The organism is Microtetraspora fusca (genome assembly GCF_001570365.1).
In the GTDB taxonomy this organism is placed as follows: domain Bacteria; phylum Actinomycetota; class Actinomycetes; order Streptosporangiales; family Streptosporangiaceae; genus Microtetraspora; species Microtetraspora fusca.
Genome location: NZ_BBYK01000053.1, coordinates 110643 through 166194 on the forward strand (window position 1 = coordinate 110643; position 55552 = coordinate 166194).

The following is a 55552-nucleotide window of genomic DNA, read 5'->3' on the forward strand; positions in this document are numbered from 1 at the left end:
CGCACACGTTCAGGGAGCCGGTAGCGGGCAAGTAGCGGACCGCCACGTCCCTGTGGAGGGCCAGGTCGGGAGCATGGAGCATGACCTCCTGCAGTGTGACCGCGACTTCACGCTCCCGAGCGTGAGCTTGGCGCAGCTCCTCATTGAGCCGCTGCAGCTGAATGGCTCGGGCGTACAGCTCGGCCTCCAGGGCCTGGGCGGCCTCCAGCCGTTCCCCCAGATCCGGCCGCCACTCCTTGCCCAGGCGCCGGGCCTGGTATGCATGGACGAACACGGTCGTGTCCTCGACACGGAGGATGATCCACGCCACCTTCCCGTCCGGCCCGAGCACGGGAGTGTTGACTGGTGACCACCACCGCTCCTCGAACACCCCCGGCTGGCTCATGACCGGGATGTCGTACTTCTGCAGCGCCATCGTGTCCGGCCTGCCGGTGGCCAGAACTCGGTGCAACGAGGCATCCAGGTTCCGTACGCCATCGGCGTCCGGGTCGGCCGGATTGTCGGGGAATGCCTCGAAAACATGCTTGCCAATCAGGTCGGACCGGGACCGCTTGGTCGCTTCCAGGTACGCCGGGTTCACATCGACGATCACCAGGTCCGGATCCAGCACCAGGCACGGGCTCGGCGTGGCGGCGAACAACGCCGCATGGTCCACTTCCGCTGCCATGGGGCCACGCTCCTTCGCCGTGGTATGGCCCTTATCTCAACGTAGGAGACTCACGGCGTGCGCGCGCCCACTGCCCGACAGCACGCGATCCAGGCCGTACGGCGCAGTCGTGGCCTGGATCGCAGGCAGGCGGCCGGCATGCCGCGTTTGCCTAAAGCCATTAGGCAAACGCATAATGATTGTCGTTGCGTAGGAGGAAGCTTATGGTTCGAGCGGGGTTGACCGCGGAACGCCTGATCAGGGCGGGGGCGGAACTGGCTGACGAGGTCGGCTTCGACCAGGTGACCGTCTCGGCGCTCGCCCGGCGGTTCGACGTCAAGGTCGCGAGTCTGTACTCGCACCTGAAGAACTCGCAGGACCTCAAGACCGGGATCGCCCTGTTCGCCCTGGAGGAACTCGCCGACCGGGTCGCCGAGGCCGTGGCCGGGCGAGCCGGCAAGGACGCCCTGGCCGCCTTCGCGGACGCCTACCGCGACTACGCCCGGGAGCACCCCGGCCGCTACGCCGCGGCTCGGCTGCGGCTCGACCCCGAGACGGCGGCCGCCAGCGCCGGCGTCCGGCACGCCCAGATGACGCGGGCGATCCTGCGCGGCTACGACCTGACAGAGCCGGACCAGACACACGCGGTACGGATGCTGGGCAGCGTCTTCCACGGCTACGTCAGCCTGGAGATGAGCGGAAGCTTCGGCCACACCGCCGTCGATTCGCAGGAGTCCTGGTCCTGGATCGTGGATTCCCTCGACGCCCTGCTGCGCACCTGGACCACATCCTGATCACCAGGGACCGCGCACCCCCAACAATCCAAGAATTTCCCTCAACAGGCTGAAGCGATGAATACCAAGTACGACTGGATCACCACGCCCATCACCGGGGACATCCTGCGCGGCGTCCTCGACATCGAACGCACGGAGCATGGCCTGCTGCCACACCGGCTGCCCGCTTGGGCACGTCGGCAGATCCCTGACGAGCAGCTGGCCATGGCCGAGGCCCAGCCGTCCGGCGTGCGATTGGCCTTCCGCACCCGGGCCACCACCATCGAACTGGACACGCTGCCCACCAAGAGGGCCTACCGAGGTCTCCCGACCCCGGCGGACGGCGTGTACGACCTGCTGGTCGACGGCCGATTCGCCGCCCGGACCACGGTGACCGGCGGCAACGTCCGCACGATCGACATGGCCACCCAGACCGTCGAACTGCGCGAAGGGCCTCCCGGCACCGCCCGGTTCACCGATCTGCCCCCGTGTGACAAGGACGTCGAGATCTGGCTTCCGCATACGGAGATCACCGAGCTGATCGCCCTGCGTACCGACGCCCCGGTCGAGCGGGCGCCGGACCGCGGGCGCAGGGTGTGGCTGCACCACGGCAGTTCGATCAGCCACGGCTCGAACGCCGCCGGCCCGACCGCCATCTGGCCGGCCCTGGCCGCTGCCCGGGGCGGAGTGGAACTGGTCAACCTGGGGTTCGGCGGCAGCGCCCTGCTCGACCCGTTCACCGCCCGCGCGATGCGGGACACCCCCGCGGATCTGATCAGCGTCAAGATCGGCATCAATATCGTCAACTCCGACGTGATGCGCCTGCGCGCCTTCAGGCCCGCGGTCCACGGCTTCCTCGACACCATCCGCGAAGGGCATCCGACCACGCCGCTGCTGGTCGTGTCCTCCATCCTGTGCCCGGTCCAGGAGGACACCCCCGGTCCTCTCGCGCCGGACTTCGACGGCGGTACCCTACGGTTCACGGCCACCGGCGACCCGGCCGAACGCGCCGCCGGGCGCCTGACGCTCACCGTCATCCGCGACGAGCTCACCCGGATCGTCGAGCAGCGGGCGGCCGACGACCCGAACCTGCACTACCTCGACGGCCGCGAGCTGTACGGCGAGAAGGACTACGCGGAACTGCCGCTGCCCGACGAGATCCACCCCGATCCGGCGGCACACCGCCGGATCGGCGAGAACTTCGCGCGGCTCGCGTTCGGCCCCGGCGGCCCGTTCGCCCCCACGTCAGGCTGACCGGAATCGGGGTCGCGCGCGCCTCGTACCGCCCGTGAGGAGGATCGGTCCGGGTTTCGGCGGTACCGGGCGGGAGTTGGCTGAGGCGCCTCAAGCCGGTCGTACCGGCTGGCGCAGCACGGTGCGCGGCGCCGGATCGTCCAGCGCGCTCAGGTAGATCTCGTGGTGCGGACCGTTGGCGACCAGCCCGTGCTCGGCCATGAATTCCTCCATGACGGGCCAGGCGGGCTCGTCCGGCGAGCGCAGCGGCCCGATGGACGGCGCCTGCCCGGCCTGCGCGCGACGGACGTAGCGGCAGCCGGAATCGGTCTCCACGTGTGTCGGCGTCAGCAGCCCCAGGTCGTCCTGGGTCGCGTCTGCTTGACGCTCGACCGGCTCAACGTGGCGAACTGCCCGATCGGCAGCAGATCTCCGTCCACGCACCCCAGCCTGGGCTCTCCCGCAGGGGGAGAGTCCAGCACAGCCCGGAAGCCTCGGAGGTGTCGCATGACGCGGCACGGGCTGGATCCCCGGCCTTCAGGCGGGGGAGCGCGTCACTCTCCGACCACCGTGATGCCGCCCCTCGCGGGGCGGGTGAGCGCCCGGCTGATGACCATGCGCTGGATCTGGTTGGTGCCCTCGAAGATCTGCATCACCTTGGCCTCGCGCATGTACCGCTCGACGGGGAAGTCCCGGGTGTAGCCGTAGCCCCCGAGCACCTGTACGGCGTCGGTGGTCACCTTCATCGCGTTGTCGGTCGCGACGAGCTTGGCGATGGACGCCTCGGTGGTGAACGGCAGCCCGTGGTCCCTCAGCCGGGCGGCGGCCAGGGTGGTGGCGCGGGCGGACTCGACCGCCGCCGCCATGTCGGCCAGCACGAACGCCAACCCCTGGTGTTCGATGATCGGCTTTCCGAAGGTCTCGCGCTCCTGGGCGTAACGCACCGCGTGGTCCAGGGCGCCCTGCGCCAGCCCGGTGGCGACGGCGGCGATGCCGAGCCGGCCGGAGTCCAGCGAGGAGAGCGCGATCGACAGGCCCTGACCCTCCTCGCCGATCCTGCGGTGCGCGGGGACGCGTACGTCCTCCAGGTGCATGGTGGCGGTGGTCGAGCCGGTCAGGCCCATCTTCCGCTCGGGCGGGGCGGCGGTCAGGCCGGGCGTGTCCGCCGGGATGAGGAAGCACGAGATGCCCCGCGAGCGGTGGTCCGAGGTACGCGCCATCACGGTGTAGAAGTCCGCGTACCCGCCGTGGGTGGTCCACGCCTTGGCGCCGTTGAGCACGTAGTGGTCGCCGTCCCGGACGGCGCGGGTGCGCATCGCCGCCGGGTCGGAGCCGGCGTGCGGCTCGGACAGGCAGTACGCGCCCAGCAGTTCGCCCCCGAGCATGTCGGGAAGCCATTCCCGCCGCTGCTCCTCGGTGCCGTAGGCGGCCAGGCCATAGCAGGAGAGCGCGTGCACCGAGACGCCGACCGCGACGCTCGACCAGACGGTGGCGATCTCCTCGAGCGCCTGGAGGTAGACCTCGTACGGCTGGCCGCCCCCGCCGTACTCCTCGGAGTAGGGCAGTCCGAGCAGTCCGGCGCGGCCCAGCGTGAGGAAGACGTCCCGGGGGAACCGCTCCTCGCTCTCCGCCTCGGCCGCACGGGGGGCGAGCTCCTTGCTCACGAGCGAGCGGGTCAGATCGATCAGGTCGGCGGCTTCGCGGGTCGGGAGGGTACGGGTGGCGGGCATCGGGAGCCTCCACGGGAACGATACTGATGAGAGTACGACAGTATCAATAGCAGTACGCCGGATATCCGCCAAGAGCGGGAAAAAGGGATGGATGCCGATAAGAGCGGACCGGCTCAGGAGGAGACGGCGTGCACGATCAGTGACGCCAGTTGCGCGTAGGCCTCGGAGTCGCTCAGCCCGGTGCGCACCCCCACCTCGCCCTGCTGGATCTGCCGCATCGTGGCGGCCGCGACCTCGCCGACGAACGCGGCGTGCACCTCCCGGAAGGCGCCGGCCGCGACGCCTTCGGCGATCAGTTGCCTGACCCGGTCGGCGGCCAGCCGGGTGTTGGCCTCGTACACCTCGCGGGCGGGCCGGAAGTCCGCCATGTCGTCGAGGAACCGCCGCGACAGCGGTCGCAACTGCTCGGCGACGGTCTCCAGATAGACCAGCACCCGGTCCGCCGGGGCGGTGGTCGCCGCCACCCGCTTCTCGATCTCCTCGGCCGCGCCGCGGAAGTAGTGCTTGACCGCCTCCTTGACCAGGTCCTGCTTGCTCCCGGCGAGCTGGTACAGCGTCGTCTTCGAGCAGCGGAGCCGTACGGCCAGGTCATCGAGGGTGAACGACGCGAACCCCTCCGCGGCGAGCAGCGCGACCAGGCGCTCGAGCAGGTCGGACTGTCGGGCGGTACGGCGGGTCGACGGCATGAGTTCAGCCTAGCCACAGGCGTCCCATGGTCCCCGTCGGAACGCTCCCGCCGTACCTCTGACAGGAACGACGAGCCGCCGGCGGCGGGAGTCATCTCCTCGGAGGTGTGCCCTCCGCGCTGACCAGGAGGTCTTCTCCCGTCCCCAGCCACCTACCAGGCAGGGCTGGTGACGAAATGGGTGTCGTAACGGTCTTGTTCGGTGAGCAGGCTGTCGCGGCCGGCTTCGCCCCGGCGGATCCGGGCGACCTGCCGAAGGTAGTCGAACCGTTCGACGCCAGGAGTGATCACGATCAGCGCGTCGGCCGTGCTGTTCAGGTCGGCGCGGAAGGCGTGGTCGCAGCACGGCGGGACCACCAGGAAGTCGCCGGAACCAGCGGTGATGATCTCCGAACCCACGAGCACTTCGAGCGCTCCGTCGATGATGAAGAACAGTTCGGATGAGTGGTTGTGCCGATGTGCCACCGCACCATCGGCGCCGCGGGCGAGTTGGATGCGGTGGGCGCTGAGCGCACCGTTGCTGGCACTGGCGTCAGCCAGTAGGTAGTGACCGATCTCAGGCAGGTGCTCGGCATCGCCGGCGCGGACGACAACCGGGTCGTGCGGGTTCGCCGCAAGAACAGACATGCGTTATTCCTTCTCGGGGATTAGCTTGCTAGATTGCTAGCATGCTAGCATCACCCTCATGGGTGATGCGGAAGTCAAGCAGTTCAACGTGTACCTGCCGGTAGGGCTGATCAGGCAGGTCAAGCATCACGCGATCGAGACGGGCATGTCTTTGTCGGCGTTGGTCGCCGACGCGTTGCGCGCCTACCTCGACGACGCCCAGGGGCAACGACAGCAATCATCCGGAAAGGAGTCGTGACATGGCGACCGAGGGGTTCGAGGCGGTGTTCCTGGAGACCCACAACTGGGGGAAGACCGCGAAGTTCTTCCAGGCACTGGGTTTTGAGCTGGAGATCGCCACCGGCGATGGTTCCGGTGTGTTCCGCAACGGCGAGGGGCCTTATCTCGTTGTTGCCGAGATCCCCGAGGATCGAGCGCCCGGGGTGCAGCTCGCGCTGAAGGTGGCCGACGCGGACCAGTTCCGTCCCGACCCGGCCGTCGAGGTGGTCACCCCGTTCGGGGACACCCACTACGGGACCCGGGAGATGACCGTCCGTGATCCCGACGGGCGGCTGTGGAGCCTGCAGGCCCCCACCAAGAGCTGACACGTGCCTGTGGTCCGAGTGGACTGATCCGCCTCGGCCGACCGGGTGCCTGCGTGCGTACGAGCGCGCGGAGCCGTACTGCACGCGGGCGCCGGTCGAGGACATGAGGGCAGCAGGACGTGTCGATCCCCGCTCGATGGCGCCGCTTTCGACGCCCGGGTCCGGCGATTCGAGAAGCACACGGAGAGATACGAATGAGCAGATGGCGCGGCAACCCTTGGGTGGTGCTGCTGACCCTCAGCCTGGGATTCTTCATGACGCTGCTGGACATCACGGTCGTCAATGTTGCGATCCCCAGCATGATCGACAAGCTGCACGCGTCGCTCGACGAGATGTTGTGGGTGATCAATGTCTACGTCCTCGTTCTCGCCGCGCTGCTGATCACTTCCGGGCGGCTGGGCGATGTGCGCGGGCCACGCACCATGTTCGTCGGGGGCGTCGCGCTGTTCACGGTGGCGTCCGTGCTCTGCGGCCTTTCGCAGGATCCGGCCCAGCTCATCATCGCCCGCGTTGTGCAGGGGCTGGGCGCCGCGGCGCTGGTGCCGCAGACGATGACGATCATCATCGGCACGTTCCCGGCCGAGCGCCGGGGTGCGGCGCTCGGTGTCTGGGGCGCGGTCGCGGGCGTGGCCACGATCGCCGGGCCCACACTCGGCGGGTTTCTCGTCAGCACGATCGACTGGCGCTGGATCTTTTTCGTGAACGTCCCGATCGGCGCGGTCGTGCTCGCAATGGCCGTCATGCTCGTGCCTGACATCCGGCACGATGTCCGCCGCAAACTGGACATGCCGGGCGTCGTGCTCGCCACGGCGACGCTGTTCTGTCTGACCTTCGCGCTCACCGAGGGCGAGCGGTACGACTGGAGCGCCGGAATCTGGGCGTTGCTGGGCGGGGCCGCGCTGTTGCTGGTGGTGTTCCTGATCTACCAGCGCAGCCGTCAGGGCGACGAACCGCTGCTGCCCTTCGTGCTCTTCCGCGACCGCGGCTACGCGGTCATGAGTTTCGTGTCCGCGACCGTCCAGGTTGGCATGATCGGCCTGTTCCTGCCGGTGATGATCTATCTGCAGTCGGTGTTGAACTTCAGCGCGTTCAAGGCCGGTCTGGTGATGGCGCCGGCGATGGTGGTATCGGCGCTCCTGTCGCCGGTCGCGGGCCGGATGTCGGATCGGATCGGCGGCACGTACATCCTGATGGCCGGCCTGACCCTGTTCGCGGTCGGCATGGCCTGGCTCACCTTGGTCACCGATGTCGGCCGCGCGTGGTGGGAGTTCCAGCCCGCCCTGATCGTGGCCGGGTTCGGCATCGGCTGTGTGTTCGGCCCGATGGTCACGGTCGCGCTGCGCAACGTGGAGCCCAGGCTGGCCGGGGCCGCTTCCGGCGTGCTGAACACGATCCGGCAGATCGGCACGATCTGCGGCAGCGCCGCGGTCGGCGCGGTGCTACAGAACCGCCTCGCCGCCTCACTCCACACCGAGGCGGCCAAGCAGGCAGCCGACCTTCCGGCGAGCGTCCGCGACCAGTTCCTGGCCGGCTTCACCAATGCCGCGAAGGGCGGCCTGGAAGTCGGCGCCGGGCAGACCGGCGCGGCGCCGAAGCCGCCGCCGGGAACGCCGACGAGCCTCATCCAGCACATTCACCAGACGGCGGAGTCGGTGTTCGAGCACGGGTTCGTCCACGCGATGCGGCCGACCCTGGCACTGCCCATCGCCGTGATCGCGGTCGGCGCCGTCTCGTGCGTCCTGGTGCGACGACGCCGACCAGCCGACCACCAGCCCAGCGTTCCAGGCGCCGTCGACATCGGCACATCTGCTTAGCCGCCACGATGGCCGATCTGGTCGACACGACCGTCTCCCGCCACCCGTCCGGGACCACCCCGTTGATCGGCGTTGATCTTCGAGATCAGGCCGATCAGCGAATCCACCGGCGCGTCGATGATCTCCGCAGTCCGGCACCAGGCCGGGACGGTGACGACGGGCCGCCGGCGACGGGAGTCATCTCCTCGGAGGTGTGCCCTCCCTGCTGACCAGGCCGGACTGGTAGGCGAAGACGACGAGCTGGGCGCGGTCGCGAGCGTGCAGTTTGGTCATGGCGCGGCTGATGTGGGTCTTGGCCGTGGCCGGGCTGATCACCAGATGGGCGGCGATCTCGTCGTTGGACATCCCGTGCGCGGCCAGCGCGGTCACCTCGCGCTCGCGCTCGGTGAGCTGGCTCGCCCCTGATGGGGCCGGTTGTGGACGGCGAGCGACGAACTCGGCGATGAGGCGGCGGGTGATCACCGGCGACAGCAGCGCCTCCCCGCGGGCGGCCACTCGGATCCCGTGCAGGAGGTCGGCCGGCTCGGTGTCCTTGACCATGAACCCGGTGGCGCCGGCGCGCAGCGCCTCGTAGACGTACTCGTCCATCCCGTAGTTGGTAAGGATGATCACGTGGACGCCGGACAGGCTGGGGTCGGCGGCGATCCGCCCGGTCGTCTCGATGCCGTTCATGCCCGGCATCTGCACGTCGACGAGGGCGACGTCGGGCACCAGCTCGCGGATCAGGGCCAGTCCCGACGCTCCGTCCGCGGCCTCGCCGACCACCTCGAAGCCGTCTTCGGCCTCCAGCAGCGCGCGGAAGCCGGCGCGGATGAGGGGCTGGTCGTCGACCAGGAGGATGCGGATCACGAGAGGTCCTCGGTGGGGAGTTCGGCGCGGACGGTGAACCCGCCGTGCGGGCGAGGGTGGGCGTGCAGGCGGCCGCCGAGCGCGGTGACGCGCTCGCGCATGCCGGTCAGGCCGTTGCCGGGGGTGGGCGGATCGGACGGTGAGGCCACGCCGTCGTCGTCGATCTGGACCGTCAGCTCCCGCGTGCCGTAGGCGAGGGTCACCGTGGCGGTGGCGGGGCCGGCGTGACGGGAGGCGTTGGTCAGCGCCTCCTGGATGATGCGGTAGGCGGCGCGCTCCACGTGGGCGGGCAGCGCGCGGGCGGAGCCGGTGACCGTCACCGTCGTGGGCAGCCCCGCCGCGCCGACCCGGGCGACCAGGTCGTCCACGCGCTCCAGGCCGTTGCCCGCCGGATCGTCGGAGTCGCGCAACACCTCCAGGGTGGCACGCAGCTCCCGCATGGCATCGGCGCCGGCCTCCTGGATGGCCAGCAGCGCTCCGGGCACCTCCTCGCCGCGTTTGCGCGCGAGGTGGACGGCCACACCGGCCTGCACCTTGATGACCGAGATGCTGTGGGTGAGCGAGTCGTGCAGCTCGCGGGCGATGCGCAGCCGTTCCTCCCCGGCACGGCGCAGCGCGGTCTCCTCCCGGGTGCGCTCGGCCTCGGCGGCCCGCTGTTCGGCCTGCTCCAGATATGCCTGCCGGTGCCGGCTCACCGTCCCGCCGACGCCGGCGGCCACGAACCAGCCCAGCAACAGGATCGTCCGTTCCACAAGTTCCTTGGGCGGCTGCGCCGCGTCGGCGGTCAGCGAGGCCGCCAGCGAACCGGCGAGGAACACGAGGCCGCCGATCGCGGCGGCGTTCCGGTGCCCGTACCTGACGGCGGTGTAGACGGCGATCATGACGGGGAAGGCGGCCGGCGGAGCGGGGTCGGCGCCGACCGCGTAGGCGAGCATGCATGCCGTGGTGACGAGCAGCACCATGGTCGGCGCCTGACGGCGTACGGCGAGCGCGAGACATCCGACGGCGATGGCCGCGTAACTCGACGGGCCGAGTCCGGGCACCGTCGCGGCGCCGGCGCTGAGCAGGACCGCAAGGATCAGCCCGAGAACGGCGTCGGGCACGGTCGCGTGCCTTCTCAGATCAAACCGCACCCCAGCACCATACGGGCGAACCGGAAATCTCCTCATCCATGCGGTGCCGTATCTCCGAGGTACTCCCCACGGCGTATATACGGCGGGATCGTTGGTCCCGGTGCGGTAGGGCAGATCACTCCCGGCGTGGGACGCCCCCGAGCGGCGGCCGGACGACGATTCCGGTCATGGGAACCCCAGTCAGGACACCCCGCGCACCCCGACCGCTTTCGTGCTGATCGTCACGATCGTCAGCGTCGCCAACCCCTCGCCCCGCTAAGGAAGACCATGTTCTTGCGTATCGCCCTCGCCGCGCAGACCGTCGCCCTGCTGCTCCAGGCCGTCACCGCCGGGCTGCTGCTGTCCTCACCTGGCGGCCGGACGGCGCACAGCGCCACGGCCATCGCCGTGGCGGTCACCGTGCTGCTGCACCTGGTCGCCGCGCTGCTGACGCGGCAGCGCGGCCTCATCCTGTCCGCCGTCGCCATGCTGGTGATGACGCTGGCCCAGATGGCGCTGGGCATCGCCCACATGAAGGCCCTGCACGTCCCGCTCGGCGTGCTGATGTTCGGAGCGAGCCTGCTCCGGTTCAGCCGGGCCTGGCCCGCCGGTCGCGCCACGACGGCGTCGGCATGACGGTGACCAGACGGCAGGCGCTGCGGCTGTTCGGCGTGACCGCGGCGCTGAGCGTCTCGGGCTGCTCGCTGCTGGGCCGTACCCCGCTGCCCCGGCTCCTGGCGAGCAGCGCGCCGCTGCCCACGCCGTACACAGTGCCGCTCCCGCTGCCCGCGGTGGCGAAGCCGTACCGGACGGACGCCACCGCCGATTATTACGAGCTCGTCCAGCGGACGGCGGAGGTGGAGATCCTGCCCGGCCTGCGCACCCCGATCTGGGGGTACGACGGGCAGTTCCCCGGCCCCACCATCCGGGCACGCAGCGGCCGCCGGACCGTCGTACGCGTCGCCAACAAACTGGGCGCGCCGACCGTGACCCATCTGCACGGCGGCCACACCCCGCCGGAATCCGATGGTTATCCGACCGACCTGGTCCAGCCGGGCGCGCACCGCGACTACGTCTTCCCCTTGGAGCAGCGGGCGGCCACGCTGTGGTACCACGATCACCGCATGGACTACACGGGGCCGCAGGTATGGCGCGGGCTGGCCGGGTTCTTCCTCGTCGTCGACGACGAGGAGAAGGCGCTGCCGCTCCCGTCAGGCGAGCGGGACGTGCCGCTGATGATCTGCGACCGCTCCTTCGGCCCTGACGGCACCATGCCGTACCCGGTGCGGAACGACGGGCCCGGTGCCGGGGAGGCGTTCATGGGCGGCGTGCTCGGCGACGTCATCCTGGTCAACGGCGCGCCCTGGCCACAGCTCGGGGTGGACCGCGCCCGCTACCGGCTGCGGTTCCTCAACGGCTCCAACGCGCGCACGTACGAGCTGGCCCTGTCGCCTCCCGGCAAGCTGGTACGGATCGGTGGGGACGGCGGGTTGCTGGCCGAGCCCCAGACCGTCGATCGGATCCGGCTGGCGCCGGGCGAGCGCGTGGAGGCGGTGGTCGACTTCGCCGCATACCGGGTGGGCGACCACGTCGAGCTGCGCAACCTCGCGGGTGAAGGGGCCCAGGCCCGCGTGATGCGCTTCACCGTCGAGCGCGACGCCCAGGACGACTCGGCCGTCCCGGCGACGCTGTCGCGCGTCGAGCGCCTCGACCCGGACCGGGCCGTGGTGACCCGGGACTTCGAGTTCACCAGTGGCAACATGCACGGTCACACCGGCTGGATGATCAACGGCAAGCCCTTCGACGCCCGTCGCGTCGATGCCCGGCCGAAGCTCGGCGACATCGAGATCTGGCGGCTGACCAGCGACGTCGCCCACCCCGTGCACCTGCACCTGGCGCCCTTCCAGGTGCTGTCGGTCGGCGGCGAACGCCCGAGCGGACCGCCCGAATGGAAGGACACCGTCGAGTTGCGGGAGGCGCAGACCGTCGAGATCATCACCCGCTTCACCGGCTACCGGGGCCGGTACGTCCTGCACTGCCACAACCTCGAACACGAGGACATGGCCATGATGAGCACCTTCGAGGTCGTCTGATGCCCGGCTTCCACGCCTTCCTGACCCGCCTGCCGTACGAGCCGGCCTTCGGTCCGGAGGATCCGGCCGCGATCGTCGACCGCTACTACGCACCCGAGATCGAGTTCCGCAACGACGGGATCACCCTCGACTCGAGGTCTGCCTGTTCGCCCGGTTCGCCGCGGACGGGCGGGTCCGTCGCGTCGACTCGATCACCCGGACGGTGAACCCGTGAACGTCACCCTCATCGGCTCCACGGGACGCACCGGGCGCCATGTCCTGGCCGAGGCGCTGCGCCGCGGCCACCGCGTCACCGCGTTCACCAGGAACGCCGCCGGCCTGCCCGAGAACGTGGAACCGCACACCGTCGTCGAGGGCGACGGCCGCGACCCCGACCGGATGCGCACCGCCGTCGCGGGCGCCGACACCGTCATCTCCATCATCAACGGCGGTGACAGCCGCGACCCGCACCGGGCGGCCCAGGCGACCCGTACCGTCGTCCAGGCCATGGCCGAGACCGGAGTACGGCGGCTGGTCGTCACCACGCCGTACCCGATCGTCGCCCGGCGGCCGTACCTGACGATGTGGCTGCTGCGCCGCCTGCTGGCCACCCAGTACGCCGACGCCCGCGACCTGGAACAGGCCGTCGCCGCCGGCGATCTCGACTGGACCGTCGTCCGGCTGACCAGGCTCACCGACCGGTCCGCCACCGGCTCCGTACAGGTCAACCGCGGCCTTCCGGCCAAACCGCGTGCGCTGACCAGGGCCGACGTGGCCACCGCGCTCCTGGACATCGCCCAGGACCGCGGCCTGTACCGCGTGGCCGTCAACGTCTGCGGCGGGAGCGCCCGGCCACACCGCGGTTCCTGACGGCACACCGGGGCGAGGTCACGCTCGCCCCGGCTGGGGAAGGCGGCGACCACCCGGCGCCGCCGGCTCGGCGCATCCGGCCGACGTCAGGAGCTCGTGAGGATGACGAGTTGCTGGGTCGCCCGGGTCATCGCGACATAGCGGTCGACCGCTCCTTCGATGCCCTCGCCGAACGCCTCCGGGTCGACGAGGACGACCAGGTCGAACTCGAGCCCCTTCGACAGCTCCGGGGTCAGCGACCGGACGCGGGGCGTCTCCCGGAACGTGGGGTCGCCGATGACGCAGGCGACTCCCTCGGCATGTGCGGCGAGCCAGGTGTCGAGGATCGAGCTCAGATCCGAGGCGGATCCGTGGACGACGGGGACGCCGCCGCTGCGGATGGAGGTCGGCACGTTGGCGTCCGGGAGCGCGGCCCGGATGACCGGCTCGGCCTCCGTCATGACCTCTTCCGGCGTCCGGTAGTTGATGCTCAGGGTGGCCAGGTTGATCCGGTCCAGCCCGATCCGCTCGAGCCGTTCCTGCCACGACTCGGTGAACCCGTGCCTGGCCTGGGCACGGTCCCCGACGATGGTGAAGCTCCGGGAGGGGCACCGAAGCAGCAGCATCTGCCACTCCGCGTCCGTGAGTTCCTGAGCCTCGTCCACGACGATGTGCGCGAACGGGCCGGCCAGCCGGTCCGGCTCGACGGTGGGCAGCTCGGACTCGTCGACCAGATTGCGCCGGAGGTCCTCTCGGCGCAGCTGCGTCACGAGGCCTTCGCCGTCGTCATCGGCCTCGATCAGGTTGTCCACGACCTGGGCCATGCGCTCGCGTTGGGCGGCGAGAGCGGCTTCCTGCCGGCGCTTGCGTCGTGACGCCTCCGGGTCGCCGAGCCGCTGCCGTGCCGCGTCCAGGAGCGGCAGGTCGGACACCGTCCATGCCTGGGCGTCCTCGCGCTGCAGCTTCCGAATGTCGTCGGGGCTGAGCCAGGGCGCGCACAGCTTCAGGTAGGCGGGCACCGACCACAGGTCTCCGACGAGGTCGGCCGCTTCGATCAGCGGCCACGCACGGTTGAAGGTCGTGAGCAGCTCCCTGTTCCGCAGCAGCGACTTGCGGAGCAGGTCGGCCGGTGCTTCGTCGTCATCGTGCTTGTCCGCCAGGATCGTGAGCAGCTCTTCCCAGATCTGGTCACGCGCCTCGTTGTGCGGAGTGCCGGATTCCGGCGCTTGGAACGCCTCGGCCCAGTCGTCCGGGCTCAACCAGACGTCGGACCAGGGGGTCGTGACCGTCATCCCCTTGGTGGGCGGGTTCTCGTAGAACCTGACGGCCGGCTCGATCGCCTTCACCAGGTCCCCGGACGACTTCAGGCGGGCCACGTCCGGGTCGGTCTCGATCGCCGCCGCGGCGCCCTCGGTGACGAGGTCCCGCAGGGTGCAGGTCTGCACGCCCTCCTCTCCGAGGCTGGGGAGGACGTCGGCGACGTAGGCCAGGTAGAGCTGGTGCGGACCGACGAACAGCACGCCGCCCCGGCGGTGACCGAGGCGAGGGTCGGAGTAGAGGAGGTAGGCGGAGCGGTGGAGAGCGACGACGGTCTTTCCCGTACCCGGGCCGCCGTCGACGACGAGAGCGCCGCGGGATCCCGCACGGATGATGGCGTCCTGGTCGGCCTGGATGGTGCCGAGCACGTCACGCATCCGTGCCGACCGGTGCCCGCCCAGGCTGGCGATGAAGGCGGACTGGTCGTCGAGCGCGGCGTGCCCTTCGAACCCGTCCGAGGTGAACACCTCGTCCCAGTAGTCGCTGATCCGGCCGCGGGTCCACCGATACCTGCGGCGGCTGGCCAGATCCATCGGGTTGGCGTGGGTGGCTCCGAAGAACGGCTCGGCCGCGGGGGAGCGCCAGTCGAGCAGCAGCCGACGACCCGCGCTGTCCGTAAGGCCGAGTCGTCCGATGTACACGGGCTCGGAGTCGTCCGCGCTGACCATGCGTCCGAGGCACAGGTCCAAACCGAAGCGACGCAGTACGCGCAGGCGAGCGGTCAGCCGGTGGATCTCCATGTCCCGGTCCAGCGCCTGCCGGCCTTTGCCGCCGGGCGCCTTGCGCTCGGCATCGAGGCGGTCGGACAGCTCGGCGATCGACCGCTCGAGGCTCTGCGCGATGGCAGCGAAGTGCTGCTCATCGTCGGCGATCAGCGTTGGGTCGGCCTTGCGGGAGAGGCTCTCGGGAAGGTCAAACGCGCTGGTAGTCGCGCGGTTCACGTCATCAGCTCCGATCTCAGGTCGCTTGCGACCAATACGCGCACCAAGGCGTCCGAACCGGTGTGACGGGCCTGGTGGGTCATGACGGGCAACGCTCCGCCTGACCGTGGATCCCATGGCCGCTGTCGGTTCAGGTCGCCGGGGTTCGCAGGTTCTCGTGTTCTGGGTCCTTGGCTCGACTTGTCCCGCGTGGTTCACGCGGATGCGCGCCGGGGCAGGTCCGCCGGCGACGGCGACGGCGCGGTGGTGAGTGCGCGCGCCGACCGGCCGACCGGCACCATCGGCACGCCGACACCGGCCAGCCGCTGCGCGAAGTCCTCGTCCGGCGGCGCACACACCCGCACCTCCGCACCGAGTTCCCGCAAGCGCACCGCGAGTGCCACCAGCGGTTCGACGTCCCCGCGCGACCCATACGTCGACAACAACACACGCATTCCGCGTCCCCCGTTTCCGCAGATTCCGGCACTCGGCCGGCGACCAGGTTCCGGCCTCGGCCGACGATTCTGCGGCACGACCGGGGTCTTGCCGCAAGCCCCCCGGTGCGCTATACGTTGAGAGTGGAAAGGCGCGGGTATTCCCCTTTCCCTTCATCCCGGCTCTGGGCGCTCGCCACGCTCACCGCGTTACGGCGGTCTCCCGCTCCATGCGCGACAGCTTCTCGGGATTGCGCACGTGGTACGCGCCGGTGACGTAGCCGTTCTCGAGCCGTATCGCCACCACGCCGTCGATCTCCCCATTGACTCGGACGAGCAGCCCCGGGCCACCATTGATCTGCACCAGCTCGACCGACCTTTCGGCGTCGCGCTTCCACCAGCCGACGGCCAGCAGCCGAGCCACAGCGCCGACCCCCACGACCGGCCGCAGCAAGGCATGTTTGACTCCGCCGCCGTCGCTCAAGGCGACGACGTCCGGCGCGAGGATGTCGAGCAGGCTCTGCAGGTCGCCGGTCTCGACCGCGCGCTGGAAGGCTCCGAGCGCGGCTCGGGTCTCGGCCGGGGAGGCGATACCGCGTGGCCGGCGCGCCGCGACGTGTGCCCGTGCCCGGTAGGCGATCTGCCGGACCGCGGCCGGGCTCTTGTCGACAGCCTCGGCGATCTCGTCGTACTCCAGACCGAACACCTCGCGCAGCACGAACACCGCCCGCTCGGTCGGCGCGAGCGTCTCCAGCACCAGCAGCATCGCCATCGAGACACTCTCGGCGAGCTCGACATCCTCGGCCACATCGGGCGCGGTCAGCAACGGCTCGGGCAACCACGGCCCGACGTAGGACTCCTTCCGCCGGCCGAGCGCACGCAGCCGGTCCAGCGCCTGCCGGGTGACGACCCGCACCAGGTAGGCACGCTGCTCCCGCACGGTGGCCAGATCGACGTCCACCCATCGCAGCCAGGTCTCCTGCAGGACGTCCTCGGCGTCGGCGGCCGAGCCGAGCATCTCGTAGGCGACCGTGAAAAGCAGGTTGCGGTGGGCAACGAACGCCTCGGTGGCGGAGTCCACGGAGTCCACGGAGCCGACGCGGTCGGCACGATTGAGCGGCTCGGCCGGCTCCGCACGTCGTTTGTTGCGCTCGCTCATGCCCGGCTCCTGCCTGTTCTCTCTAGGTCCTCCCACACGCACGAGACGCCGGCCCCCACCGCTTTGTAACACCCACGGTAGGTGGCCTATGTCACATGTCGGCCCTGTCACAGGGCTCGGGGCGCCGACGTCTCGTGTTCGTCAGGGCGCCGCGCGAACGATCCGCACGGCGCTACGGCACGCACCATCACGAGTTGAGATCGAGAAGGGAAGCCCTCACCATGTCCACATCCACGGCGACCGGCACGACGACCAAGCAGGAGGACCTGCGGTCGCGTATGCCCAACCCCCTCCCCTTCGTCCCCGAGATGGCGGTGGCCGGCGAAGGCCTGCACAAGGTCATCAAGAACGGCTCGATTCCGCAGGTCACCATCCACCTGCTGCAGCTGCGCGCCGGGCAGATACTCGGCAGCACCTACTTCACCATCCGCGAAACCGGCAACCTCCGCAGGACCGGGGAATCAGAAGAGCGCATCACCGCCGTGGCCACCTGGCACGACGCCACCTACTTCACCGACGCCGAACGGGTCGCGCTGGAGCTCGTGGAGGCCGTCCTCACCCCGAACCCGTCCGGCGAGCGCGTCCCCGATGAGCTGTACGCCAAGGCGTCCGCGCACTACGACGACAAGGCGCTCTGGACGCTCATCATGGCGATCGCCCACATCGGCTTCTTCACCCCCGCCGCTCTCATCGCCAAGCCGATCCCCGGCATGCCCCCCGGCCGGAACTACAGCGAGTAAGGAAGGCACACAGTATGAGCATCACCAAGTTCGCGGTCGCAGGAGCAACCGGGCGGCTGGGCCGCCACGTCGTCGACGTCCTCGCTGAGCGAGGGCACCCGGTCGTACCGATGTCCCGAGCCACCGGCGTGGACATCATCACCGGTGAGGGTCTCGCCGAGGCCCTCACCGGGGTCGAGGCCATCATCGACGTCGCCTCGTGGCACGCCTCTGATCAGGAGGCGGCGACGGAGTTCTTCCGCACATCGGCCCGCAATCTGCACGAGTACGGCCAGAAGGCAGGGGTCGCCCAGATCGCCGTGGCGTCCATCATCGGCGTCGACAAGGCCACCGCCGGTTTCCTCGCCGCCAAGAAGGTGCACGAGGAACTCCTCCTGTCCGGTCCGCTGCCCGTCCGCATTCTGCGGGCCGCGCAGTTCCACGAGTTCGTCGGCCAGCTCCTGGATTGGCAGCAGGGCGATGTCGCCTACGTCCCGGCCCTGCCCACGCAGCTCGTGGCTTGCCGCACCGTGGCCGAGGAACTGGTCGACCTTGCCCTCGACCCCGGCGAGCCCACTCCAGGAACGCCGATCCCCGAGATCGCCGGACCCCGCGAGGAGACCATGGCGGAGGCGGCCGGGCTCCTCGGCGCCCGCCGAGGCATCAAGGTCGTCGGCGTCGACGGCTCCGGCATGCCCGACGCCGAGATCGCCGCCGAGGGCGGGTTCCTGCCCAGCCCGCACGCCAAGCTCGCCGGACCCACCTTCCAGGACTGGCTCGCCAGCCAACCCTGAGCAGGCCGTACGGCACGGCCTGTCCTTGTTCTCGGAACTCCACGGCCCGGAGCCCCGAGAACAAGGGCTCCCTCCGGTCCTCGCCCCGGGACTCACTGCACAGCTCCTGTCCAACGAGGGCAGCCGCCAGTTGCACCATGCCACGGGAGGCGTCGTCTCGGTCGCGATGGTCCTGCAGATCATCGCCGCGCTTCTGGTGTGGCGGGCGTTCGTTCCTGCGCTTGTAGATCCTCTTGTCGAAGCCGACGGGTCGGCCGCCCCTGCTGCCACGGGCTTGCAGGTTGGCCCGCCGGCTCTTCAGCTCGGGGATGGTGTGCCCTGCGGGTCAATACACCTACCGGAGCGGGGGAGCCGCGGCGAAGGCGGCGCGGTCGGGCTCGGGCAGCCACTGGCGTCGCGGGTCGAACGGCTGGAAATTGCTCACGATGAAGCCGATGAACGGGGCCAGCACCGGGTGACGGTTCTGCCGGTGGTACAGCAGCGAGGACGGGTACACCGGCGCGGGGTCGACGATCGGGATCTGGACGGTGCGCGGGTGCCAGGGCACCCGCATCTGTTCACCCACGAACCCGATGCGTTCGCCGGAGCCGATTCCCTCAACGTAGTACTCCCAGCCGAAATCCGGCCCTGAGGTGTCGATCCGGATGTCGAACTCGGCACCCAGGAAGCAGTAGAACTCGGCCCACTCACTGCCGGGGACGTTGCCGGGCATCCACACGGTCGATCCGGACAACCGTTCCATCTCCACTTCGCGCAGGCCGGCGAGGGGGTGGTCCCGGCCGACCAGCAGATGCAGCGGCTCAAGGCACGCCGGCACGTGCCGGAGGTCCTCCTCCAGCGTCCCGGTGACGCGGGCGACGGCGGCGTCGACGGACCCGTGGAGGAGCGCGCGGCGCGCGGATCTGAGCCCGTTGGACGTGACGACCTCGATGTCCGCGTCCTCGACGATCTGATGGAACGCCCGGATCAGATCGATGGAGGACAGCCGGGTGTCCAGCACGTCCATCCGGAGCGCGCGACGCCGGCCCCGCAGCGCTTCGAGTGCCTGGTCGGCGATGCCGACGAGGGCGCGCGCGTGCGGGAGGAAGGCCCTGCCGTCCTCGGTGAGATCGGCTCCGTTGCGTGAGCGGACGAGCAACCTCACGGCGAGATCGGCCTCAAGCTTCGCGATCCGCTTGGAGACGGCCTGTTGGCTGATGCCCAGCCGGGCCGCGGCCTCCCCGAAGTACCGGTCCTCGGTGACGGCGACGAAGGCGCGGACGGTGCCGAGATCGAGGTCCGTCGTCGCCTCATCCACAACCAACGGTTGGGACATATCGGTGTGTCGGTTGTTGGACAACCGCTCCTGCTCTCGGGTCGAATGCTCGGGGTCGCGGGAGAGCCTACAACCAGGGGGCGTGGAATTCAGTGGGATCCTTCGTGCATCTCCACGTGCACACCGAGTACAGCATGCTCGACGGCGCCGCCAAGGTCGGTCTGCTGATGGACGAGGTATCCCGGCAGGGGATGCCCGCCGTGGCGATGAGCGACCACGGCAACGTGCACGGGGCGTACGAGTTCTATCAGTCAGCGCGCAAGGCGGGGATCAAACCGATCATCGGCATCGAGAGCTATGTCGCTCCGGCTTCCCGGCGGCATCGGCAGCCGGTGTACTACAGCGACAACCTCGCGTTGCGCCGGTCGAACGACGAGACCGGCGAGGGCGGCGACGTCTCCGGGCGGGGCCTCTACACGCACATGACGATGTGGGCCGCCGATGCCGAGGGCCTGCGCAACCTGTTCCGCCTCCAGTCCCGGGCCTGGCTGGAAGGCCACGTCCAGAAATATCCGCGCATGGACGACGAACTGCTCGCCGAGCACGGCCGGGGCATCGTCGCCACGACCGGCTGCCCGTCGGGGGAGGTGCAGACCAGGCTGCGGCTCGGCCAGTACGGCAAGGCGGTCGAGGCCGCCGCGCGGTACCGCGACATCTTCGGGAAGGACAACTACTTCCTGGAGCTGATGGATCACGGCCTCGCCATCGAGCGCCGGGTGCGCGACGAGTTGCTCAGGCTCGGCAAGGAGCTCGGCCTGCCGCCCCTGGCCACCAACGACTCGCACTACGTCACCGAGAGCCAGGCCCAGGCGCACGACGCGCTGCTGTGCGTCGGTACCGGCAAGCGGATCGCCGACGCCGACCGCTTCCGGTTCGGCGGCAGCGGCTACTACATCAAGACCGCCGAGGAGATGCGGGCGCTGTGGGACGGCGAGGTGCTGGGCGCCTGTGACAACACGCTGCTGATCGCCGAGCGGATCGGCGACTACGGCGAGGTTTTCGCCCATCGGGATCTGACGCCCCGCTTCCCCGTCCCCGATGGGGAGAGCGAGTCGAGCTGGCTGCGCACGCAGACCCTTGAGGGGGCGCGCCGCCGCTACGACGGCCGGCCGTCCCAGGAGGTGCTCGACCGCATCGACCACGAACTGTCGGTCATTGAGACCATGGGCTTTCCCGGGTACTTCCTCGTGGTCGCCGACATCTGCCGGCACGCCCGGGAGCAGGGCATCGGCCTCGGCCCGGGGCGCGGCTCGGCCACCGGCTCGATCGTCGCCTACTGCACGGGGATCACCCAGCTCGACCCCATCGAGCACAGACTGATCTTCGAGCGCTTCCTCAACCCCGAACGCGTCACCATGCCGGACGTCGACCTCGACTTCGACGACCGGCGGCGCGACGAGATGATCGACTACGTCACCCGTAGATACGGTGACGACCGCGTCTGCCAGATCGTCACCTTCAGCACCATCAAGGCCAAGGCCGCGATCAAGGACTCCTGCCGCGTCCTGGGCCTGCCGTACGCCTTGGGCGACCGCATCACCAAGGCCTTCCCCGCCGCGGTCGGCGGCAAGGAGATCCCGCTCGCCGCCATCCACGACTCGCGCCACCCCCGCCACGGCGAGGCGGCCGAGCTGCGCCAGATGTACGAGCAGGACCCGGACAGCCAACAGGTGATCGACACCGCGGCCGGCCTCGAGGGACTCACCCGGGGCACCGGCGTCCACGCCGCCGGCGTGATCCTCTCCAGTGAGCCCCTGATCGACGTGATCCCGCTGGTCAGGCCCAAGGCGGACGGCCCGGTCATCACCGGCTTCCCCTTCACCCAGGCCGAGGACATGGGCCTGCTGAAGATGGACTTCCTCGGCCTGCGCAACCTCACGGTCATCGGCGACGCGATCGCCAACGTCCGAGCCAACAAGGGCGTCGACATCGACATCCTCGACGTCCCGCTCGACGACGCCACGACGTACGAGCTGCTGGCGCGCGGCGACACGCTCGGGGTCTTCCAGCTGGACGGCGGCGGCATGCGGGTCCTGCTGAAACTCATGCAACCCACCACGTTCACCGACATCGCCGCGGTGAACGCGCTGTACCGGCCCGGCCCGATGGAGATGAACGCCCACACCAACTACGCCCTGCGCAAGACCGGCAAGCAGCCGGTCGAACCGATTCACCCGGAACTCGCGGGGGCGCTCGAACCCATCCTGGGCGACACCTACCACCTGGTCGTCTTCCAGGAGCAGGTCATGGCCATCGCCCAGCAGCTCGCCGGGTACTCCCTTGGCGCCGCCGACATGCTGCGTCGCGCCATGGGCAAGAAGAAGAAGGAGGTCCTGGACGCCGAGTGGGACCGTTTCTCCGCCGGGATGCGCGAACGCGGTTACTCGGACGAGGCGATCAAGGCGGTCTGGGACGTGCTGGTGCCCTTCAGCGGCTACGGCTTCAACAAGTCGCACACCGCCGGGTACGGCCTGGTCTCCTACTGGACCGCGTACCTGAAGGCCAACCACCCCCAGGAGTATCTGGCCGCGCTGCTCACGTCGGTCGGCGACGACAAGGACAAGATGGCCGTCTACCTGTCCGACTGCCGGCGCCTGGGCATCCGGGTGTTGCCGCCGGACGTCAACGCCAGCCAGTTGGACTTCGCCGCCGTCGGCTCCGACATCCGGTTCGGCTTGGGCGCGGTGCGCAACGTCGGAGCCGGAGTCGTGGACGCCATCGTCGCCGCGCGCGAGGCCGAGGGGCCGTACACGGACTTCAACGACTTCCTCGCCAAGGTCCCCGCCGTCGTCTGCAACAAACGCGTCATCGAGTCACTGGCCAAGGCCGGCGCGTTCGACAGCCTGGGGCATCACCGCAAGGCCCTGGTCGCGGTCCACGAGCAGGCCGTCGACGCGGTCGTCGACGTCAAGCGGAACGAGGCCCACGGCCAGGACTCGCTGTTCGGCGGGCCGAGCCAGCGAGGCGCCTTCTCGATCGCGATCCCGCAGGGCGAGTGGGACAAGGCCATCCTCCTCGCCTTCGAGCGCGAGATGCTCGGCCTGTACGTCTCCAGTCACCCGCTCGACGGCGCCGAACACGTGCTGGACGCCAACCGCGACACCACCATCGCCGACCTGCTGGCCTCCGGGCGGCAGGACGGAGTGACCAGGGTCAGCGGCATCGTCTCCGGTCTGCAACGCAAGGTCACCAAGCAGGGCAGCCCGTGGGCGATCGTCACCCTCGAGGACCACGACGCCGCCGTCGAGTGTCTGATCTTCCCCAAGACCTACACCCTGTACGGCGACGCGCTGGCCCAGGACCGTGTCATCTCCGTACGGGGCCGCATCAACGTACGCGACGAGACGATGAGCGTCTACGGCGAGGAGATCACCGTCCTCGACGTGTCCCGGGCCGACACCGAGCCCGCCGTGGTGATCTCGATCCAGGAGACCCGGCTGAACCCGCGGCTCGTCGGGGAGTTCCGGCACATCCTGACCACCCACCCCGGCCGGGCGCCCGTACACGTGCGGCTGCTCCGCCACGGCGCCGCGAGCGTGCTGATGCACCTCCAGCCCTTCCGGGTCGCTCCGGAACCGGCGTTCTACGGCGATGTCAAGGCGCTGCTCGGCGCGGACGCGATCGGCGGAGCGTGATCGGCGACTGGGCCTGCCCGCGCTGCCGTACCGACAGCGTCCTCGCCGTCCTCCGCCTGCCCCACACCTGGACGAACGCGTCGGGAAACCAGGTCCGGGGCGTCAGCGACGTCCTCGTGTGCGCCCGCTGCGACGCGGCCGACCCGCTCGCCGGCCCCGTTGTCACGTACTTCGCCGTCCACGGAACCGTGCGGCCGGAGAGCGTGGCCCAACTCGTGCCGGGCCTGCTCCGCTGGATCGATCGGGCGAGGCCGCCCAAGCCGGACGAGGACGCGCTGGACGCCGAGGTCGAGGCCTGGTACCGCGGCGAACTATGACCCCATCGTCGAGCTCCGGCGGCACGATCGGTCGGCGCTGCGGCGGTACGGGCCGCGCCGCACCGCCGTGGCCGGCTCCGTCCTGGTCACCCTCGGCATCCTGAGCATGTCCTGCCTCACCTCGGCCACCGCCTGGACGTGGAGCGGCGCGGCCTTCGCCCTGCTGGGCGGCGGCTTCGCCACTGTGATGGTCACCGCCACCGGGACCGTGGTCGGTGACGCGCCTCCCGGGTACGCCGGAGTCGTCGGAGGTCTCAAGCAGACCGCCATGAACATCGGCCCCACCCTCGGCATCGCCGTCGCCGCCGGCCTGATGCAGGCGGAGGCGTTCGCGGCCGCGAGTTCTCCACCACTTAAGGCCCTGGCCGGGACCGCCCACACAGCTCAACCCGCACTGCTGGCATTGGCCGCGGTCGCCGCCCTCGGGCTGCTCCCCGGCCTGCTGCTGCCCGCTCAGCCGACGCCCAACGCGCGGCATCCCGACGAGACAGTGGCAACCAGCCCGAGCAGGGCCGCCGAGACGTAGCCGGCCGCGGAAGCCGTACGTCGGCGGCGCCCGCTCGAACAGGTCCCACGATGCCGTGGCCGGGTAGCGGTCAATTCGGCCGTCCCTGCGCTCCGCCTCAGTCGTCGAGCAGCCGTCGTGCGGTGAGGGCGAGCCTGGCCCGCATCAATCCGGTGGGCTCGGTGAGTTCGATGCCCAGGGTCTTTCCGATCTGGTCGAGCCGGCGGGCGACGCTGCTGTGGTGCAGGTGGAGAAGGTCGGCGGCCCGGCGTAGGGAGCCGGTGGCGCAGTAGGCGTCCAGGGTCTCCAGATCTTCTGGGCTGTCGGCGATGCGGGCGATCGCGGCCACGTCGGCGTTGTCTCGTGCGGCGTCGTGGGGCACCTGTGCGAGCAACGCGATCGCGCCCAGGCTGTCGTAATGGACGACCGGCTGGCGCGGGGTGGTGAAGCGGAGGGCGGTGCGGGCCTGCTGCCAGGATCGGTCGGGGCTCGTGGCGGCGCCGATGCCCGCGCGTACGCCTGCCGGAAACCGGGCCGGGTCCACAGTGGTGGCGAGGATGACGCCCACGTCAGCGAGCGGTGCCGCCTTGACCAGGCGGGCCGGGCAGACCAGGCCGCCGACCTGGTCGAGCGGAAGCCGCGACCGTACGGCCACGACGTGGACCGGCAGGTCGGCGGCGAAACCCAGGAGCCGTAGCGCCCGGGCTCTGGCCGCTTCGTCACTGTCGGAGCTGATCACCAGTTCGACCAGGGCGGGGTCGGCCATCGTGGTGCGGGCCGGGCCGTACCGCTCGACGACCGCCGCGGCGGCGATGGCGAGCCGGTCCAGTAGCACCTCATCGAGCGGACTCGGCGGGCCGGGGCGTTCCAGCCACACCGTGCCGATCTCCTCCTCGTCGAGCGTGATCGGCGCGGTCGTGGACGCGGGTGGCGATGGAGCGGACGCCTGTCTGCCGTCAGGCGCCATGCGGATCACCCGCCCCGTGCCGTGCAGCCGGATCCCGGCCACGCACTCGGCCAGGCCCGCCGAGGCCCGGGCGAGCGCCGGCAGATCCACTCGTCGGCGCATCAGTGTGTCGTAGAACGCGACGACACGGATCGTGCCTTGGACGTGCGAATCCAGGTGCGGCAGATGTTCGACCAGGGCCTGCATGGCAGGAGGATAGGGCCTCCGCGGCAGGAGGATGAGCGCCGATCGGTGCGCGATCTGGGTGGGATGTCCGACGGACGGCGGATGATCTAGGAGGGGGCGATCGTGAGGATGGACGGCATGGATCCCGAACTGGAAGCATTCATCCCGTTTCTCCCAGAAACCGACCTGACCGACCCGGTCACCGCACGCAAGGCCTTCGCCGAGCGTGCCGCCGCGAGGCCGGCACCGGACACCTCGAACATGGAGATCGAGGACCGCACGGTGCCCGCCGATCCGGATGTGGCGGTCCGTATCTATCGCCCGCGCCAGGCCCGAGGCGCCATCGTTTGGCTGCACGGCGGCGGAATGGTCTTCGGTGATCTGGACACCGAGCACCCATGGGCCGCCCGGATCGCCGACGGCTCCGGCGCGGTGGTGATCTCGGTGGATTACCGTCGGGCCCCCGAGCATCGGTTCCCGGCCGCCCTGGACGACGCCTACGCTGTGCTGACCTGGGCATACGAGCACGCCGCCGAGCTCGGCATCGACCCGGAGCGGATCGCGGTCGGAGGCCACAGTGCCGGCGGGGGCCTCGCGGCCGCGGTGGCGTTGCGGGCGCGTGATGGGCAGGGGCCGCCGATTCGCTTCCAACTGCTCAACGAGCCCGGGCTCGACGACGGGCAGGAGACGTGGTCGCAGCGGCACTTCACCGATACGCCCTGGCATGATCGCGACAAAATCACCACAGCGTGGCGGCACTACCTGGGCTCGGCGCCCGCCACACCGTACGCCGCCCCGGCGCGGGCCGCCGATCTGTCCGGCCTGCCGGCCGCCTACATCGCCACCGCGGAGTTCGACCCGGTCCGCGACGAAGGCATCGACTACGCGCTGCGCCTGCTGCAGGCGGGCGTGTCGGTCGAGTTGCACCAGTGGCCCGGCACCTTCCACGGCTCACAGGCGATCCTGTCCGCCGAGGTGTCTCAGCGGCAGATCGCCGGCCTCGCCGCGGCCCTGCGCCGCGCCCTGACCTCCTGAGATCGTCGCCCCGGCCGGGCCGACCACTCCCGAGGCCCGGCCGCGGGCGAGCCCGAGCGGGGCCCGCCGGTGGATCAGTGAGAAGTGACACGGCTTCCCGGGCGTCCCGCGCCGTGTCACCGGTGGAGAGGTTTGAGGTGGCCCAAGCCGGCCACCTCCGAAGTCGTACCCGGTCCCGGCCCAGCAGACGTCCTCGTCAGCGCGCCCTTACCAAGCGACCTTGTCGCGCGCATCCCCATGCCTGGCCGAGTCGTCGCGGGCCGCCGGGCGGCCAATCCCATCAAGCCGGCTCGGGGCTGGAACCCCCACAGCCACGCCGGCGTCCCCGGAGCTTTTCGACCCTACGAGTGATCGAAACCAGCCCACCTGCAACGTAAGGAACCCTCCGATGCCTGACCAGCCGCACACCGCCACCGCCTCCGAGCGCTCCCGGCTGAGCGCCTTCGGCGATCATCTGATCGCCCTTCACGACGAACTCCGCCGCGATATCGCCGCCCTGCGAGAGGAGGCGTCACAGCTCTCTGCCGACGGTGACATCCCCGACCCGCTTCTCCTGTCCGAACGGCTCCACAGCCACTGCCTCTCCTTCTGCGAGGCCCTGGACGCTCACCACACCACCGAGGACCGGTCGGTCTTCCCCTTCCTCACCCAGGAACATCCCGAACTGTCCGAGGTGCTGGATCGCCTGACCTCCGATCACCGCATCATGGCGTCCCTCCTGGCCGATCTCCGCAAGGTGGCCGCAACCCCCTCCGCCCCGGACTTCCATACGGATCTGGAACGCCTGTCGGTCGAACTCCTCACTCACCTCGACCGCGAGGAGCACTACCTCGTCCCGGTTCTCAACTCCCTGACGCACTTCCCCGGACACTGAGGTGCCGCCGGCTCGCCACGCAGCTGCGGCGGCCCCTCACGACCGGGAACGCAACATCGTGATCGACAATGGCATCCCCGAGGCGACCGGCGACCAGGCGGTGCGCGTCACCCCGGGCCGCCGCGCGTGCTGGTGCCCGACGGCCGACGGCCGGCGCGCGAAGGCGAGCCGGCTAGCGGATGGGGATGCTGATGCCGATCATGCGTGCGCGATTCGCGGCGCGGGTGCTGTGCCCGGCCGCGGTCGGCGTCGGGTCACCACCGGGCGATGAGCGGCGTGTCCGGTTCGTGCCGCCGCCAGGATTCGGTGAGGCGGGCGAGGCGGGTGGGCGCGGCGATGCCGCGCACGGTTGCGATCTTGCCGCCTGTGATGTCGAACGCCACGGCGCCGACGACCTGGTCGCCGAGCACGAAGAGGATGGCGGGAGCGCCGTTGACGAGCGCGTAGTGGATGGCGGGCGTGCCGCCGGCAAGTCGCCGTTTCGCGGGTGTGGGTTTGAACCCGGCCCGTACGACGGCGGCGATGCGCCGCGCAGTGTCGAACCGCAGCAGCGTCTCGGTCAGGCCGGCGCCGTCGGAGATCGCGATCGCGTCGTCGGTGAGCAGCGCCACCAGCCGTTCGGTGCGGCCCGAGGAGGCAGCGGCGAGGAACTCCTCGACGATCCTGCGGGCGGATGCCGGGTCGACCTCGCCGCCGCGGCGGCGCGCGGCGGTGATGCGGCGGCGGGCCCGGTGGAGGTGCTGCTGGCTTGCGGACTCAGTGATTTCGAGGATCTCGGCGATCTCGGCGTGGCCGTAGGAGAACGCCTCGCGCAGGACGTAGACGGCCCGCTCGACGGGTGACAGGCGCTCCATGAGAACCAGCACCGCCAGCGAGACCGATTCGCGCTGCTCGAAAGTGTCGGCCGGGCCGAGCATCGGGTCGCCGTCGAGGAGCGGTTCGGGCAGCCAGGTGCCGACGGTGCGTTCGCGGCGGGCTTGTGCCGAGCGGAGCCGGTCGAGGCACAGGTTGGTGACGACCTTGGTCAGCCATGCTTCCGGCACCTTGATCCGCTGGCGGTCGGCGGCCTGCCAGTGCAGGAACGCATCCTGCACGGTGTCTTCGGCGTCGGCGGCGGAGCCCAGCAAACGGTACGCCAGCGAGGCCAGCCGGTTCCGGCCGGCCTCGAAGCGACCGACCCCGAACCGACTGGTGTCGAAGCGATCAGTGGCGGTGCTGTCCACGCGGAACACCCTATGAGGCGGCTACGCGATCGCCTTCTCGGCGGACGCGACGGCCTTCTCGGCGGTCGCGCCCGTCGCGGCGGCCAGGCGGTGCTTGCGCTTGGGCATGCCGAAGGTGGGGTGGGAGGTGGCCCACAGCGACGTCCTGAGGATGCCCGACTTGATCCGCGCGGGCTTCCGGCCGCCCATGTGCTTCGGCTTTGCCTGCCCTTCGTCGTCGACCATCTGCAAGATCGCGTCCCGCCGCCCGAGGCTGATGTGGTTGTACGTGTAGACCAGCTTGGTGTTCGCGATCTTGCGGCCGGTCAGGCGTCCCACGATCGCCTCGATGGCCTGCCGGCCGGTGTAGCCGGCCGAGGCGCAGGACATCGGCAGCGGCCGGCCGTTGTCGCCGATGGCGTAGGCGCTGTCGCCGATGGCGTAGACGTTCGGGTGCGAGACCGACCGCATGGTGCGATCGACGACGATCCGACCGTTCTCGGTGACCTCCAGCCCGCCGGCGGCGGCGATGGGGTCGACCGCGAACCCGGCCGTCCACACGGTTGAGTCGGACGTCAGGACGGTGCCGTCGGCGCACAGCACCCGCGTCGCTTCGACGGCTTCGACGCTGGTGTGCTCAAGGACGGTGATGCCCAGCCGGTCGCAGGCCTGGCGCAGGTGGCTGCGGGCTCCGGCGGAGAGCTGGGCGCCCAGCTCGCCGCGGGCGACCAGCGCCACCGACAGGCGGGGCCGCGATTCGGCGAGCTCGGTGGCGGTCTCGATGCCGGTCAACCCGTCGCCGACGACCACCACGTTCCCGGCTTCGCCCCGCCTGCTCAGGCTGTCCAGGCGCTCGCGCAGGCGCAGCGCCGAGGGCCGGGCGGCGATGTCGAAGGCGTGCTCGGCCACGCCGGGGACGCCGTGGTCGTCCCCGTGGCTGCCGAGCGCGTAGAGAAGCGTGTCGTAGCCGAGTTCGCCGCCGCCGTCGGCGTCGGCCACGGCGACGACCTGGAGCTCGGGGTCGACGGCGGTGACACGGGCCACGCGCAGCCGTATCCCCGTGCCCGCGAAGACGTCGGCAAGCCTGGGAGCCTTGATCTGCTGGCCGGCCGCGAGCTGGTGCAGCCGCATTCGCTGGACGAAGTCCGGCTCGGCGTTGACCACGGTGATCTCGGTGTCCGCCGGGGACAGCCGGCGGGCCAGGTTCCCGGCCACGTAGGCCCCGGCATAGCCGGCGCCGAGGACGACGATGCGGTGCTTCATGTGTTCCTCCGGTCGCTTCGCTTGCTCTTGCATGAGTTGAGCGGAACGGCGCCCCGATTGCTGACAGGAAATACATGTGGCGTGGGTCACAGACAGGCAGGAGCGCCGCCCAACGTGGCCCCACCCCCGCCACGGGCACGGTCACTCCTCAGCACGGACAGGGAGTCACGCGGGGTTGCCGGCCGCCACTCCGCCGCACAGCCCGGCGGCTTGGTCGTTGAGCAGGTTCAGCCACGTTGCGCCGCCGCGGCGCCCGAAGTACATCGGGTTCGGCCGCGCGTACACGCTCGGCACCGGCACCACGAACCGCATGCCGTCGACCGAGGCGACCAGACCGCCGCCCCACGCCTGCGCGAGCGGAATGGATGCCTGGTGTTCGATCAGCGTGGCGTTCGCCGCCCGATAGGGCGCCAGTCTGAGGTACGCCTGGTCGACGTGGGACAGGAGGCCGAACTTCAGCGCGTCGACACCGCCGATGACGGGGTGTAGCCGACGTTGCAGCCGTGTGCGACCAGCAAAGCGGCGATCGTGACGTGCAGGTCCTTCAGCCGGGCCCTCGCCGCCGGTGACCGAGGTGAACGACTGGTCGGCGCCGGTCCAGGAGAACAGCGTCACGGTTGGCTCGGCCGGCCGGCTCTCCGGTCGGTCGCACTTGTGGTGGCCGGGGGCGGTGCTGCCGGCCACGCCGCCATCGCGGCGTCGGCGATGCGCTGCAGTGTCTTACGGTCCACGCCGTCACAGGCTTGCTGATTCATCCCCTGGATGACCGCCGCGTAGAAGGCGGCCAGCCCGTCGGCGTCCGTGGCGGCGGGGAGGCGCCCGGCGTCGATGTCGACGCGGATGCAGGAGGCAATCGCGGCCTTGGCCTCCTCGCGCATGGCGCGCAGCTTGGCCTTGATGTCCTGCGAGCCGGGGCCGCAGTTGGTCGCAGCGCTGATGATGAGGCAGCCGGGCGGATGGCTCGGGTCGGTGTAGTCCGCGGCGAGGTGCTGCAACATCGCGGCGATGGCCGAGCGGCCATCCGATCCGTGCGGCGGCGCGGTGCCATAGGTGTGCGCGTAGAGCTCGACGGCCTCCTCGAACAGCTGCCGCTTGTCACCGAAAGCGGCGTACAGGCTCGGCGGCCTGATCCCCATCGCCTCGGTCAATGAGGCGATGGACGTCGTGTCGTACCCGTGTGTCCAGAACTCCCGCAGGGCGGCGGCCAAGGCCTGATCGCGGTCGAACGCGCGGCGGGTCGGCTTGTCCCCCCTCTTGGTGACCTTGGACGGGGTGTTCGCACTGCTCATGGCCACAGCCTACCGGCTGGCTGTAGCGATCGCTAAAGAAGCTCTGGTACGGTCGTTCCCGCATCTAGCTTTAGCGATCGCTACAGCTGTCGGGTGCGGCAAGCAGCCCCTTGAAAGGAACTCCTGATGACGACGCCGACCCCGGCCGCCTTCGCTCGTACCGTCCGAGGCGACGGCCCCGGCCTCCTGCTCGCCCACGGTGCGGGCGGCAGCATCGAAGCCAACTACGGGCCGATCATGGAAGGGCTCGCCGCGCGGCACACCGTCGTCGGGGTCGACTACCCCGGCTCCGGTGCCACCCCAGCGTCGCCGCGTCGCCTCGAAGCCGATGAGCTGGTGGATCAGCTCATCGCGGCGGCCGACGCCGAAGGGCTCGACACCTTCGCGGTCAGCGGGTACTCACTCGGCGGCCCGGTCGCGATCCGCCTCGCCGCGCGGTACCCGGAGCGCGTCAGCTCGCTCGTGCTGAGCGCGACGTTCGCGCACGCCGACACGCGCACCGAGCTGGCCGCCTCCATCTGGCAGCAGCTCTTCGCAACCGGTCAGCACACCGTGCTCGCCGCCTACCTGAATCTGATGGCGCTTGGCGAACCAGCCCTGAACGCCCTTACCCCCGCTCAGGTTCAGGCCGCCGCCGAGCAGCTCGCACCCGTTCTACCCGCCGGCACCCCCGAGCAGGTGGACCTGGTGCGCAGGATCGACGTCCGCGGCGACCTCGCGCACATCACGGCGCCGACCCTCGTAATCGTCACCACCGCAGACCCGCTCATCTCCCCGGCCCTGCAGCGTGAGCTGGCCGCAGCCATCCCCGCCGCCGAGATCGCTGAAGTCCCCACCGGGCATCTGCCGTTCGCCGAGCAGCCTCAGCAATGGCTGAAGGTCATCAGTGACTTCCTCGCCCGAACCGCCAGGCCCTCTGGCGCGGGCATCGGAGCATGACTCGCCGGCTGGCGTGCGAGTACCTGATCTCGGCGCGGGTGATCCGGCCCTCCACGAACGACGGAACAGGAATCAGGCCAAGAAGCGGGCCAGGTGTGTCCCGTAGATCAAGGTGAGGTCGACGGTGCCCTGGCAGATACGTTCCCGCTTGCGTCCGCCGACACAGTGCGAGATCGGTCGGATCGCTTGCTGAGGAGCGTCAACGCGGTGATCAAGGCGATAGCGGCGAAGACGCCGGCTGCTTCGAACGCGGCATGCTGTCCGGCGGTGAGCGCGAGCGGTGCCGGTCCACTGATCGCGGACGTGCGGGCGGCGGCGACGCTGGCGCAGATGGCAGTGCCGAGGGCGGTGCCGACGGCGAAAGAGGTGTCGGCGAAACCGGCGGCCAGGCCTGAGTCGTTTTCGGTGACGCCGGTCAGTGCGGCGATCTGTGCGCAGACCGTGACGGCGCCCATTCCCGCCCCGAAGAGGCACAGGGCGATCGGCAGGAGACTCATCGGGCCGCCGGCCGGCATGCGGGTGAGCAGCAGGCAGCCACAGCCGAGCAGGACGGTCCCGGCGGCAGCCACCCGCCTCAGTCCGAGTCTGGTCACGACCCGTTGGCTCAGCAGGGCGCCGGCCACCGCAGTGACGGTCATCATCGCGGTCACCAGCCCGAACTGCGCCGCCGGCCAGCCGAGCACCTGCTGTACGAAGGAGGTGAGGGTGATGAGCATGCCGTCGACGGCCATGCCGGCGATGAGTAGAAGGAGGTTGCCGCCGATCAGCATGCGCGAGCGCAGCGCCCGGAAGGGAACGAGCGGGGCCGCCGATCGCTTCTCGATCAGGATGAACAGCCAGACCAGCACGACCACGGCGACCAGTAGTCCGGCGGTCTTCCCGTTCGCCCACCCGGATGTCTGCATCCGGGTGATTACGTATACGAGCAGGGCGAGCGCCGAGGTGATGGTTAGTGCCCCAGCGATGTCGAAGGAGCGGGAGCCCGCCCGATCTCGGCTTTCGCATAGTATGGTGGGGGCGAGCGCCAGTACGAGGGCCCCGACCGGGACGTTGATCCAGAACACCCACTGCCATCCGAGGGTGTCTGTGATGATGCCGCCGAGCAGGAGACCGGCGGTGGCGCCGAGCCCGCCGAGACCGCCCCAGATACCGAGCGCCTTGTTCCGCTCGGCTCCTTCCGGGAAGGCGTTCATCACCATCGACAATGCTGCGGGAGCGATGATCGCGGCCGAGACGCCCTGCAGTACACGGGCGGCCACCAAGACCTGGATGGATGGGGCGAGCCCGCACGCCAGGGAGGCTACGACCCGCAGGAGCATCCCGGCGATGAACACCCGCCGGCGGCCCAGCAGGTCCGCGGCGCGGCCGCACGACAGCAGCAGCCCGCCGAAGGCCAGCGCGTAGGCCGTCACGGTCCATTGGATGGCGGGCCCGTGCAGGTGAAGGCCGTGTTCGATCGCGGGTAGAGCGGTGAGCAGGCTGGTGCCGTCGAGGATGGTCATGAAGAACGCCGCGCCCAACAGTGCCAGCATCCGCCAACGGCGGGTTTGTGAGGGGGCGGTCGTGGTCATTTGTGTTGCGCGTCGATGCGCAGCAGTTCGGTGGCCAGCGCGTCGAGCCAGTTGCCGGTGCCCTGCTCCCGCCAGCGCGGTTCTTCGTGGCCGTCGAGGAAGGTGCCCTGCTCGGTGAGCAGCAGCCGGGTGTCACCACCCTCAGGGGTGAACTCCACCGTCGTCAGCGACACCGTCGCAAGCTCCTGCCCCGCGGACAGCGTGGAGGTGTAGACGATCCGCTCGTTTGGGACGATGTCGCGATACCAGGACTCGAACGTCAGCATCGGGCCACCGTCGTGGCGGCCGCGGTTGACCTCCCGCCCACCGACCCGGAAGTCAAGCTCGTGTTCGGCGTCGGGGCCGGCGAACCAGCGTGCCTTGGCTTCGGGGTCGGCCCACGCGGCGAACACGGTGGCCGGCGAGGCCGCGTAGCGGCGTTCGAGGGCGAAGGTGGCATGAATGACGACGCGATCGGTCATGGTGTGCTCCTTTGGTCTGGGCTGTCGCGGTGTTCGGTCAGGTACTCGCCGAGTCGATCGAGGCGGTGTTCCCAGGCAGTGCGCTGGGCGGTGATCCAGTCCTCGGCCGTCCGCAGCACGCCCGGCTCGATATGGCAGGTGCGAACCCTGCCGGTCTTCTCGGACCGGACCAGTCCGCATGCCTCCAGCACTTGCAGGTGCTGCATCACCGCCGGTAGTGACATGGCCAGCGGTCGGGCCAGTTCACTGACCGAGGCGGGCCCGCGGATCAGCCGCTCAACGATGTCCCGGCGAGTCGTGTCTGCCAGCGCCTGGAACACCCGGTCCAACGACCCAGGTTGGTTAAGCATGTACTTAAGTATTCAAGTCTCGGAGACGGATAGTCAAGCAACTCATTAACCATTGCGGCCCCCGGAGGGGTGCCGTTTCCTCGCTTAAGGCTCGACCGGGAGCGCGCGTCCGGACCTCACTTCTCACAAACGGTCCATTCGGGGAAGCCCCGCCGGGACCTGCCGCCGGAGCGCCACGTGCGCGGGTAATGGCCAGGAAGGCCTGCGACCAGCCGGATCAGAACAGCGCGGAGCCGCGACCGCGGATCAGCGGGAGGTACACCTCGTCGACGATCTCGACGAGGACGTCGTCGGGCACGAAGGGGACCCCGCGCGTCACGTACTCGTTGCGCAGCAGCGCGATGGCGGTCGTGGCGACCCTGGCATTGAGGGCCTGGGATGAGGCCTCGCCACGGGCCACGGCGCGCTCCAGGAGTGTCAGCCACATGCCGCTGCCGCCGTCGTTGGCCTGCTCGTTGATCTGCGCCCGCAGTTCGGGCTCGTCGCCGACGCTCGCCAGCAGGCTGCGCAGGATCTCTCCGTACGGCGAGGACCACGTGCTGTTGGCGCGGCGCAGCAGCTCAAGCGCGTCGTCGCGGAGCCGACCCGTGTCGGGAAGCTGCACGTCCGCCTGGGCCAGGCCCCGGTAGGCGGCGACGGCGAGCGCGGCGCGGTTCGGCCAGCGACGGTAGATCGCGTTCTTGTTGGTGCCGGCGCGTGCGGCGACCTTGTCCATGGTCAGCGCGGTGTAGCCGGACTCGACCAGCACCTCGGCCGCGGCCCGAAGGATGGCCTGCTCCAGCTCGGCCCCGCGCCGCCTGCCCGCCTCGGGACGTGACGGCCGAGTCGGCTGATCGCTCATTTCCCACCCCACCAGGTCCGCGCCGTACCCGGCCTTTCTACCAGTGTCGGACAGCTCACCGGAAAGGCGTAGGGTACGGTACGCACCGTACCTAATCTCCGAAGGAGCCCCCCGCATGCGAGGCAGAGGCATCAGCTACGACACCGGCTTCATCAACGCCGGCGTCAGCACCCGCGAGCACTTCGACCCCGACCTCGTACGGCGGGAGATGCGCGTCATCCGCGAGGACCTGCACTGCACCGCGGTGCGCGTCACCGGCGGCGACCCGGACCGGCTGGAGATCGCCGCCCGGCACGCCGCCGATGCCGGGCTGGAGGTCTGGTACTCGCCGTTCACCTGCGGTCTGATCATCGACGAACTGCTGGCTCTCCTGGCGGACTGCGCCGAGCGCGCCGAGCGGCTGCGCCGAGGGGGAGCGGAGGTGGTCTTCCTCACCGGCTCCGAGCTGAGCCTGTTCAACGTGGGGTTCCTGCCCGGCGACTCCCTGGAGGAGCGGCTCGCCCTGATGACCGAGCCGGATCGGCTGCGCGAGGCGCTGCCCGCACTCCCCGCACGGATCAACGACTTCCTCGGCAAGGCCGTCGCGGCGGTACGCGAGCGGTTCGGTGGGCAGGTCGGCTACGCCTCGCTTCCCTTCGAGGGCGTCGACTGGGCCCCGTTCGACGTCATCGCCAGCGACGCCGGCGGCTACCGGACCCCCGAGATCGCCGCCGGGTTCCGGGACGCCGTCCGCGCCTTCGCCGCACAGGGCAAGCCCGCCGTGATCACGGAGTTCGGCTGCGCCACCTTCGCGGGCGCGGCGGACCTGGGCGGCCGCGGCGACTCGATCATCGAATGGGGCCCGGACGGCAGGCCGCTGCGGGTGCGGGGCCACCACACCCGCGACGAGCAGGAGCAGATCGCCTACCTGCGGGAACTCCTCGACATCTACGAAGCCGAGGGCGTCGACAGCGTCTTCTGGACGTCCTTCGCCCGCTACGACATGCCGCATCGGGAGGATCCCGAGAGGGATTTGGACCTGGGGAGCTACGGCGTGGTCAAGGTGCTCGACGGGCGCCTCGGCGAGACCTATCCCGACATGCCGTGGGAGCCCAAGGCCGCCTTCACCGCTCTCGCCGACCGCTACCGCGGCTGACCCCGGCACTCAGGGGCCCCGGATCCAGGGACGCCGGCCTGGCCTCGATCTTCACGGTTTGAGCGCCTTCCTGGTGTCCGCCGTGCCTGCGCCGCCGCTGGTAGCAGATGGTGGCGGTGGCCAGTGCGGCGCCCCAGATCGGCCAGAAGCACTCCGGCAGCCAGGCTCCCCACTCGGCCAGGGCGAACCGGCCGGCGACGGTCCAGCGGATGTACGTCAGCCCGGCCACGGTGATGATGATCGAGACGAATCCGGCGGGGACGACCGCGAGCAGCGGCGGCACCCTTCTTCCGCGCAATCCGGGGATCCAGCGCGGGAAGATCTCGCCCCACCGCTGGGTCAGGCCGAGGGTGAGAAGGCCGCCGAGCGCGCCGAAGGTGGCCAGGTAGGCGCCCGCCAGCCACAGACCGCCCTCGCCCTCGGCCAGAAACTCCGCGCTCACGCCGAGCGGGATGCCCAGCGCCCACGCCCACCGCGTGGCGCAGTACAGCAGGGGCACCGCGACCGCCACATACACCGCCATGCGTCCCCGCTCCGGAGTGAACCAGCGTCCGCGTTCCTCGCCGCGTTTATGAGCCAGCGCCGCGGCGGCCAGCAGCAGGCCGCCCAGCACGCACACGAGCTGGTTGAGCACCGGCCAGGGCCAGGCGTCGGCGAAGGTGGCGCCGCCGAGGCCCCAGCCGAAGACGGGGGCGACGAGCAGCAGCGGTGTGTAGGCGACGCCCATCATCAACCGCGAGTCGGGGATCACCAGGACCAGAAGCACGGCCATCGGCCAGGCCGCGAACAACGGCGCGCGGCGGCTGCTCCTACGGGTCAACGCCAGCGCCGTGACCGCGGTCACCAGGCAGCAGGCGGCGATCGCCCAGCCGAAACCGGGACTCGTCCCGGCCAGGATCGACAGGGCGCCGTCCGGGTCGGGATCGGCGACGCCCCAGGGGTATCCGGACGCGCCCAGCGCCCACCCGACCCCGAGCGCGCCATAGGCGAGCGCCCACAGCGCCGCCGCATACGCCTGCCAGCGAGAAGTGGAGATCGTCATGTGATCAGCCTCCCGACGCGGAGGGCTGACGGGCCAGATGCCGTTCGGCACCCTTCGCGTTGAGAACAGGTGCCGTTCGGCACTCCTCCGTACGGCACGGGATGCGCGTATCGTCCCCTGGTGACCGTGATGTGGGTTGTTGCCGTGGTATCGCTGCTGGTTACCGTCGTGGTGGCCATGACCGGGTTGTCCCGGCCCCGGTTCCGGCCGCACCTGTCCACGCCGGCTTTGCTCGCGGCGGGCCTGTCGATGTCCGTCACGCTGGCTCACGTGGCCGGCGTGGGTCGCGCCGCGCCGGGGACGGACGCGCTGGGCATGGTCGAGAGCGTGGCGCTGATGGTGCTGGTCGGCCTGGTCATCCGGTACGCGCCGTCCCGGCGGGCGGTGTTGTCCGCTCCGGTGGCGGGTCTGGCCGCGGCCGTCTGGTTGCTGCGCGTGTTCACGCCCGCCTCGCCGCTGGAAGGGGTGGGGGTGTGCGCGTTCTGGGGGCTGGGCGCGCTGGTGGCCGCCGCCGTCGGCGGCTACCTCCGCTTTCTCGACGTACGGCAGGAGCGCGTGGTGGCCGACACCCGCCTGGCCCTGCGGCTGCGGCTCGCCGGGGACCTGCACGATTATCTGGCGCACGACATCAGCGAGATGGTCGCGCACGCCCAGGCGGGCCAGGTGGCAGGTGATCCTCTGCGGGCGCTCGAACGCGTCGAGGCCGCGGGCCAGCGCGCCCTGTCCATGTTGGACCGGACCCTGGACATGCTGCACCACGACCGCCCTCTCGCTCCCGGCGGCGACCTGGGCGGCATCCGCGATGCGGCCGAACGGTTCTCCGCCGCCGGCCCGGCCCCCGTCCACCTGCGCATGGACCCGGCTCTGGTGGTCCCGCCGGAGACCGCGGCCCTGGCGTACCGGATCGTGATCGAAGGAATGACCAACATCCGGCGGCACGCAGCGCGGGCCGGACGCGTGGACCTGAGCGTCAGCGCCTCGTCCGGCGTCCTGGAGATCACGATGACGAACGACGGCGTGGGCCGCGCCCCGGGCACCCGGCGTGGCGGCACCGGCCTCCCCGCGCTGGCCTCGCTCGTCGAGGCGCAGGGCGGCGAGCTGGTCGCGGAAGCCGTATCCGACGGGTGGTCGCTGACCGCCCGCCTGCCGCTGGCACAATCGCCGGAGTGGTCACCCGCATCCTCATCGCCGACGACCAGGAAGGCATCCGCGGCGCCTTCCGCCTGATCCTCGACGCCCAGCCCGACATGACCGTGGTGGCCGAAGCCGCCGACGGGCGCACCGCGATCGACACCGCCAAAACGATCAAACCCGACGTGGTCCTCGCCGACATCCGCATGCCCGGGGCCGACGGCATCGAGGTGACCCGCGCCCTGGCCGACACCGGCATCCACGTCGTGGTCGTCACCACCTTCGGGCTGGACGAGTACGTCCACGCCGCGCTACGGCACGGCGCCGCCGGGTTCATCCTCAAACGCTCCGGCCCCACGCTGCTCATCGAGGCCATCCGGGCCGCGATGAACGGCGACGTGCTCATCAGCCCGCAGCTCACCGTCCGGCTGCTACGGGCGAGCGGCCGGCCACGCGAGACGTCCACCGTCGTCCTCACCGAGAGAGAGGACGAGATCGTGACCCTGGTCGCGCAGGGCAGGACCAACGGCGAGATCGCCGCTGAGCTCTTCCTGTCCCCGGGCACCGTGAAGAACCACATCGCCTCCATTCAGCGCAAGACCGGCGCCAGGAACCGCGTCGCGATCGCCGCGTGGGCCTGGGCGACCGGCCGGGCCGAACCCTGATCGCGCCGCCCCCCGGGGCGAGACGCCGGCGATGGTGAACCGTCCAACGCGGTCGGGCACCTCGTCGGGGAACTACGCGCGAGGGCTGTGACGGCGTATCCGGTCGGCGTCCTCGCCTCGGCCGAGATCGTCGAAAACCTTGGCAAGGAGATCCAGATCCTGTCGCTGCCGCGTGGTGAAGAACCCCGGCGACGGCCGAGTCCATGCCATGCAGAGCTCCGCTGCCTCCCGCGCGGCCGCCAACGCATGCGCGTGCTGCCCAAGAGCGTGCTGAGAGGTGGCGAGCACGGTCAGAGCGCGGGCGAGACCGGGCTGAAAGACGACCGGGAGGTCGTCCGCCAGGCGACGGTGTGTCCGCACGGCTTCTGCGGCGGCGTCGACGGCCTGCTTCACCTGGCCAAGCCGGGTCAGGCAGAGGGCGAGACCGGTCAGCGCGTCGGCGAGATCCGGCTCTTCTGTCACGCTCGCCTTCGCCGCCGCCCGGCGATCGGCGACGTATTCGTGGAACACCGCGACGGCCTCCTCGACGGCGGCGGGCGCGTCGGCGGGATTCAGCCATCGGCCCAGATCGCTGAGCGTCTCGCAGAGGTGCTTCAACGCGCCCGCTTGGGCGAACCGGTTGGTTCCGGCCACCTCGCGCAACGCCCGCACGGCTTCGTCGGCGGCCGTCAGAGCGTCATCTCCACGTCCGGCCTCCCATAGTCGTCGACTGAGCTCCACGAGTGCCGGAGCGAGATACACCTGGTTTTCCAGGCGCCGAAGCACCTCCACCGCGGAGACGGTGACGGTCAGCGCGTCGTCGCTCCTGCCCAGGTCGGCGGCCAATGTGCCCAAGCCGGTCAACGCCTGGGCGAGATCGAAGTCGGCCGGGACGGGCCGCGACATCCGGGCGTGGACCGCGAGGGCGCGCTCCGCAGCGGCCGCCGCGTCGCCACCGCGGCCGGCTTCCCCCAGGTGTCGGCCGTACTCGGTCAGCGCCCGGATCACGTGGGCGTCGGGAAAGGTGAGCCGGAGAGAGATCCGCACCGCCTCCGCCGCGGCCGCCACGGCCCGCTCCCGATGCCCCGACGCGGCATGCGCGCCGGCGAGGCGGAGTAGCGCTTTGGCCAGTCCGAGCCCGTCCGACTCCGCGCCACCGTGGTCGGCCACGATCTTCTCGGCGGTCGCCACCCATTCGCCGCGCACGGTGGACAGCCGTATCCCGTGGTCCCGCAGCCAGGCGCGGCTGTCCTTCGCGTGCGTGAGTGCCCGGCACGCCTGCCGGTCGTACGGGAGCCGGATCCGCTCGAACACCCTACGGATGTCGCCCAGCGACAGATTCCACAGCGACTCGTTGTCCGCCAGCGCCGCCAGGTACGCCCGCTGGGCGTCGTCCAGCTCGACCGGCGGCTCCGGAAAGGCCTTTAGCAGCAACAGGGTCCACTCGAACCCGTCCGTCAGCCGCGCGAACGCGAGCGCCGCCGGAAGGAGCTCGGTGAAGCCGGTCACCCGCTCCAGAGCGGCATCGAGCAGCGTGCCGCGCAACCGGCCGACGACCTGCGGCAATCCGTCGGGAAACCAGCGGTCGGCGGCCTCCGGGTCCTGCAACGCATCCATGATCATATCGACGGCGGCGGGGTCGTCGGCCAGCGCGGGCGCCAGGGCCGCGCACGCCCGTACCCCGGGGTGGGGGTCCTCGAGGAAGTCGCGTGGCGCGGCGCCGAGGTCGCCGAGCGCGAGAACCAGCGCAGCCCGCTCCGCCGCGTCGGCGGTTCGCGCGAGCCGGGTCAGCCGCACGACGAGCCGGAGCCGGGACGACGGCGCCGTGGCCGCCAGTTCGGCGGCGCGGACCAGCCGGGTCGCCGCGTACGCCGCGAACGCCCGCACCCGCGGATCCGCGTCGGCCAGGCAATCCTCGACGACGTCTGCCAGCCGGCTCGCCGCCTGCCGGCAATCGAGCAGGATCATGGCCCACATCGCATGCTCACGCTGCGGATCCTCGAGGATGTCGTCGTACACGTCCTCGTCGCTGGAGGCGGCGGCGATCCGCACGATCTCGCCTCTGATGTCCCGCCCTCCGGGGGCGGCATCGGCGGCCAGGTCGCCCGGGTACGGCGCGGCGGCGGCTTCGCCGACCTCGGCCAGCCAGCGCAGCAGATCGCGCCTCAGCCAGGCCGTATCGGGACCGGCGACCGACGGGTCACGAAGGATCCGCCCCACGGCCAACGCGGCGGACGCCGTGGCCGTCCACGGCGTGCCCTGGTGAATGACGGCGCTGTTGAGATGGTCCAGGGCCGCCCGCCTGGCGGACTCGTCTCCGTCCAGAAGCGCCGTCAAATGCCCGGGAGTGTCGGTGGCCTTGCCGTAGGCGTGCAGCAAAACCGCGAATGATCGGTCGTCTGTCGTCAGCACCCGGGAAGTGTTCCACAGCCCCGGCATGCCCTCAGTCCAGCTCGCACAGGAAGAAGCTGCCAGTAGGTGGATCAGGCCAGCGGTTCTCGCACGACGCCGGTGATGACCGTGGTCGCGACCTGTGAACCGCTCCGACCTCCGGCGGGGGTGCCCTTCCGGTCGGCGAACAGCAGGTGCCGGGCCCCGATCAGCGTAGGTGCGAGCGTGTCGACGTCGGCATCGGACGCGACCCGGCCCAGTTCCCGCTCGGCGGCGAGGTAGGAAGCGATCGACCGACGGGAGACGCTGCGCGACCTGCCTGACGTGCCGCCATACGCGGCGGCCACCGCTTCGCGAGGAGGCTGTCCGTCCGCAGCGGATGACCAAAAGGAAAAGGCAAGGAGATCAAACTCCCTGCCACTCTCAACTTATAGCGCACCGGGGGGCTTGCGGCAAGACCCGGGGCGTGCTTGAGGATCGTAGGCCGAGGCCAAAGCCTGCGGAAGAGGGGGGATGCGACGTGCGTGTGGTGTTGTCGACGTGGGGATCGCGCGGAGATGTCGAGCCGCTGGTGGGACTGGCGGTGGGGTTGCGGGAGCTCGGTGCGGAGGTGCGGGTGAGCGCGCCGCCGGACGAGGAGTTCGCGGCGCTGCTGACGCGTGTCGGCGTGCCGCTGGTGCCGCTCGGCCCGACGGTGCGTTCGGTGGTCGCCGGCCCGAAGCCACCGACGGCGGAAGACGCGTTCCGGCTCGCTCGTGAGCTGGTCGCCGCGCGGTTCGACACGCTCACCGCGGCGGCCGAGGGATGTGACGCGCTGCTGGCGACGGGCCTGATGCCGGCCGGCGCGCGGGACGTGGCCGAGAAACTCGGCATCCACTACGTGTTCGCGTGCTTCCATATCCTCGGACTGCCGTCACGGCACTTCCCTCCGGGGGCGCGACCGGGCAAGCCGTCCCCGCAGGAGGAGACCGACAACCGGGTGCTGTGGCAGCATGACGCCCAGAGAGTGAACGCGTTGTACGCCGAAGCGCTCAACAGCCACCGGGCGGCGATCGGCCTGCCACCGGTGGACAACGTCCGTGACCACGTCTTAACCGGCCGGCCGTGGCTGGCGGCGGACGCGACGCTGTGTCCGTCGCAGGGCATGACGGACCTCGACATTCTGCAGACCGGGGCGTGGATCCTGTCCGATGACCGTCCGCTCCCGGAGGGGCTGGAGGCGTTCCTGGACGCGGGCGCACCACCGGTGTACGTGGGCCTCGGCAGCATGGCGGCGTACGTCCCGAAGGACATCGCCCGGGTGGCCATTGAAGCGATCCGCGCGCAGGGCCGCCGCGTACTCCTCGGCCGCGGCTGGGCGGGCCTGGTCCCGATCGACGACGCCGAGGACTGCTTCGTCGTCGGTGAGGTCAACCAGCAGGCACTGTTCGGCCGGGTGGCCGCCGTGGTGCACCACGGCGGCGCGGGCACCACGACGACGGCCACCCGGGCCGGCGCGCCCCAGGTGGTGGTGCCCCAGATCGCGGACCAGCCGTACTGGGCCGCCCGGGTGGCCGAACTGGGCATCGGCGCGGCACACGACGGCCCGACGCCGAACTTCGACTCCCTGTCCGCCGCGCTCAGAACGGCCCTGACGCCCGAGACCCGAGCACGAGCCAGGACCGTGGCCGGCGCGATCCGCACCGACGGAGCGACGGTGGCCGCGAAACTGCTCCTCGACGCGGTCAGCTGAGAAAGGCCGCTGGCGTTCGCGTGAACCACACGGAATCCTCGAGCACCAGGGACCGGCGGGCGACCAGCAAGTACCTCAGCCCGCGGGCCGTCGAGCTGCGGCACGGGGGTGTACGGCTCGCGCCAAGACCGCCGCTGATCGCAGCCGCCTCCAGGCCTGATCAAGTCTTGTGGTACTCGCGCATGAGACGGGCCGCCCAGGCGCGGGTGCTCTGCTGCGGACGCATCCGAGTGGGGGAGCAGGGGCCTCAGGCGGGCCCGGCCGCGGAGCCGTGTCCGCCGGTGAACTCGAGGATCCGCCGCCAGGCGTCCGCGCACGCCTCGCCCCACTCGGCGTAGGCGCGGTCGAAGAAGGAGTGTGGGGCGCCGGGATAGGTGTGGGCCTCGTACGGCACCCCGGCCTCGGCGAGTTCGCCGGTGAACTCCTCGAACTCCCTGGCCGGGGTCACGGAGTCGTTGCCCGCGATGAGCAACAGTAGCGGGCGGCGCATCTCCGGGACCACTTCGCGGACCAGCGCCGGGCGGCCGTAGAAGCCGATCGCACCGGCCAGGTCCACCGGACCGGCGGACAGCCGCCATGACATGCTGCCGCCGAAGCAGAAGCCCACGGTGAAGGCGGGGCCGGTCGCCCCGCGCCCAGCCAGGTGTTCCAGGGCCACCGAGACGTCGGCGGCGACGTTGCGCGGGTCCACGTGCGGCAGGTGCGACCGGAACGGGAAGTCATCACCGCGTTCGTCGTTCTCGGTGGTGCGGCCGAACCAGTCGATCGCCGCGGTCGCGAACCCGGCCTCGGCGAACCGTACGGTGAGGTCGCGATAGTAGGGGTGCAGCCCGCGCACGTCGGGCAGCACGACCATCCGTCCGCGCGGCGGCCGGCCGGGCAGGGCGACGTGCGCGGCCAGGCGGCTGCCGTCCGACGAGGTCAGCGTGACGGGCTCGTGCTCCGCGACCGGGCCCGGGTCGGGCGGGGCGGGCGGGCGGCTGTCGGTGGAGTGGCACATAGTCCCACTCTGCGACGGTCGTCACCGAGCCACTCCACCGCCCCTCCGGTTACGACGGCGCTTCCCACGATGCGGCCACCGAAGCACGCCGTCGCGATCTGTGGTTCCGCCCTCCCACACCTCTGTGTTCGGCAGGATGATCACATGGCAGCGAAGAACGGAAAGCGGTGGAACCACAACATCCACTACCACCCCCGCATCCTGCGTGAGGTCCCCGATGGCGCGCAGCGCGCCCTCGATGTCGGCTGCGGCGAGGGCATGCTCGCCCGCGCACTCCGGCAGGCCGTGCCGCACGTCACCGGCATCGACCGCGACGCGCCCAGCATCGACCAGGCCCGCGAACATCGGGACGACGTCGGCTACGTCCTCGGCGATTTCCTCACCCACCCCTTCGAGCCCGCCTCGTTCGACGTCGTCGCGTCGGTGGCCACCCTGCACCACATGGACGCCACCGCCGGGTTGACCCGCATGCGGGACCTGCTGCGCCCCGGCGGCGTCCTGGCCATCGTCGGCCTGGCTCAGAGCACGTTGCCCAACGACCTGCCGCGCGACCTGGCCGGCATCGTCGTCGGCACCTTCCACCGCGCCATGAAGGGCCACTGGGAACACCCGTCTCCCATGGTGTGGCCGCCGCCGGTGACGTACGCGCAGATGCGAGCGCTGGCCGCGGAGATGCTGCCCGGCTCCCGCTATCGCCATCACCTTCTGTTCCGTTACAGCATCACCTGGCGCAAACCACAGGGCTGAGCAGGATCAGCCGGCCGACGGGGGAGACGGCGGAGCAGCGGCGGCCGCCGGCTAGTAGACAGAACGGTTGGTCTACTGTCAGCCGCGTGCCAGAATCGACCTGTGACAACGAGACCCGGCCCCCGCGAACGGCTGCTCGACGCCGCCCGAGAGCTCACCTACAGCCAGGGTGTCCACGTGGGCGTCGACGCGATCCTCAAGCAGGCCGACGTCGCCCGCCGCTCGCTCTATCAACACTTCGGCAGCAAGGACGGCCTGGTCGCCGAGGTGCTCCGCAGTGACGGCGCCCTGGACGGCTACCGCCGGGTCATGGACGATGCCGGAGACGATCCGCGCGATCGCGTGCTGGCTGTGTTCGACGAACTCGACGTGATCACCACACGGCCGTCCTTCCATGGATGTCGCTACACGGCGGCCGAGCTCGCTCTCACCGACTCCGGGCATCCGGCGCACGCCGAGGTGCGTGCCTTCAAAGAGGGGCTGCACCGGCTGCTCACGGCGGAGCTGGCCCGCCACGGGCACCGCGACCCCGAGGGCGGTGCCGACCAGCTTCTCGTGCTCATCGACGGCGTGCTCGCCCACGCCGTCACCCGGCCCGGCGCCCGGCCGGCCCTGGCCGCGCGAGCGCTGGCGGAGGTCGTCCTCGCGTCGCAATCCTGACCGACATGTCGTGACATAGGCCGACGTCTGCGGGACGTACGGCGGAACTGTCGGTGGCGATCAGTATGGTCCCCGCCATGTCTGATGCAGTGCCGACGTATTCACACGTTCGCTCTTCCCTGCCCGACTCGGCGTCGGGCCTCCCGGGTCCGTCCACCTCGTACGGCACGGTGCTCGCATGAACCCGTGGCAGGAGGTCGTCGAGTGCATCGAAGGGCGTTACGACGACGACCTGATGGACGTCCTCGCGTCCCTCAGCGAGCTGGGGCGGCAGGTGGTGGCCGCGCAGCTTCCCCGATATCTGGCCGACCGCCTCGCCCAGGGATGGGAGTCACGCTGGAGCGTCGAGGCCCAGGCCACGGGGTTCCGCCTCGCGGGCGCGGCCTGCTTCACGCGCCCGGCTCAGGTGGCGACCTGGCTCAGCCGGCGTGAGCTGCGCCAGGTGCCCGACCCGCGCCTGGACGCCGAGCGCATCCGGTCGCTGGTGAGGGACCGGCCGCAGGAGTGGCGCACGGATCTCGCGCTCCGGCTGGTACGGCGGCTGCGGCGGCCGGCGGACAGGTGGGGGCGTCCCGGCGTTCCGCCGGGGTGGGAGCTGGCCGCCGGGCTCCTGGTGGAGACGGGCAGCGAGCCGCCGGAAGCGGACATGTTCGTCGAGGGCTGGGTCCGCCAGGCGAGCGCGACGCGACGTCAGAACGGCGGGCGCGCCGCCATCGGGGACGATCCGCTGCTCGACGTGATGGTCCCGCGGCTGTTCCGTGCGGCGGGTGTCGCCGCCGCGCTGAACAGGGACCGCGAGTGGGCCCCGGAGACGTCGCTCGTCTCGGAGCTCGCCGCGCTCGGCGACTCCGGCCGGCTGAAGCGCCAGGATCTGATCGACGGTTGCGCCGCGCGCTTCCTCGCCGGGGGCGACGCGGAGGAGCTCCGCCCGTTCGTGACGTTGTGGACGGAGCTGCGGCCCTCGTCGGCGGAGGTCCCGCTGCTCGACTTCGTCCGGCTGCTGCCGTCGGCCGCGTCGCCGTTCGTGCAGATGGCGCTCGACGCGCTGCGCCGGGCCGACGACGAGGGCCTGCTCGGCGACGAGTTGTTCGCCGAGGCGGTCCACGCCCTCGCCTTCCGGCCGGAGAAGAAGTTCGTCACGGCCGCCCTGCGGTGGATCGCGCGTTCGGCGGCCGGCGACAGGGCTGCCGGGCGGGCCGGCGGCGCGCTGGCTGCGCTGGCGATGGTCTTCGGCCACGAAGACGCCACCCTCCAGGGCCGTGCGGTACGGCTCGCGGTCGCGCTCGCCCCGCATGCGGACCCGTTGGCGGCGGAGGAGGTCCGGGCGGCGGCGGGCGGGCTCGCGCCCGAGCTCCGGGAACGCATCGCGGCCGCCTTCGGCGAGGTGACGGCCGAGGAGCCGGAAGATCCGCCCACAGCCGCGGCTCTGATCGTGGCGCCACTGCCCGGTCTCCTGCCGCCCATCACCTCGGCGAAGGAACTGGCCGTCGAACTGGACCGCCCCCTCTGGCCTGAGAAGCCCGCCGCGTTCGAGCGCATCCTGGCGGCGCTGGTCGAACTCACCCACCGTGACCGCGCGGCCGTGGTCGCCGCGCTCACCCCATGGCGGCGGCGTGCCTGGACCGAGCCGTTCGACCCCCATATCTACGTGTACGGCATCAGCGGATTCGACCAGGCCGCCCGCTCCCTGCTGTCCCGCGCCGCGCTGGCGGTGGTTTCTCCGGAGGAGAGCAAGGCGCTCACCGGCCTGCTGGCCGACTACCAGCGTGAGCACCCGCCGTACGACCGGAGCATCCAGGTGCTCGTCCAGCGCCGGCTGCGTGAGGTGCTCTCCATGCTGGAAGCCGGACGCTCGATGCCGCTGCTGCTCGCCACGCCGACCGCCGCGACCGGACACGTCGACCCCGACATCTTGATCGACCGGATGGAACGCCTCGAGGGCGCCGAACCTCTGCCCGCCGACTTCCATCAGGCGCTGCTCCGGCTGCCCAGGACCGTTGACCCGGCGACGGTTGTACGGGCGGAACGACTGACCTCGCAGGCGGGGCGGCGGCTGGCGGCACTGCTACGCGATGGCGGGCTGCCTGACCCCACGGTGACGAGCGGCGTCGAGGGCCGCCGGTACAGCAGCGGCATGTACGGCGGCGAGATGGTCATCCAGAGGATGCGTCCGCGGGTGACGCCGCCCCCGGGCGTTCCCGAGGAGATCCGGAAGCTGTGGACCGTGGAGACCGACCAGGTGTCGGGGGCCTATGCGCATGAGACGGTGTGGTGGCCGATTATCATGCCGTCCCACCGCGACGTCGTAGCCGCGTACCTCCTGGAGTCCGGTCCATGGCCGGCCCACGGCGACGACCACCAGATGCAGGCGCTCCGGATGCTCGTCCACGGGGACGGTCCGGTCGGCGCGGCGGTGGCCGGGGCGATCGTCTGCGTCATGGCCCACGCGCGGCCGGCACGGCGCGCGGCGGCGACCGACGCCCTGGTCACGCTGGCTGCGCGGGACGAAGTGCCCGCGGCGGAGATCGGGCGCTTGCTGGTCGAGATGGCCGTCGCGGACCGGCTGAAGCTCAACCGAGCGGTGACCGTCCTGGACGACGCCGTGCGGGCGGGAGCGCACGCTTCGGTGTGGTCGATCCTCGCGGAGGCGCTGCCCGCGCTGCTGCCCGCGGCGGGGGAGAGGCCCAGGGCGGGGCTCGGGGACCTCCTCGCGGTCGGTGCCAGGGCGGCCGCCCTGGCGGGAGCGCGCGCCGACGTCCCTGAGCTCGCCGCGATCGCGACTCGGCGCGGGGGTAGCCGGGTGGTCGAGGAGGCCCGGCGCCTCCACCTGCGCTTGTCTGCGTGACTGGAGCGCCCCTGTAAGGGGCGCTCCGGGCTCAGAGAGCTACATCACGGCGAGGCGCGTGCCTCGGCGGCCGAACCGCCGAAAGCCGTGACGTGCGCCGATTTCGGCAAGCGGCCCGAGGCCATCGCCTTTCTCTCCGCCGACCGACGCCGCCTCCGTGGAAGGTGCGGAAGACGGGGAAGTCGAGGACAGGCGTCCGCTCAACGCGCTGCCCCTCGGCTTCCCCGTTGCCGACTTGCCAGGTCCGGACTCATTCCTGGTCGATGCCGACGTAGGCCGCGAGGTGCTCGCCGGTGAGGGTGGAGCGGGCGGCGACGAGGTCGGCGGGTGTGCCCTCGAAGACGATCCGGCCGCCGTCGTGGCCGGCGCCGGGACCGAGGTCGATGATCCAGTCGGCGTGCGCCATGACCGCCTGGTGGTGCTCGATGACGATGACCGACTTGCCGGAGTCGACGAGCCGGTCGAGCAGCCCGAGCAGCTGTTCGACGTCGGCGAGGTGGAGGCCGGTGGTCGGCTCGTCAAGGATGTACACGCCGCCCTTCTCCGACAAGTGGGTGGCCAGCTTGAGCCGCTGCCGCTCGCCGCCGGACAGCGTGGTGAGCGGCTGGCCGAGGCTGAGGTAGCCGAGCCCGACGTCGGCGAGCCGGTTGAGGATGGCGTGCGCGGCCGGCGTGCGCGCCTCGCCGGCGCGGAAGAACTCCTCGGCCTCGGTCACCGACATCGCGAGCACCTCGCTGATGTCGCGGCCGCCGAGGTGGTAGTCCAGCACCGATGCCTGGAACCGCTTCCCCTCGCACTCCTCACAGGTGGTGGCGACACCGGCCATCATCGCCAGGTCGGTGTAGATGACGCCGGCGCCGTTGCAGGTGGGGCAGGCTCCCTCGGAGTTGGCGCTGAACAGCGCCGGCTTCACGCCGTTGGCCTTCGCGAACGCCTTCCGGATCGGGTCGAGCAGTCCGGTGTAGGTCGCGGGGTTGCTCCGTCGCGAGCCGCGGATGGCCCCCTGGTCGATCGACACCACACCCGCGTCGGCCGGGATCGACCCGTGCATGAGCGAGCTCTTGCCGGAGCCGGCGACGCCCGTGACGACGACGAGCACCCCGAGCGGGATGTCGACGTCGACGTCGCGCAGGTTGTTCGCCGTCGCGCCGCGGATCTCCAGGGTGCCGGTGGGCGTCCGTACCGTCTCCTTGAGGGCGGCCCGGTCGTCGAGGTGGCGCCCCGTGATGGTGCCGCTGGCCCGCAGCCCCTCGACGGTGCCCTCGAAACAGACGGTGCCGCCCGCCGTACCGGCGCCGGGGCCGAGGTCGACGACGTGGTCGGCGATCGCGATCGTCTCCGGCTTGTGCTCCACGACGAGCACGGTGTTGCCCTTGTCGCGCAGCCGCAGCAGCAGGTCGTTCATCCGCTGGATGTCATGGGGGTGCAGGCCCGTGGTGGGCTCGTCGAAGACGTAGGTGACGTCGGTGAGCGAGGAGCCGAGGTGGCGGATCATCTTGACGCGCTGCGCCTCACCGCCCGACAGCGTGCCCGACGGCCGGGCGAGTGAGAGGTAGCCCAGCCCGATCTCCACGAACGAGTCGAGGACCTGCTGCAGCGTGGCGAGCAACGGCGCCACCGACGGCTCGTCCAGGCCGCGGACCCATTTGGCCAGGTCGCTGATCTGCATCGCGCACGCGTCGGCGATGTTGATCCCGTTGATCTTGGATGACCGGGCCGCCTCGCTGAGCCGGGTGCCGCCGCAGTCGGGGCAGGTGGTGAAGGTGACCGCCCGCTCCACGAACGCCCGGATATGCGACTGCAGCGAGTCGACGTCCTTGGACAGCATCGACTTCTGGATCTTCGGGATCAGACCCTCGTAGGTCAGGTTGATGCCGTCGACCTTGATCTTGGTCGGCTCCTTGTAGAGCAGGTCGTTCAGCTCTTTCTTGGTGAACTTGCGGATCGGCTTGTCCGGGTCGAAGAAGCCGCAGCCGCTGAAGATGCGGCCGTACCAGCCGTCCATGCTGTAGCCGGGGATCGTGAGTGCACCCTCGTTGAGCGACTTGCTGTCGTCGTAGAGCTGGGTCAGGTCGATGTCGTTGACCGAGCCCCGGCCCTCACAACGCGGACACATGCCGCCGGTGACGCTGAAGCTGCGACGCTCCTTCACGTTCCGGCCGGCGCGCTCCGTGGTGACCGCACCCGCTCCGCTGATCGAGGCGACGTTGAAGGAGAACGCCTGGGCCGAGCCGATGTGCGGCTTCCCGAGTCGGCTGAAGAGGATGCGCAGCATCGCGTTGGCGTCGGTGGCGGTGCCGACCGTGGAGCGGGGATCGGCCCCCATCCGCTGCTGGTCGACGATGATCGCGGTCGTCAGCCCTTCAAGCACGTCGACGTCGGGCCGTGACAGCGTCGGCATGAAGCCCTGCACGAACGCGCTGTAGGTCTCGTTGATCATCCGCTGCGACTCCGCGGCGATCGTGCTGAACACCAGCGAGCTCTTGCCCGAGCCGGAGACGCCGGTGAACACCGTCAGCCGCCGCTTGGGGATCTCGACGTGGACGTCCTTGAGGTTGTTCTCACGCGCACCGTGCACGCGGATCAGATCGTGGCTGTCGGCAACGTGCGGCGCAGACGACTGCGTGTCCGTCCTCGTGCTCATGCTCATCGTGACTCCATCTATTAGGCGGGGCCGCCTTCGCGGTCTCCGTCGGCGTCGCCTGCTCGATCTAACCAGGTTCGAGCAGTACGTCGGGTTCTTCTTCGTCGGCGCGGTCGCGGCAACGGTCCGGTGTCTCCCTGATCGGCGGCGTTGGCCGGACGAGGCGATCGCGTGGCCCGCGCGCGGCTCAGCGCAGCTCCTGGATGCGGACAAGGTTGCCCGCCGGGTCGCGGAAGGCGCAGTCGCGAACCCCGTACGGCTGCTCGGTCGGCTCCTGGACGACCTCGGTGTCGCCGGCCTGCAGCTTCTCGAACGTGCCGTCAAGGTCGGGGGTGGCCAACATGATCCAGCCGTAGGTGCCCTTGGCCATCATCTCGGCGATGGTGCGGCGCTCGTCGTCGGTGATGCCGGGGTCGGCGGCGGGCGGCGCCAGGAGGATGGACGTGCCGGGCTGGCCGGTGGGGCCGACCGTGATCCAGCGCATCTTGCCGTGTCCGACGTCGCTGCGGACCTCGAAGCCAAGAGTGTCGCGGTAGAAGGCCAGGGAGGCGTCCGGGTCGTCATGCGGCAGGAAGCACGTGTGAATGCTGATATCCATGCGGGTCAGGCTATGTGCGGCTCGGGGGTCGACGCTTCTCGATTCCTGACCGGTCTGGTCACCTGCTTGGCCACGCACGACGGCATCCCCGCCGTCGCGCGCGCCACCTCGCGCCGGTACGCGCTGGGCGGCATACCGACCAACTCCGTGAAGCGCGTACTGAAGGTGCCCAGCGAGGAGCAGCCGACCGCGAAGCAGACCTCGGTGACGCTCAGGTCGCCACGCCGCAGCAACGCCATCGCACGCTCGACACGGCGGGTCATCAGATAGGAGTACGGCGACTCCCCATAGGCGAGCCGGAACTGACGGCTGAGGTGCCCCGCCGACATGTGCACGCCACGGGCCAGCGCCTCCACGTCCAGCGGCTGCGCGTACTCCCGGTCGATCCGGTCCCGTACGCGCCGCAGCCGCGCGAGGTCGCTCAGGTGCTGCGAGGTGGGGGATCTGTCGTTTGTCACTGGAGAAATCCTAGGTCGGACCAGGCCCAGCTCGGTCAGGCCACGGCCCCCACCCTTGCCGGCGACGGCGGGGAAGACGCGATCGGGCGCGTTGCCTTGACGTCAACGTCAAGGTTCTAGCCTGACGCGTCACATGGCCGACCGACGATCGGCCTGAGCCTCGTGCTGAATGAGGAATGTCGATGAAGTTCGGAATCAGCTACAACACGCCCTACTACGGGGCTGATCCTGACAAGCTCGTGACCTTCGCCCGGTTGGCGGAGGAGTGCGGTTTCGAATCGCTGTACATGCCCGAGCACATCGTGCTGTATCCAGGCGCCAAGGTGGGGCCGTTCGAGATGCCGCCGTCACTCCCGTACGTCGATCCGCTCGACGCCCTGGGTTTCGTCGCGGCGACCACGGAGCGGATCCTGCTCGGCACCGGCGTGTTGCTGCTGCCGTATCACCATCCGGTGACTCTCGCCAAACGCCTGGCCACCATCGACGTGCTCTCCAAGGGCAGAATGCGACTGCTCACCGTGGGACTCGGTTCCCTGCCGGGTGAGGCGAAGGCGGTGGGAGTCGACTTCGCCACCCGAGGCCGCCGCGCCGACGAGGCGATCGACGTACTGCGGCTGTTGTGGACGGGTGACGAGGAAGGGGTCAGCTTCGCCGGAGAGTTCTTCTCCTTCGAGAATCTCTGCAGCTATCCGAAGCCCCATGAGGCCACGCAACTGCCCATCCACATCGGGGGATCGAGTCAGGCGGCCGCGCGCCGGGCGGGGCTGCGTGGCGACGGCTACTTTCCCGGCGGCGCGCTCAGCCCTGAGGAACGGGCCGCGCAGTGGGAGCTCGTCCGGTCGAGCGCCGTCGATGCGGGTCGCGATCCGGACGCGCTGGAGTACACGCGCTTCGGGGCGATCGACATGCTCGTCGACCGCGTCGAGGAACTCGCCGCACAAGGAGTGACCCGCCTTGTGGTGAGCTCCTCCGCCACCGAACCCGACGCGCAACGCGACGAATTGACCGCGTTCGCCAAGCGATTCGGCCTCCTCTAGCGCACCCTTGCCTGGGGTGTGCGGGACCGAATGGTGATGGTTTGGCCCCGCCGGACTTGGCGCAGATTGAGGTGGCCTTTTGATTGTGGCTCGGTGGCGTTGCTGCGGCAGCGGTGGAAGCACCGGTGTGGGCGGCGGCCCGCGTCAGCGCGGGGTGAGGACGCAGAACTCGTTGCCCTCCGGGTCGGCGAGGACCGTCCACGGGACGTCGCCCTGCCCCACATCGGCGAGCGTCGCACCGAGGGTCTGCAGCCGGGCCACCTCCGCCGCTTGATCGTCACTGGGGTACGGCCGGAGGTCGAGATGGATACGGTTCCTCACGGTCTTCACGCCGGGCGTGCGGAGGAACTCGAGATAGGGGCCGACGCCCTTGGCGGAGCGCAGCACCGCATGATCGTCGGTCACCTCGTGCAGGGTCCAGTCCATCGCCTCGCCCCAGAACCGGGCCATGGCCCGCGGATCCGCGCAGTCGACAACCACCGCGGCCATCGGCCCGGTGTCCCGGTAGGTCTCCCGAGGCTCCAGCACGCAGAACTCGTTGCCCTCCGGGTCGGCGAGGACCGTCCACGGGACGTCGCCCTGGCCCACATCGGCGGGCGTCGCACCGAGATCCTGGAGGCGCGCGACGAGGTCGGCCTGGTGGGCCGCGGAGGTGGTGGCGAGGTCGACGTGCACGCGGTTCTTCACCGTTTTGGGGTTCGGGTCGCGGACGACGTCGATACAGACGGCGGCCGGGTCGGGATAGACGAAGCCTTCGGGTTCGAGGTTGGTCACGCCGGGCCCCTCGCTGGAGATACCCCAGCCGAGCGCCTGCGCCCAGAACCGGCCGATTGCGGAGTCATCCCCGGCTTTCATGTGAATCTGCACAAGCCTCGTTGCCATGCCGCCGATCCTATGGCCGCGTGGATCAACCCCGAGGAACCGCCCGCCAGAGATCATCACCGTAGCGATCATGCGTCGCCAAGGCTGGGGCGGCTGGGCGTGGCAGGCGCCCGAGGCGCGGAAGGGTTCAGCCAGCTGGGCCAGGTAGGCGGTGGGGTAGTTCGGTTTGGCGGCCATACCGAGCTGGTCGGAGGAGAAGCGGCGGGTGGGGTCGTAGGAGAAGGTGCCGAGCAGGTGGTCCCAGATGAGGGTGAACAGGCCGAAGTTGACATCCCCGACGCCGGCCCATTTGAGGTGGTGGAAGCGATGGCCTTGGGCCAGTACGTACTTGAGCGCTCCGATGCGATAGTCGGCGTTGGAGTGCTGCAGCAGCAGCTGCACGGCCACGGCCAGGGCGAGCGCGGAGGCCACGCCGACGGGCAGACCGATCAGCAGCAGTGGGGCCACCCCGGCACTCATCTCCAGAGTTTGGTGCAGCGGGTGTTTCATCAGCCCGTTGAGGCCGTAGAAGCGTTTGACAGCGTGATGAACAGCGTGGAAGCGCCACAGCGCGCCGATCTTGTGGCTGGCGTAGTGGACCAGGGTGATCCCCAAATCGGCGATGAGCACGGCGGCCGGCACCTGTACGGCGAATGGCCAGGAGTGGGGCCACAGGTCGGCCACGGTGACCAGGGCGGCCCGCGCCACTGGCAGGGTCGAGGTAGAGCATGGTGGCTCGCACGCTCGGGTCGGCGTGCAGGGCGTGCCGGACGCGGGTGGGGATGATCGCGGCCTGGACCGGGCGGCGGACCTGGTGAGGGTCGGTCAGCTCCACTATGCCGTCGATGACGATCAGGACCTGCACGGCGGCGTGGGCGTGCGGGTCGGCGGCGCCGACCGCGCCGGTGAAGGCCAGCCAACCGGGTTGGAGCAGGGGCGTGCCGCGCCACCCGCCGGCCGTGACCGTCCGATCGGGGTCATCTGGCCGGGTCATCGCTGTTCCGGGGCATCCGGTGGTCCCAGTGGTACGGGCTGACAGGCCAACCGACTTCCCCGGCCTGCACTGATACGCGCATCCTGCGTTTCTCCCGGTCTCCGTCGTACGAGAGACTCCGGTGGCTCGGCTCGGTGCTCGTGCTCAGGCGACGCCACGAGGAGTCGCCGACGTGGCTTGGGCGAGCAGTCCGTCGACGAACGCGCGGAGTCCCTGGGGGTAGGTGTCTCGTGCGGCCAGCGCGGGCCACTGATCGCCGATGGCGGCCAGGTGCGGCACCTGGGCCGCGTCGAAGCCGCTGAAGAAGGTGAGGCGCTCGTCGTCGGCCGGTCGGCGGGCGGAGTGGGCGCGGACGAGGATCTCGCCGACGGTGTAGTACCAGATGTTGCGGAAGACGTCGACGGCTTGTACGGGTGTGCATCCGTAGTCGTCGGCTCCGGCCACGATGGCTTCGACCATCCACAATGCCGATTCGTCGAGGAGGCCGACGAAACCGTCGACGGTGAGGACCTCTGCGGCCCATGGCCAGCCCGCGAGCGCGTCGTGCAGCGCGGTGGCGGACGCGATGATGCGGTCCCGTGGGTCAC

The 55552-nt window shown here is 70.4% G+C and carries 54 protein-coding genes and 1 pseudogene (2 of these 55 only partly in view); 25 read left to right on the forward strand and 30 right to left on the reverse strand.

Features of this window, described 5'->3' with window-relative positions; genetic code table 11:
- Window positions 1-667 carry the 5' portion of a PP2C family protein-serine/threonine phosphatase gene (locus AWQ68_RS23065; RefSeq protein WP_066943502.1) on the reverse strand. 593 nt of this gene lie to the left of the window's left edge, so the window shows 667 of its 1260 coding nt (coding positions 1-667); its start codon is at window positions 665-667; its stop codon lies off the left edge, out of view.
- A gap of 203 nt (window positions 668-870) precedes the next feature.
- Between AWQ68_RS23065 and AWQ68_RS23070 the strand changes: the two genes are divergently transcribed.
- Together AWQ68_RS23070 and AWQ68_RS23075 are read left to right on the forward strand one after the other, a co-directional pair.
- Window positions 871-1440 carry a TetR/AcrR family transcriptional regulator gene (locus AWQ68_RS23070; RefSeq protein WP_066943504.1) on the forward strand — a complete coding sequence of 190 codons (570 nt, stop codon included), beginning with the start codon at window positions 871-873 and terminating at the stop codon, window positions 1438-1440.
- A 57-nt stretch (window positions 1441-1497) separates the two neighbouring features.
- A complete protein-coding gene (locus AWQ68_RS23075; RefSeq protein ID WP_066943506.1) occupies window positions 1498-2673 on the forward strand; it encodes a GDSL-type esterase/lipase family protein in 1176 nt (391 codons plus the stop codon).
- Window positions 2674-2763: 90 nt separating this feature from the next.
- Here the strand turns inward: AWQ68_RS23075 and AWQ68_RS23080 are convergent, their stop codons facing one another.
- The 4 genes from AWQ68_RS23080 to AWQ68_RS23095 form a co-directional block, all read right to left on the reverse strand.
- Window positions 2764-2988 carry a hypothetical protein gene (locus AWQ68_RS23080; protein WP_066943508.1) on the reverse strand — a complete coding sequence of 75 codons (225 nt, stop codon included), beginning with the start codon at window positions 2986-2988 and terminating at the stop codon, window positions 2764-2766.
- A 218-nt stretch (window positions 2989-3206) separates the two neighbouring features.
- Window positions 3207-4382 (reverse strand): acyl-CoA dehydrogenase family protein, encoded by a 1176-nt coding sequence (locus AWQ68_RS23085; protein WP_066943510.1) that lies wholly within the window; start codon window positions 4380-4382, stop codon window positions 3207-3209.
- A 113-nt stretch (window positions 4383-4495) separates the two neighbouring features.
- Window positions 4496-5068 carry a TetR/AcrR family transcriptional regulator gene (locus AWQ68_RS23090; protein ID WP_066943512.1) on the reverse strand — a complete coding sequence of 191 codons (573 nt, stop codon included), beginning with the start codon at window positions 5066-5068 and terminating at the stop codon, window positions 4496-4498.
- 152 nt (window positions 5069-5220) lie between these two features.
- A complete protein-coding gene (locus AWQ68_RS23095; protein ID WP_066943514.1) occupies window positions 5221-5694 on the reverse strand; it encodes a cupin domain-containing protein in 474 nt (157 codons plus the stop codon).
- Window positions 5695-5752: 58 nt separating this feature from the next.
- On the opposite strand from AWQ68_RS23095, the gene AWQ68_RS23100 reads away from it, so the two are divergent.
- From AWQ68_RS23100 to AWQ68_RS23110, 3 genes are all read left to right on the forward strand, one after another.
- Entirely contained in the window at window positions 5753-5932 is a 180-nt protein-coding gene (locus AWQ68_RS23100; protein WP_066943516.1) for a ribbon-helix-helix domain-containing protein, read from the forward strand.
- A gap of 1 nt (window position 5933) precedes the next feature.
- Window positions 5934-6278 carry a VOC family protein gene (locus tag AWQ68_RS23105; protein WP_066943518.1) on the forward strand — a complete coding sequence of 115 codons (345 nt, stop codon included), beginning with the start codon at window positions 5934-5936 and terminating at the stop codon, window positions 6276-6278.
- A 194-nt stretch (window positions 6279-6472) separates the two neighbouring features.
- Window positions 6473-8092 carry an MFS transporter gene (locus tag AWQ68_RS23110; RefSeq protein WP_066943520.1) on the forward strand — a complete coding sequence of 540 codons (1620 nt, stop codon included), beginning with the start codon at window positions 6473-6475 and terminating at the stop codon, window positions 8090-8092.
- A 177-nt stretch (window positions 8093-8269) separates the two neighbouring features.
- Here AWQ68_RS23110 and AWQ68_RS44000 read toward each other — a convergent pair whose 3' ends face one another.
- Both AWQ68_RS44000 and AWQ68_RS44005 read right to left on the reverse strand, forming a co-directional pair.
- A complete protein-coding gene (locus AWQ68_RS44000; protein ID WP_066943522.1) occupies window positions 8270-8941 on the reverse strand; it encodes a response regulator in 672 nt (223 codons plus the stop codon).
- Complete coding sequence (locus AWQ68_RS44005; RefSeq protein ID WP_066943524.1) at window positions 8938-10074, reverse strand: sensor histidine kinase; 1137 nt, start codon at window positions 10072-10074, stop codon at window positions 8938-8940. Before AWQ68_RS44005 ends, AWQ68_RS44000 begins: the two co-directional genes overlap by 4 nt.
- A 267-nt stretch (window positions 10075-10341) precedes the next feature.
- On the opposite strand from AWQ68_RS44005, the gene AWQ68_RS23125 reads away from it, so the two are divergent.
- From AWQ68_RS23125 to AWQ68_RS23140, 4 genes are read left to right on the forward strand one after another with little or no spacing between them, the layout of a single operon-like run.
- Window positions 10342-10689, forward strand: a complete 348-nt coding sequence (locus AWQ68_RS23125; RefSeq protein WP_066943526.1) for a hypothetical protein — start codon at window positions 10342-10344, stop codon at window positions 10687-10689.
- Window positions 10686-12146, forward strand: coding sequence for a multicopper oxidase family protein (locus AWQ68_RS23130; RefSeq protein WP_066943528.1), 1461 nt, complete (start codon window positions 10686-10688; stop codon window positions 12144-12146). Before AWQ68_RS23125 ends, AWQ68_RS23130 begins: the two co-directional genes overlap by 4 nt.
- A complete protein-coding gene (locus AWQ68_RS43640; RefSeq protein WP_066943530.1) occupies window positions 12146-12352 on the forward strand; it encodes a hypothetical protein in 207 nt (68 codons plus the stop codon). Before AWQ68_RS23130 ends, AWQ68_RS43640 begins: the two co-directional genes overlap by 1 nt.
- Window positions 12353-12356: 4 nt before the next feature.
- Entirely contained in the window at window positions 12357-12995 is a 639-nt protein-coding gene (locus AWQ68_RS23140) for an NAD(P)-dependent oxidoreductase (RefSeq protein WP_066943532.1), read from the forward strand.
- Window positions 12996-13081: 86 nt separating this feature from the next.
- Here the strand turns inward: AWQ68_RS23140 and helR are convergent, their stop codons facing one another.
- The 3 genes from helR to AWQ68_RS23155 all read right to left on the reverse strand — a co-directional run bounded on the left by helR (window position 13082) and on the right by AWQ68_RS23155 (window position 16804).
- Entirely contained in the window at window positions 13082-15232 is a 2151-nt protein-coding gene (gene helR / locus AWQ68_RS23145) for an RNA polymerase recycling motor ATPase HelR (RefSeq protein ID WP_066943534.1), read from the reverse strand.
- A 194-nt stretch (window positions 15233-15426) separates the two neighbouring features.
- Window positions 15427-15666 (reverse strand): glycosyltransferase, encoded by a 240-nt coding sequence (locus tag AWQ68_RS23150; protein WP_066943536.1) that lies wholly within the window; start codon window positions 15664-15666, stop codon window positions 15427-15429.
- Window positions 15667-15847: 181 nt separating this feature from the next.
- Complete coding sequence (locus tag AWQ68_RS23155; protein WP_066943538.1) at window positions 15848-16804, reverse strand: RNA polymerase sigma-70 factor; 957 nt, start codon at window positions 16802-16804, stop codon at window positions 15848-15850.
- A 221-nt stretch (window positions 16805-17025) separates the two neighbouring features.
- On the opposite strand from AWQ68_RS23155, the gene AWQ68_RS23160 reads away from it, so the two are divergent.
- Together AWQ68_RS23160 and AWQ68_RS23165 are read left to right on the forward strand one after the other, a co-directional pair.
- A complete protein-coding gene (locus AWQ68_RS23160) occupies window positions 17026-17544 on the forward strand; it encodes a carboxymuconolactone decarboxylase family protein (protein ID WP_066943540.1) in 519 nt (172 codons plus the stop codon).
- A gap of 14 nt (window positions 17545-17558) precedes the next feature.
- Window positions 17559-18317, forward strand: a complete 759-nt coding sequence (locus AWQ68_RS23165; protein ID WP_066943542.1) for an SDR family oxidoreductase — start codon at window positions 17559-17561, stop codon at window positions 18315-18317.
- A 334-nt stretch (window positions 18318-18651) separates the two neighbouring features.
- Here AWQ68_RS23165 and AWQ68_RS23170 read toward each other — a convergent pair whose 3' ends face one another.
- Window positions 18652-19614 carry a LysR family transcriptional regulator gene (locus tag AWQ68_RS23170; RefSeq protein WP_157545607.1) on the reverse strand — a complete coding sequence of 321 codons (963 nt, stop codon included), beginning with the start codon at window positions 19612-19614 and terminating at the stop codon, window positions 18652-18654.
- A gap of 122 nt (window positions 19615-19736) precedes the next feature.
- Here AWQ68_RS23170 and dnaE point away from each other — a divergent pair, with 122 nt between their 5' ends.
- The 3 genes from dnaE (at window position 19737) to AWQ68_RS23185 (ending at window position 24110) form a co-directional block, all read left to right on the forward strand.
- Complete coding sequence (gene dnaE, locus AWQ68_RS23175; RefSeq protein ID WP_281217718.1) at window positions 19737-23267, forward strand: DNA polymerase III subunit alpha; 3531 nt, start codon at window positions 19737-19739, stop codon at window positions 23265-23267.
- On the forward strand, window positions 23264-23584 hold the full coding sequence (locus tag AWQ68_RS42670) for a DUF6300 family protein (protein WP_066943546.1): 321 nt from the start codon (window positions 23264-23266) through the stop codon (window positions 23582-23584). The genes dnaE and AWQ68_RS42670 overlap by 4 nt, the downstream gene beginning before the upstream one ends.
- Before the next feature lie 67 nt (window positions 23585-23651).
- Entirely contained in the window at window positions 23652-24110 is a 459-nt protein-coding gene (locus tag AWQ68_RS23185) for an MFS transporter (protein ID WP_066943548.1), read from the forward strand.
- Window positions 24111-24207: 97 nt separating this feature from the next.
- Here the strand turns inward: AWQ68_RS23185 and AWQ68_RS23190 are convergent, their stop codons facing one another.
- Entirely contained in the window at window positions 24208-25242 is a 1035-nt protein-coding gene (locus AWQ68_RS23190) for a PucR family transcriptional regulator (protein WP_066943550.1), read from the reverse strand.
- A 117-nt stretch (window positions 25243-25359) separates the two neighbouring features.
- Between AWQ68_RS23190 and AWQ68_RS23195 the strand changes: the two genes are divergently transcribed.
- Together AWQ68_RS23195 and AWQ68_RS23200 are read left to right on the forward strand one after the other, a co-directional pair.
- Window positions 25360-26256, forward strand: a complete 897-nt coding sequence (locus tag AWQ68_RS23195; RefSeq protein ID WP_066943661.1) for an alpha/beta hydrolase — start codon at window positions 25360-25362, stop codon at window positions 26254-26256.
- A gap of 388 nt (window positions 26257-26644) precedes the next feature.
- Window positions 26645-27130, forward strand: coding sequence for a hemerythrin domain-containing protein (locus AWQ68_RS23200; RefSeq protein WP_066943552.1), 486 nt, complete (start codon window positions 26645-26647; stop codon window positions 27128-27130).
- A gap of 254 nt (window positions 27131-27384) precedes the next feature.
- Here the strand turns inward: AWQ68_RS23200 and AWQ68_RS23205 are convergent, their stop codons facing one another.
- From AWQ68_RS23205 to AWQ68_RS23220, 4 genes are all read right to left on the reverse strand, one after another.
- The gene (locus AWQ68_RS23205; RefSeq protein ID WP_174554136.1) at window positions 27385-28353 is read right to left on the reverse strand and encodes a sigma-70 family RNA polymerase sigma factor; all 969 of its coding nucleotides are present in this window, start codon (window positions 28351-28353) and stop codon (window positions 27385-27387) included.
- Window positions 28354-28374: 21 nt separating this feature from the next.
- Window positions 28375-29595: an NAD(P)/FAD-dependent oxidoreductase gene (locus AWQ68_RS23210; protein WP_066943556.1), complete on the reverse strand. Its 1221-nt coding sequence runs from the start codon at window positions 29593-29595 to the stop codon at window positions 28375-28377.
- Window positions 29596-29760: 165 nt separating this feature from the next.
- The gene (locus tag AWQ68_RS23215; RefSeq protein WP_066943558.1) at window positions 29761-30210 is read right to left on the reverse strand and encodes a Tn3 family transposase; all 450 of its coding nucleotides are present in this window, start codon (window positions 30208-30210) and stop codon (window positions 29761-29763) included.
- The gene (locus AWQ68_RS23220; protein ID WP_066943560.1) at window positions 30207-30884 is read right to left on the reverse strand and encodes a TetR/AcrR family transcriptional regulator; all 678 of its coding nucleotides are present in this window, start codon (window positions 30882-30884) and stop codon (window positions 30207-30209) included. The genes AWQ68_RS23215 and AWQ68_RS23220 overlap by 4 nt, the downstream gene beginning before the upstream one ends.
- A gap of 126 nt (window positions 30885-31010) precedes the next feature.
- Between AWQ68_RS23220 and AWQ68_RS23225 the strand changes: the two genes are divergently transcribed.
- A complete protein-coding gene (locus AWQ68_RS23225) occupies window positions 31011-31823 on the forward strand; it encodes an alpha/beta fold hydrolase (protein ID WP_066943562.1) in 813 nt (270 codons plus the stop codon).
- A gap of 107 nt (window positions 31824-31930) precedes the next feature.
- On the opposite strand, the gene AWQ68_RS23230 is transcribed toward AWQ68_RS23225, so the two are convergent.
- The 4 genes from AWQ68_RS23230 to AWQ68_RS23245 form a co-directional block, all read right to left on the reverse strand.
- Window positions 31931-33355, reverse strand: coding sequence for an MFS transporter (locus AWQ68_RS23230; protein ID WP_169808975.1), 1425 nt, complete (start codon window positions 33353-33355; stop codon window positions 31931-31933).
- A 35-nt stretch (window positions 33356-33390) separates the two neighbouring features.
- Window positions 33391-33855 (reverse strand): SRPBCC family protein, encoded by a 465-nt coding sequence (locus AWQ68_RS23235; protein WP_066943566.1) that lies wholly within the window; start codon window positions 33853-33855, stop codon window positions 33391-33393.
- A complete protein-coding gene (locus AWQ68_RS23240; protein WP_245656056.1) occupies window positions 33852-34175 on the reverse strand; it encodes an ArsR/SmtB family transcription factor in 324 nt (107 codons plus the stop codon). The genes AWQ68_RS23235 and AWQ68_RS23240 overlap by 4 nt, the downstream gene beginning before the upstream one ends.
- Before the next feature lie 247 nt (window positions 34176-34422).
- Entirely contained in the window at window positions 34423-35046 is a 624-nt protein-coding gene (locus AWQ68_RS23245) for a TetR/AcrR family transcriptional regulator (protein WP_066943568.1), read from the reverse strand.
- Between the two features lie 115 nt (window positions 35047-35161).
- Between AWQ68_RS23245 and AWQ68_RS23250 the strand changes: the two genes are divergently transcribed.
- Window positions 35162-36181 carry a glycoside hydrolase family 113 protein gene (locus AWQ68_RS23250; RefSeq protein ID WP_066943570.1) on the forward strand — a complete coding sequence of 340 codons (1020 nt, stop codon included), beginning with the start codon at window positions 35162-35164 and terminating at the stop codon, window positions 36179-36181.
- Here the strand turns inward: AWQ68_RS23250 and AWQ68_RS23255 are convergent.
- Entirely contained in the window at window positions 36150-37223 is a 1074-nt protein-coding gene (locus tag AWQ68_RS23255; RefSeq protein WP_066943572.1) for a hypothetical protein, read from the reverse strand. The two genes, AWQ68_RS23250 and AWQ68_RS23255, sit on opposite strands and share 32 nt — an antisense overlap.
- Window positions 37224-37343: 120 nt before the next feature.
- On the opposite strand from AWQ68_RS23255, the gene AWQ68_RS23260 reads away from it, so the two are divergent.
- Both AWQ68_RS23260 and AWQ68_RS23265 read left to right on the forward strand, forming a co-directional pair.
- A complete protein-coding gene (locus AWQ68_RS23260) occupies window positions 37344-38450 on the forward strand; it encodes a sensor histidine kinase (RefSeq protein WP_157545609.1) in 1107 nt (368 codons plus the stop codon).
- On the forward strand, window positions 38390-39019 hold the full coding sequence (locus AWQ68_RS23265) for a response regulator (protein ID WP_066943576.1): 630 nt from the start codon (window positions 38390-38392) through the stop codon (window positions 39017-39019). The genes AWQ68_RS23260 and AWQ68_RS23265 overlap by 61 nt, the downstream gene beginning before the upstream one ends.
- A gap of 72 nt (window positions 39020-39091) precedes the next feature.
- On the opposite strand, the gene AWQ68_RS23270 is transcribed toward AWQ68_RS23265, so the two are convergent.
- Both AWQ68_RS23270 and AWQ68_RS23275 read right to left on the reverse strand, forming a co-directional pair.
- Window positions 39092-41410, reverse strand: coding sequence for a tetratricopeptide repeat protein (locus AWQ68_RS23270; RefSeq protein WP_157545611.1), 2319 nt, complete (start codon window positions 41408-41410; stop codon window positions 39092-39094).
- 71 nt (window positions 41411-41481) lie between these two features.
- Complete coding sequence (locus tag AWQ68_RS23275; RefSeq protein ID WP_066943580.1) at window positions 41482-41736, reverse strand: hypothetical protein; 255 nt, start codon at window positions 41734-41736, stop codon at window positions 41482-41484.
- Between the two features lie 173 nt (window positions 41737-41909).
- Between AWQ68_RS23275 and AWQ68_RS23280 the strand changes: the two genes are divergently transcribed.
- Window positions 41910-43121, forward strand: a complete 1212-nt coding sequence (locus tag AWQ68_RS23280; protein ID WP_066943582.1) for a glycosyltransferase — start codon at window positions 41910-41912, stop codon at window positions 43119-43121.
- A 247-nt stretch (window positions 43122-43368) separates the two neighbouring features.
- Here AWQ68_RS23280 and AWQ68_RS23285 read toward each other — a convergent pair whose 3' ends face one another.
- On the reverse strand, window positions 43369-44121 hold the full coding sequence (locus AWQ68_RS23285; RefSeq protein WP_066943584.1) for a dienelactone hydrolase family protein: 753 nt from the start codon (window positions 44119-44121) through the stop codon (window positions 43369-43371).
- A 144-nt stretch (window positions 44122-44265) separates the two neighbouring features.
- Here AWQ68_RS23285 and AWQ68_RS23290 point away from each other — a divergent pair, with 144 nt between their 5' ends.
- The 3 genes from AWQ68_RS23290 (at window position 44266) to AWQ68_RS23300 (ending at window position 48373) form a co-directional block, all read left to right on the forward strand.
- Window positions 44266-44868 carry a class I SAM-dependent methyltransferase gene (locus AWQ68_RS23290; protein WP_066943586.1) on the forward strand — a complete coding sequence of 201 codons (603 nt, stop codon included), beginning with the start codon at window positions 44266-44268 and terminating at the stop codon, window positions 44866-44868.
- Between the two features lie 102 nt (window positions 44869-44970).
- Window positions 44971-45528 (forward strand): TetR/AcrR family transcriptional regulator, encoded by a 558-nt coding sequence (locus AWQ68_RS23295; protein WP_066943588.1) that lies wholly within the window; start codon window positions 44971-44973, stop codon window positions 45526-45528.
- A gap of 178 nt (window positions 45529-45706) precedes the next feature.
- Window positions 45707-48373 (forward strand): DUF7824 domain-containing protein, encoded by a 2667-nt coding sequence (locus tag AWQ68_RS23300; RefSeq protein ID WP_066943590.1) that lies wholly within the window; start codon window positions 45707-45709, stop codon window positions 48371-48373.
- A gap of 250 nt (window positions 48374-48623) precedes the next feature.
- On the opposite strand, the gene AWQ68_RS23305 is transcribed toward AWQ68_RS23300, so the two are convergent.
- The 3 genes from AWQ68_RS23305 to AWQ68_RS23315 all read right to left on the reverse strand — a co-directional run bounded on the left by AWQ68_RS23305 (window position 48624) and on the right by AWQ68_RS23315 (window position 52082).
- Window positions 48624-51023 carry an ATP-binding cassette domain-containing protein gene (locus AWQ68_RS23305; RefSeq protein ID WP_066943592.1) on the reverse strand — a complete coding sequence of 800 codons (2400 nt, stop codon included), beginning with the start codon at window positions 51021-51023 and terminating at the stop codon, window positions 48624-48626.
- Window positions 51024-51204: 181 nt separating this feature from the next.
- Complete coding sequence (locus AWQ68_RS23310) at window positions 51205-51615, reverse strand: VOC family protein (protein WP_066943593.1); 411 nt, start codon at window positions 51613-51615, stop codon at window positions 51205-51207.
- Between the two features lie 5 nt (window positions 51616-51620).
- Window positions 51621-52082 (reverse strand): helix-turn-helix transcriptional regulator, encoded by a 462-nt coding sequence (locus AWQ68_RS23315; protein ID WP_218006996.1) that lies wholly within the window; start codon window positions 52080-52082, stop codon window positions 51621-51623.
- A gap of 173 nt (window positions 52083-52255) precedes the next feature.
- Between AWQ68_RS23315 and AWQ68_RS23320 the strand changes: the two genes are divergently transcribed.
- Window positions 52256-53110, forward strand: a complete 855-nt coding sequence (locus AWQ68_RS23320) for an LLM class F420-dependent oxidoreductase (RefSeq protein WP_066943665.1) — start codon at window positions 52256-52258, stop codon at window positions 53108-53110.
- Window positions 53111-53254: 144 nt separating this feature from the next.
- On the opposite strand, the gene AWQ68_RS23325 is transcribed toward AWQ68_RS23320, so the two are convergent.
- The 3 genes and pseudogenes from AWQ68_RS23325 to AWQ68_RS23330 form a co-directional block, all read right to left on the reverse strand.
- Window positions 53255-53992, reverse strand: coding sequence for a VOC family protein (locus AWQ68_RS23325; protein ID WP_066943666.1), 738 nt, complete (start codon window positions 53990-53992; stop codon window positions 53255-53257).
- Between the two features lie 234 nt (window positions 53993-54226).
- Window positions 54227-54679, reverse strand: a pseudogene (locus AWQ68_RS45165) (sterol desaturase family protein); the annotation flags it as partial.
- 430 nt (window positions 54680-55109) lie between these two features.
- Window positions 55110-55552 carry the 3' portion of a TetR/AcrR family transcriptional regulator gene (locus tag AWQ68_RS23330; RefSeq protein ID WP_066943597.1) on the reverse strand. Its footprint extends 247 nt past the window's final position, so only the last 443 of its 690 coding nucleotides appear in the window; its start codon lies off the right edge, out of view; it ends in the stop codon at window positions 55110-55112.

What these genes read in the sequence shown, in the direction of transcription:
- AWQ68_RS23070 (WP_066943504.1), top strand. Translation starts at nt 871, where the DNA reads ATGGTTCGAGCGGGGTTGACCGCGGAACGCCTGATCAGGGCGGGGGCG.
- AWQ68_RS23075 (WP_066943506.1), top strand. Translation starts at nt 1,498, where the DNA reads ATGAATACCAAGTACGACTGGATCACCACGCCCATCACCGGGGACATC.
- AWQ68_RS23085 (WP_066943510.1), bottom strand. Translation starts at nt 4,382, where the DNA reads ATGCCCGCCACCCGTACCCTCCCGACCCGCGAAGCCGCCGACCTGATC.
- AWQ68_RS23090 (WP_066943512.1), bottom strand. Translation starts at nt 5,068, where the DNA reads ATGCCGTCGACCCGCCGTACCGCCCGACAGTCCGACCTGCTCGAGCGC.
- AWQ68_RS23095 (WP_066943514.1), bottom strand. Translation starts at nt 5,694, where the DNA reads ATGTCTGTTCTTGCGGCGAACCCGCACGACCCGGTTGTCGTCCGCGCC.
- AWQ68_RS23100 (WP_066943516.1), top strand. Translation starts at nt 5,753, where the DNA reads ATGGGTGATGCGGAAGTCAAGCAGTTCAACGTGTACCTGCCGGTAGGG.
- AWQ68_RS23105 (WP_066943518.1), top strand. Translation starts at nt 5,934, where the DNA reads ATGGCGACCGAGGGGTTCGAGGCGGTGTTCCTGGAGACCCACAACTGG.
- AWQ68_RS23110 (WP_066943520.1), top strand. Translation starts at nt 6,473, where the DNA reads ATGAGCAGATGGCGCGGCAACCCTTGGGTGGTGCTGCTGACCCTCAGC.
- AWQ68_RS23125 (WP_066943526.1), top strand. Translation starts at nt 10,342, where the DNA reads ATGTTCTTGCGTATCGCCCTCGCCGCGCAGACCGTCGCCCTGCTGCTC.
- AWQ68_RS23130 (WP_066943528.1), top strand. Translation starts at nt 10,686, where the DNA reads ATGACGGTGACCAGACGGCAGGCGCTGCGGCTGTTCGGCGTGACCGCG.
- AWQ68_RS43640 (WP_066943530.1), top strand. Translation starts at nt 12,146, where the DNA reads ATGCCCGGCTTCCACGCCTTCCTGACCCGCCTGCCGTACGAGCCGGCC.
- AWQ68_RS23150 (WP_066943536.1), bottom strand. Translation starts at nt 15,666, where the DNA reads ATGCGTGTGTTGTTGTCGACGTATGGGTCGCGCGGGGACGTCGAACCG.
- AWQ68_RS23155 (WP_066943538.1), bottom strand. Translation starts at nt 16,804, where the DNA reads ATGAGCGAGCGCAACAAACGACGTGCGGAGCCGGCCGAGCCGCTCAAT.
- AWQ68_RS23160 (WP_066943540.1), top strand. Translation starts at nt 17,026, where the DNA reads ATGTCCACATCCACGGCGACCGGCACGACGACCAAGCAGGAGGACCTG.
- AWQ68_RS23165 (WP_066943542.1), top strand. Translation starts at nt 17,559, where the DNA reads ATGAGCATCACCAAGTTCGCGGTCGCAGGAGCAACCGGGCGGCTGGGC.
- AWQ68_RS23190 (WP_066943550.1), bottom strand. Translation starts at nt 25,242, where the DNA reads ATGCAGGCCCTGGTCGAACATCTGCCGCACCTGGATTCGCACGTCCAA.
- AWQ68_RS23195 (WP_066943661.1), top strand. Translation starts at nt 25,360, where the DNA reads ATGGATCCCGAACTGGAAGCATTCATCCCGTTTCTCCCAGAAACCGAC.
- AWQ68_RS23200 (WP_066943552.1), top strand. Translation starts at nt 26,645, where the DNA reads ATGCCTGACCAGCCGCACACCGCCACCGCCTCCGAGCGCTCCCGGCTG.
- AWQ68_RS23210 (WP_066943556.1), bottom strand. Translation starts at nt 29,595, where the DNA reads ATGAAGCACCGCATCGTCGTCCTCGGCGCCGGCTATGCCGGGGCCTAC.
- AWQ68_RS23220 (WP_066943560.1), bottom strand. Translation starts at nt 30,884, where the DNA reads ATGAGCAGTGCGAACACCCCGTCCAAGGTCACCAAGAGGGGGGACAAG.
- AWQ68_RS23225 (WP_066943562.1), top strand. Translation starts at nt 31,011, where the DNA reads ATGACGACGCCGACCCCGGCCGCCTTCGCTCGTACCGTCCGAGGCGAC.
- AWQ68_RS23230 (WP_169808975.1), bottom strand. Translation starts at nt 33,355, where the DNA reads ATGCTGGCACTGTTGGGCGCGGCGTTCTTCATGACCATCCTCGACGGC.
- AWQ68_RS23235 (WP_066943566.1), bottom strand. Translation starts at nt 33,855, where the DNA reads ATGACCGATCGCGTCGTCATTCATGCCACCTTCGCCCTCGAACGCCGC.
- AWQ68_RS23245 (WP_066943568.1), bottom strand. Translation starts at nt 35,046, where the DNA reads ATGAGCGATCAGCCGACTCGGCCGTCACGTCCCGAGGCGGGCAGGCGG.
- AWQ68_RS23250 (WP_066943570.1), top strand. Translation starts at nt 35,162, where the DNA reads ATGCGAGGCAGAGGCATCAGCTACGACACCGGCTTCATCAACGCCGGC.
- AWQ68_RS23255 (WP_066943572.1), bottom strand. Translation starts at nt 37,223, where the DNA reads ATGACGATCTCCACTTCTCGCTGGCAGGCGTATGCGGCGGCGCTGTGG.
- AWQ68_RS23285 (WP_066943584.1), bottom strand. Translation starts at nt 44,121, where the DNA reads ATGTGCCACTCCACCGACAGCCGCCCGCCCGCCCCGCCCGACCCGGGC.
- AWQ68_RS23290 (WP_066943586.1), top strand. Translation starts at nt 44,266, where the DNA reads ATGGCAGCGAAGAACGGAAAGCGGTGGAACCACAACATCCACTACCAC.
- AWQ68_RS23300 (WP_066943590.1), top strand. Translation starts at nt 45,707, where the DNA reads ATGAACCCGTGGCAGGAGGTCGTCGAGTGCATCGAAGGGCGTTACGAC.
- AWQ68_RS23305 (WP_066943592.1), bottom strand. Translation starts at nt 51,023, where the DNA reads ATGAGCATGAGCACGAGGACGGACACGCAGTCGTCTGCGCCGCACGTT.
- AWQ68_RS23310 (WP_066943593.1), bottom strand. Translation starts at nt 51,615, where the DNA reads ATGGATATCAGCATTCACACGTGCTTCCTGCCGCATGACGACCCGGAC.
- AWQ68_RS23320 (WP_066943665.1), top strand. Translation starts at nt 52,256, where the DNA reads ATGAAGTTCGGAATCAGCTACAACACGCCCTACTACGGGGCTGATCCT.
- AWQ68_RS23325 (WP_066943666.1), bottom strand. Translation starts at nt 53,992, where the DNA reads ATGGCAACGAGGCTTGTGCAGATTCACATGAAAGCCGGGGATGACTCC.